General features: G+C 71.4%; 54 protein-coding genes and 2 pseudogenes (2 of these 56 running past the window's edge). 29 read left to right on the top strand and 27 right to left on the bottom strand.

Features of this window, described 5'->3' with window-relative positions:
* Positions 1-667 carry the beginning of a sulfatase-like hydrolase/transferase gene (locus tag ACZ1HC_RS00980; RefSeq protein WP_472698356.1) on the bottom strand. Its footprint begins 890 nt before the window's first position, so only the first 667 of its 1,557 coding nucleotides appear in the window; the start codon lies at positions 665-667; its stop codon lies beyond the left edge, outside the window.
* Positions 664-1,398 carry a CDP-alcohol phosphatidyltransferase family protein gene (locus ACZ1HC_RS00975; RefSeq protein WP_472698355.1) on the bottom strand — a complete coding sequence of 245 codons (735 nt, stop codon included), beginning with the start codon at positions 1,396-1,398 and terminating at the stop codon, positions 664-666. Before ACZ1HC_RS00975 ends, ACZ1HC_RS00980 begins: the two co-directional genes overlap by 4 nt.
* 106 nt (positions 1,399-1,504) lie before the next feature.
* On the opposite strand from ACZ1HC_RS00975, the gene ACZ1HC_RS00970 reads away from it, so the two are divergent.
* From ACZ1HC_RS00970 to ACZ1HC_RS00950, 5 genes are all read left to right on the top strand, one after another.
* Positions 1,505-2,065 (top strand): cytochrome b, encoded by a 561-nt coding sequence (locus ACZ1HC_RS00970; RefSeq protein WP_472698354.1) that lies wholly within the window; start codon positions 1,505-1,507, stop codon positions 2,063-2,065.
* A gap of 107 nt (positions 2,066-2,172) precedes the next feature.
* On the top strand, positions 2,173-2,919 hold the full coding sequence (locus ACZ1HC_RS00965) for an SDR family oxidoreductase (RefSeq protein WP_472698386.1): 747 nt from the start codon (positions 2,173-2,175) through the stop codon (positions 2,917-2,919).
* Between the two features lie 165 nt (positions 2,920-3,084).
* Positions 3,085-4,167: an ABC transporter ATP-binding protein gene (locus ACZ1HC_RS00960; RefSeq protein ID WP_472698353.1), complete on the top strand. Its 1,083-nt coding sequence runs from the start codon at positions 3,085-3,087 to the stop codon at positions 4,165-4,167.
* Positions 4,168-4,239: 72 nt separating this feature from the next.
* Positions 4,240-5,256, top strand: coding sequence for a Fe(3+) ABC transporter substrate-binding protein (locus tag ACZ1HC_RS00955; RefSeq protein WP_472698352.1), 1,017 nt, complete (start codon positions 4,240-4,242; stop codon positions 5,254-5,256).
* On the top strand, positions 5,240-6,952 hold the full coding sequence (locus tag ACZ1HC_RS00950) for an ABC transporter permease (RefSeq protein ID WP_472698350.1): 1,713 nt from the start codon (positions 5,240-5,242) through the stop codon (positions 6,950-6,952). Before ACZ1HC_RS00955 ends, ACZ1HC_RS00950 begins: the two co-directional genes overlap by 17 nt.
* Here the strand turns inward: ACZ1HC_RS00950 and lhpI are convergent.
* From lhpI to ACZ1HC_RS00910, 8 genes are read right to left on the bottom strand one after another with little or no spacing between them, the layout of a single operon-like run.
* Complete coding sequence (gene lhpI / locus ACZ1HC_RS00945) at positions 6,949-8,622, bottom strand: cis-3-hydroxy-L-proline dehydratase (RefSeq protein WP_472698349.1); 1,674 nt, start codon at positions 8,620-8,622, stop codon at positions 6,949-6,951. The two genes, ACZ1HC_RS00950 and lhpI, sit on opposite strands and share 4 nt — an antisense overlap.
* Complete coding sequence (locus tag ACZ1HC_RS00940; protein ID WP_472698348.1) at positions 8,619-9,659, bottom strand: proline racemase family protein; 1,041 nt, start codon at positions 9,657-9,659, stop codon at positions 8,619-8,621. The genes lhpI and ACZ1HC_RS00940 overlap by 4 nt, the downstream gene beginning before the upstream one ends.
* Positions 9,660-9,684: 25 nt before the next feature.
* Positions 9,685-10,689, bottom strand: coding sequence for a 4-hydroxyproline epimerase (locus ACZ1HC_RS00935; protein ID WP_472698347.1), 1,005 nt, complete (start codon positions 10,687-10,689; stop codon positions 9,685-9,687).
* The gene (locus ACZ1HC_RS00930; RefSeq protein ID WP_472698346.1) at positions 10,686-11,918 is read right to left on the bottom strand and encodes an NAD(P)/FAD-dependent oxidoreductase; all 1,233 of its coding nucleotides are present in this window, start codon (positions 11,916-11,918) and stop codon (positions 10,686-10,688) included. The genes ACZ1HC_RS00935 and ACZ1HC_RS00930 overlap by 4 nt, the downstream gene beginning before the upstream one ends.
* A gap of 2 nt (positions 11,919-11,920) precedes the next feature.
* Entirely contained in the window at positions 11,921-12,643 is a 723-nt protein-coding gene (locus tag ACZ1HC_RS00925; protein WP_472698345.1) for an amino acid ABC transporter ATP-binding protein, read from the bottom strand.
* Positions 12,636-13,289: an amino acid ABC transporter permease gene (locus ACZ1HC_RS00920; protein WP_472698344.1), complete on the bottom strand. Its 654-nt coding sequence runs from the start codon at positions 13,287-13,289 to the stop codon at positions 12,636-12,638. Before ACZ1HC_RS00920 ends, ACZ1HC_RS00925 begins: the two co-directional genes overlap by 8 nt.
* Before the next feature lie 11 nt (positions 13,290-13,300).
* Positions 13,301-13,966, bottom strand: a complete 666-nt coding sequence (locus ACZ1HC_RS00915; RefSeq protein ID WP_472698343.1) for an amino acid ABC transporter permease — start codon at positions 13,964-13,966, stop codon at positions 13,301-13,303.
* Between the two features lie 57 nt (positions 13,967-14,023).
* On the bottom strand, positions 14,024-14,833 hold the full coding sequence (locus ACZ1HC_RS00910; RefSeq protein WP_472698342.1) for an ABC transporter substrate-binding protein: 810 nt from the start codon (positions 14,831-14,833) through the stop codon (positions 14,024-14,026).
* A 184-nt stretch (positions 14,834-15,017) separates the two neighbouring features.
* Between ACZ1HC_RS00910 and ACZ1HC_RS00905 the strand changes: the two genes are divergently transcribed.
* On the top strand, positions 15,018-16,049 hold the full coding sequence (locus ACZ1HC_RS00905) for an Ldh family oxidoreductase (RefSeq protein ID WP_472698341.1): 1,032 nt from the start codon (positions 15,018-15,020) through the stop codon (positions 16,047-16,049).
* Positions 16,050-16,080: 31 nt separating this feature from the next.
* Here the strand turns inward: ACZ1HC_RS00905 and ACZ1HC_RS00900 are convergent, their stop codons facing one another.
* The 6 genes and pseudogenes from ACZ1HC_RS00900 to ACZ1HC_RS00875 all read right to left on the bottom strand — a co-directional run bounded on the left by ACZ1HC_RS00900 (position 16,081) and on the right by ACZ1HC_RS00875 (position 22,906).
* Positions 16,081-17,043 (bottom strand): dihydrodipicolinate synthase family protein, encoded by a 963-nt coding sequence (locus ACZ1HC_RS00900; RefSeq protein ID WP_472698340.1) that lies wholly within the window; start codon positions 17,041-17,043, stop codon positions 16,081-16,083.
* A gap of 93 nt (positions 17,044-17,136) precedes the next feature.
* A complete protein-coding gene (locus ACZ1HC_RS00895) occupies positions 17,137-17,835 on the bottom strand; it encodes a GntR family transcriptional regulator (protein WP_472698339.1) in 699 nt (232 codons plus the stop codon).
* 118 nt (positions 17,836-17,953) lie between these two features.
* Positions 17,954-18,466 carry a hypothetical protein gene (locus ACZ1HC_RS00890; protein WP_472698338.1) on the bottom strand — a complete coding sequence of 171 codons (513 nt, stop codon included), beginning with the start codon at positions 18,464-18,466 and terminating at the stop codon, positions 17,954-17,956.
* Between the two features lie 9 nt (positions 18,467-18,475).
* Positions 18,476-19,627, bottom strand: coding sequence for a zinc-dependent alcohol dehydrogenase (locus ACZ1HC_RS00885; protein WP_472698337.1), 1,152 nt, complete (start codon positions 19,625-19,627; stop codon positions 18,476-18,478).
* A 73-nt stretch (positions 19,628-19,700) separates the two neighbouring features.
* Positions 19,701-22,211: pseudogene (locus ACZ1HC_RS00880) on the bottom strand (ABC transporter permease).
* Positions 22,208-22,906: an ABC transporter ATP-binding protein gene (locus ACZ1HC_RS00875; protein ID WP_472698336.1), complete on the bottom strand. Its 699-nt coding sequence runs from the start codon at positions 22,904-22,906 to the stop codon at positions 22,208-22,210. The pseudogene ACZ1HC_RS00880 and the gene ACZ1HC_RS00875 overlap by 4 nt, the downstream one beginning before the upstream one ends.
* Between ACZ1HC_RS00875 and ACZ1HC_RS00870 the strand changes: the two genes are divergently transcribed.
* Entirely contained in the window at positions 22,905-23,612 is a 708-nt protein-coding gene (locus ACZ1HC_RS00870) for an arylesterase (protein ID WP_472698335.1), read from the top strand. The genes ACZ1HC_RS00875 and ACZ1HC_RS00870 overlap by 2 nt on opposite strands.
* Positions 23,613-23,615: 3 nt before the next feature.
* On the opposite strand, the gene ACZ1HC_RS00865 is transcribed toward ACZ1HC_RS00870, so the two are convergent.
* A complete protein-coding gene (locus ACZ1HC_RS00865) occupies positions 23,616-24,041 on the bottom strand; it encodes a DUF1810 domain-containing protein (protein ID WP_472698334.1) in 426 nt (141 codons plus the stop codon).
* Between the two features lie 158 nt (positions 24,042-24,199).
* Between ACZ1HC_RS00865 and ACZ1HC_RS00860 the strand changes: the two genes are divergently transcribed.
* The gene (locus ACZ1HC_RS00860) at positions 24,200-24,703 is read left to right on the top strand and encodes a DUF3280 domain-containing protein (RefSeq protein ID WP_472698333.1); all 504 of its coding nucleotides are present in this window, start codon (positions 24,200-24,202) and stop codon (positions 24,701-24,703) included.
* A gap of 127 nt (positions 24,704-24,830) precedes the next feature.
* Positions 24,831-25,484, top strand: a complete 654-nt coding sequence (locus ACZ1HC_RS00855; RefSeq protein ID WP_472698332.1) for a restriction endonuclease — start codon at positions 24,831-24,833, stop codon at positions 25,482-25,484.
* Here the strand turns inward: ACZ1HC_RS00855 and malQ are convergent.
* The 4 genes from malQ to ACZ1HC_RS00835 all read right to left on the bottom strand — a co-directional run bounded on the left by malQ (position 25,481) and on the right by ACZ1HC_RS00835 (position 29,672).
* Positions 25,481-27,277: a 4-alpha-glucanotransferase gene (malQ, locus tag ACZ1HC_RS00850; RefSeq protein WP_472698331.1), complete on the bottom strand. Its 1,797-nt coding sequence runs from the start codon at positions 27,275-27,277 to the stop codon at positions 25,481-25,483. The two genes, ACZ1HC_RS00855 and malQ, sit on opposite strands and share 4 nt — an antisense overlap.
* 144 nt (positions 27,278-27,421) lie before the next feature.
* Positions 27,422-27,583, bottom strand: a complete 162-nt coding sequence (locus tag ACZ1HC_RS00845) for a hypothetical protein (RefSeq protein WP_472698330.1) — start codon at positions 27,581-27,583, stop codon at positions 27,422-27,424.
* A 62-nt stretch (positions 27,584-27,645) separates the two neighbouring features.
* Positions 27,646-28,686, bottom strand: a complete 1,041-nt coding sequence (locus ACZ1HC_RS00840; protein WP_472698329.1) for a Gfo/Idh/MocA family protein — start codon at positions 28,684-28,686, stop codon at positions 27,646-27,648.
* Positions 28,677-29,672, bottom strand: a complete 996-nt coding sequence (locus ACZ1HC_RS00835; protein ID WP_472698328.1) for an MDR/zinc-dependent alcohol dehydrogenase-like family protein — start codon at positions 29,670-29,672, stop codon at positions 28,677-28,679. The genes ACZ1HC_RS00840 and ACZ1HC_RS00835 overlap by 10 nt, the downstream gene beginning before the upstream one ends.
* A 245-nt stretch (positions 29,673-29,917) precedes the next feature.
* Here ACZ1HC_RS00835 and ACZ1HC_RS00830 point away from each other — a divergent pair, with 245 nt between their 5' ends.
* From ACZ1HC_RS00830 to ACZ1HC_RS00800, 7 genes are read left to right on the top strand one after another with little or no spacing between them, the layout of a single operon-like run.
* Positions 29,918-31,024 carry an NAD-dependent epimerase/dehydratase family protein gene (locus ACZ1HC_RS00830; RefSeq protein WP_472698327.1) on the top strand — a complete coding sequence of 369 codons (1,107 nt, stop codon included), beginning with the start codon at positions 29,918-29,920 and terminating at the stop codon, positions 31,022-31,024.
* A complete protein-coding gene (locus ACZ1HC_RS00825) occupies positions 31,021-33,012 on the top strand; it encodes an SDR family NAD(P)-dependent oxidoreductase (RefSeq protein WP_472698326.1) in 1,992 nt (663 codons plus the stop codon). Before ACZ1HC_RS00830 ends, ACZ1HC_RS00825 begins: the two co-directional genes overlap by 4 nt.
* A complete protein-coding gene (locus ACZ1HC_RS00820; protein ID WP_472698325.1) occupies positions 33,009-34,094 on the top strand; it encodes a glycosyltransferase family 4 protein in 1,086 nt (361 codons plus the stop codon). The genes ACZ1HC_RS00825 and ACZ1HC_RS00820 overlap by 4 nt, the downstream gene beginning before the upstream one ends.
* A gap of 1 nt (position 34,095) precedes the next feature.
* On the top strand, positions 34,096-35,196 hold the full coding sequence (locus tag ACZ1HC_RS00815) for a CgeB family protein (protein ID WP_472698324.1): 1,101 nt from the start codon (positions 34,096-34,098) through the stop codon (positions 35,194-35,196).
* Complete coding sequence (locus tag ACZ1HC_RS00810) at positions 35,193-36,281, top strand: CgeB family protein (RefSeq protein WP_472698323.1); 1,089 nt, start codon at positions 35,193-35,195, stop codon at positions 36,279-36,281. The genes ACZ1HC_RS00815 and ACZ1HC_RS00810 overlap by 4 nt, the downstream gene beginning before the upstream one ends.
* Entirely contained in the window at positions 36,278-37,372 is a 1,095-nt protein-coding gene (locus ACZ1HC_RS00805; protein ID WP_472698322.1) for a CgeB family protein, read from the top strand. Before ACZ1HC_RS00810 ends, ACZ1HC_RS00805 begins: the two co-directional genes overlap by 4 nt.
* Before the next feature lie 18 nt (positions 37,373-37,390).
* The gene (locus ACZ1HC_RS00800) at positions 37,391-38,398 is read left to right on the top strand and encodes a UDP-glucuronic acid decarboxylase family protein (protein ID WP_472698321.1); all 1,008 of its coding nucleotides are present in this window, start codon (positions 37,391-37,393) and stop codon (positions 38,396-38,398) included.
* Positions 38,399-38,484: 86 nt separating this feature from the next.
* Here the strand turns inward: ACZ1HC_RS00800 and ACZ1HC_RS00795 are convergent, their stop codons facing one another.
* Positions 38,485-38,727 (bottom strand): DUF2934 domain-containing protein, encoded by a 243-nt coding sequence (locus ACZ1HC_RS00795; protein WP_472698320.1) that lies wholly within the window; start codon positions 38,725-38,727, stop codon positions 38,485-38,487.
* Positions 38,728-39,003: 276 nt separating this feature from the next.
* Positions 39,004-39,141, bottom strand: coding sequence for a hypothetical protein (locus ACZ1HC_RS00790; protein WP_472698319.1), 138 nt, complete (start codon positions 39,139-39,141; stop codon positions 39,004-39,006).
* A gap of 130 nt (positions 39,142-39,271) precedes the next feature.
* Between ACZ1HC_RS00790 and ACZ1HC_RS00785 the strand changes: the two genes are divergently transcribed.
* The 5 genes from ACZ1HC_RS00785 to ACZ1HC_RS00765 all read left to right on the top strand — a co-directional run bounded on the left by ACZ1HC_RS00785 (position 39,272) and on the right by ACZ1HC_RS00765 (position 41,857).
* Positions 39,272-39,628 (top strand): response regulator, encoded by a 357-nt coding sequence (locus ACZ1HC_RS00785; RefSeq protein WP_472698318.1) that lies wholly within the window; start codon positions 39,272-39,274, stop codon positions 39,626-39,628.
* Between the two features lie 59 nt (positions 39,629-39,687).
* Positions 39,688-39,846 carry a hypothetical protein gene (locus ACZ1HC_RS00780; protein WP_472698317.1) on the top strand — a complete coding sequence of 53 codons (159 nt, stop codon included), beginning with the start codon at positions 39,688-39,690 and terminating at the stop codon, positions 39,844-39,846.
* A gap of 92 nt (positions 39,847-39,938) precedes the next feature.
* Positions 39,939-40,505: a sigma-70 family RNA polymerase sigma factor gene (locus ACZ1HC_RS00775; protein WP_472698316.1), complete on the top strand. Its 567-nt coding sequence runs from the start codon at positions 39,939-39,941 to the stop codon at positions 40,503-40,505.
* Positions 40,502-41,218 carry an anti-sigma factor gene (locus ACZ1HC_RS00770; protein WP_472698315.1) on the top strand — a complete coding sequence of 239 codons (717 nt, stop codon included), beginning with the start codon at positions 40,502-40,504 and terminating at the stop codon, positions 41,216-41,218. Before ACZ1HC_RS00775 ends, ACZ1HC_RS00770 begins: the two co-directional genes overlap by 4 nt.
* Before the next feature lie 114 nt (positions 41,219-41,332).
* A complete protein-coding gene (locus tag ACZ1HC_RS00765; protein ID WP_472698314.1) occupies positions 41,333-41,857 on the top strand; it encodes a fasciclin domain-containing protein in 525 nt (174 codons plus the stop codon).
* A gap of 49 nt (positions 41,858-41,906) precedes the next feature.
* Here ACZ1HC_RS00765 and ACZ1HC_RS00760 read toward each other — a convergent pair whose 3' ends face one another.
* A complete protein-coding gene (locus ACZ1HC_RS00760) occupies positions 41,907-43,121 on the bottom strand; it encodes a replication initiation protein (protein WP_472698313.1) in 1,215 nt (404 codons plus the stop codon).
* 515 nt (positions 43,122-43,636) lie between these two features.
* Here ACZ1HC_RS00760 and ACZ1HC_RS00755 point away from each other — a divergent pair.
* The 7 genes and pseudogenes from ACZ1HC_RS00755 (at position 43,637) to ACZ1HC_RS00725 (ending at position 52,153) form a co-directional block, all read left to right on the top strand.
* On the top strand, positions 43,637-45,040 hold the full coding sequence (locus tag ACZ1HC_RS00755; protein ID WP_472698312.1) for an AAA family ATPase: 1,404 nt from the start codon (positions 43,637-43,639) through the stop codon (positions 45,038-45,040).
* Positions 45,033-46,145, top strand: a complete 1,113-nt coding sequence (locus ACZ1HC_RS00750; RefSeq protein WP_472698311.1) for a ParB/RepB/Spo0J family partition protein — start codon at positions 45,033-45,035, stop codon at positions 46,143-46,145. The genes ACZ1HC_RS00755 and ACZ1HC_RS00750 overlap by 8 nt, the downstream gene beginning before the upstream one ends.
* A gap of 215 nt (positions 46,146-46,360) precedes the next feature.
* Complete coding sequence (locus ACZ1HC_RS00745) at positions 46,361-47,491, top strand: hypothetical protein (protein ID WP_472698310.1); 1,131 nt, start codon at positions 46,361-46,363, stop codon at positions 47,489-47,491.
* A pseudogene (locus ACZ1HC_RS00740) lies at positions 47,464-48,933 on the top strand (hybrid sensor histidine kinase/response regulator); the annotation flags it as partial. The gene ACZ1HC_RS00745 and the pseudogene ACZ1HC_RS00740, both read left to right, overlap by 28 nt.
* A 172-nt stretch (positions 48,934-49,105) precedes the next feature.
* On the top strand, positions 49,106-49,474 hold the full coding sequence (locus ACZ1HC_RS00735; protein ID WP_472698309.1) for a response regulator: 369 nt from the start codon (positions 49,106-49,108) through the stop codon (positions 49,472-49,474).
* A complete protein-coding gene (locus ACZ1HC_RS00730) occupies positions 49,471-50,331 on the top strand; it encodes a CheR family methyltransferase (protein ID WP_472698308.1) in 861 nt (286 codons plus the stop codon). The genes ACZ1HC_RS00735 and ACZ1HC_RS00730 overlap by 4 nt, the downstream gene beginning before the upstream one ends.
* Complete coding sequence (locus ACZ1HC_RS00725) at positions 50,324-52,153, top strand: response regulator (protein ID WP_472698307.1); 1,830 nt, start codon at positions 50,324-50,326, stop codon at positions 52,151-52,153. The genes ACZ1HC_RS00730 and ACZ1HC_RS00725 overlap by 8 nt, the downstream gene beginning before the upstream one ends.
* A gap of 49 nt (positions 52,154-52,202) precedes the next feature.
* Here the strand turns inward: ACZ1HC_RS00725 and ACZ1HC_RS00720 are convergent, their stop codons facing one another.
* Genes ACZ1HC_RS00720 through ACZ1HC_RS00710 form a run of 3 tightly spaced genes read right to left on the bottom strand, consistent with a single transcriptional unit; the run spans position 52,203 to position 53,821 of the window.
* Positions 52,203-52,598 carry a PIN domain-containing protein gene (locus tag ACZ1HC_RS00720; RefSeq protein ID WP_472698306.1) on the bottom strand — a complete coding sequence of 132 codons (396 nt, stop codon included), beginning with the start codon at positions 52,596-52,598 and terminating at the stop codon, positions 52,203-52,205.
* Positions 52,598-52,825: an AbrB/MazE/SpoVT family DNA-binding domain-containing protein gene (locus ACZ1HC_RS00715; protein ID WP_472698305.1), complete on the bottom strand. Its 228-nt coding sequence runs from the start codon at positions 52,823-52,825 to the stop codon at positions 52,598-52,600. The genes ACZ1HC_RS00720 and ACZ1HC_RS00715 overlap by 1 nt, the downstream gene beginning before the upstream one ends.
* 42 nt (positions 52,826-52,867) lie before the next feature.
* Positions 52,868-53,821 (bottom strand): recombinase family protein, encoded by a 954-nt coding sequence (locus tag ACZ1HC_RS00710; RefSeq protein WP_472698304.1) that lies wholly within the window; start codon positions 53,819-53,821, stop codon positions 52,868-52,870.
* A gap of 224 nt (positions 53,822-54,045) precedes the next feature.
* Between ACZ1HC_RS00710 and ACZ1HC_RS00705 the strand changes: the two genes are divergently transcribed.
* Positions 54,046-54,898: the 5' portion of a S1C family serine protease gene (locus ACZ1HC_RS00705; protein ID WP_472698303.1), read on the top strand. It continues 269 nt past the right edge of the window; only the first 853 of its 1,122 coding nucleotides appear in the window; it begins with the start codon at positions 54,046-54,048; its stop codon lies beyond the right edge, outside the window.

Below are 54,898 nucleotides of genomic sequence, written 5' to 3'. Positions count from 1 at the left end.
GAACGTCGCGGTCGATCCGGGACAGCAGCCCCGGGGCATCCGCCAGCGGATCCCGGGCCGCAAGCTGGCCGATCCGCCGCAGATCCTGCGCGGTCCGGGCCATCATCCGCAGCCGGGCGACGGCATAGGGGCCGTTGCCCGTCCATGCCCGCGACACCCACGCCTGCCCGGGCCACGCCCGATCGGGTCCCCCCTGCCCCAGCCAGACTGCGGCCGGCACCAGCAGCGCCGCCACAGCCAGGACCAGCCGCAGACGCGGGCTGCGGCCCTGCCCGGCCCAGACGCCCGTCGCCCACCACAGCGCCGCGCCCACCGCCAGGGCGCCCGCCGCCGCGGCCAGCGACAGGCCCAGAAGCCGCCAGCCGCCGGCCGCCTGGGCCAGGATCTCGAGGCCCGACCCGATCAGGGTCATGTCCGTCAGCGGGTTGAACGGCCGCCCCAGGGCCGAGGTCATGGCCAGATCGGCGATCTTCTGCACCCCCAGCAGCACCAGGACCAGCATCGCCGCGCCGCGCGCCCTGCGGCCCAGCAAGGCCAGGGCCAGAAGGATCAGCGGCAGTTCCGGGGCAAGGCGAAGCAGCGCCTGGGGCGCGGGCATGGGCGCGGGCGGCAGGACCAGCAGCAGGTGGATCACCAGGGCGGCGCCCAGCAGGCGCAGGGCGGTCACCGGCGGCTCCACAGCCAGCGGATGTCGACCGCGAAGGAGGCGATCAGCAGCAGGGCGGCGATCCGGGTCAGCACGATCGCCTGGCCGGGGGAAAGCAGCGGCGTCTGCACCACGATCAGCGTGGCGATCTGGATCACGCAGACGGCCTTCCGCCACCGCCGTTCCGGCAGCCCGGCCGTCAGCCAGGGCAGGACCAGCCCGGCCAGCACGAAGCCATAGCGCGCCAGGCCCAGCACCAGGACCTCGGGGCCGACCGGGGATCGGGCGATGACGTGCAGCGCCAGGATCAGCGCCTGGGCCGCGTCCACCTCCATGTCGAAGCGCGCGCCGAAGCGCGACACCAGGCCGCTGCGCCGGGCCAGAAACCCGTCCAGCCCGTCCAGCGAAAGCCCCAGGCCCGCCACGACGGCCACCGCCCAGCCCGCGGGCTGGCCCGCCGCAAGCGGCATCAGCAGCGCGCAGACAAGCCCAGCCCGCAGCAGCGTCACGGCGTTGCAGCCGCCGATGCGGTCGTGCGGATAGGTCCGCCGCATCAGGCCCGCGACGGCCGCGCCGACCAGCAGGAAGGCCGACACCGCGACCAGAAGACCCTGCGGCGTCGCCGGCAGGAACGCCGTCAGCGCGGCGATGATGGCGACGATCCCCAGGGCGGCGCCGGCCACCTGCGCCCGGATCGCCCCGGCGCCCTGCCGCCACCGTCCTGTCAGCCCCAAGGGTTCCGCGTCGCGCATCCCGGAAGCCTAGGCCGGGGGCGCGATCCGTCAAGCGCCTCGTTGCCGGAAGGCTTCGCGGCGCGGGCCTTTTCTGCTAGCCTTCGCCCCACGAAGGAGCCGCGCCATGCCCGACCCCCTGCCCGGCTATCGCCCGCCCGCCCGATGGCTGCACTGGATCGTGGCGGCGGCGGTGCTGCTGATGATCCCGGCGGGCCTTGTCATGGTGCGCGAGGGGATCCCCCGGTCGCTGCAGGACGCGCTGTTCCTGTTCCACAAGAACACCGGGGTGCTGCTGGTGCCGGTGATCGTCGCGCGGATCCTCTATCGCCTGACGCACCGGCCCCCGCCGCTGCCGCGCGTGGTCCCCGCCTGGCAGCGCGCCGCGGCGCGGCTGTCGCACGGGCTGCTTTACGCGCTGCTGGTGGTGATGCCGCTCAGCGGCTTCGTGCGGGTCCGCGCCGGCGGCTTCCCGGTCGAGCTTCTGGACCGCCTGGGCGCGGGGCCCTGGCTTGCCCGATCCGACCGCGTGGCCGAGGCCGCGCAGACCGTCCACGCCATCGGCGCCTTCACCCTGATCGCGGTGCTGGCCGTCCATGTCGCTGCGGCGGTCCAGCACGCGCTGATCCGCCGCGACGGCGTCTGGTGGCGCATGTGGCCCCCCGCCGGACCGCGCGACCGGACCTGACCTGACCGCCCGCCGCCGCTGGACATCGGTGCGGTCAAGCTGATCTAACATCCCCAGCCCTGCGGCGCGGCCCCGGCCCGCCGCTCATTCGCAAGGAGGATGGGATGATCGACCTTCACGGCAAGGTGGTTCTGGTCACCGGCGCCAGCCGGGGCATCGGCGCGGCGGCGGCGCGCGCCTTTGCCGGGGCCGGCGCCCGCGTGGGCGTGATGGCCCGCGACGCCGCCGCGGCCCAGGCGCTTGCCGCCGAGATCGGCGGCCTTGCGCTGCCCGGCGACGTGGCGCGGGCCGGCGACATGGAACGCGCGGTCGCAACGCTGGCCGGGCAGGCGGGGCGGCTGGACGTGCTGGTGAACAACGCCGGCCTGATCGGCCCCATCGCGGCCATCGCCGAGGCCGATCCCGACGCCTGGGGCCAGGCGATCGACGTGAACCTGAAGGGCGTCTTCCACGGAATGCGCGCGGCGCTTCCGGTGATGCGCGCGCAGGGCGGCGGCACGATCCTGACGGTGGGATCGGGCGCCGCCCACAACCCGCAGGAGGGCTGGAGCGCCTATTGCGCCAGCAAGGCGGGCGCCTGGATGCTGACCCGCGCCCTGGACCACGAATCCCGCGGCCAGGGCATCCGGGCCATCAGCCTGTCGCCCGGAACGGTGGCCACCGACATGCAGCAGGCCATCCGGCGCAGCGGCGTCAACCCGGTCAGCCGGCTGGACTGGTCCGCCCATATCCCGCCCGAATGGCCCGCCCGGGCGCTCGTCTGGCTCTGCGGCCCCGAGGGGAACGAATTCCTGGGCGACGAGGTCTCGCTGCGCGACGAGGCCGTCCGCCGGCGGGTGGGGCTGATCCCGTGAGGGCGGCGGCCCGCCCGCTGCCCGGCGGCCGGCCGTCCCCGACGCGCGCCCGCGCCGGAAAATCTGATGGCCCGGCGACTGGAGCCCGGCCCCGCAACCGGCTAAGCAGCAATCCACCCCCGGTTCCGCGCCGCCGGCGCCGGGGGCGGAACCGAAAGGCCTGCCATGTCCGTCAATCCCGCATCCTCGCTCGAGCTTGAGAACATCTCGCGCCACTTCGAGGGACGTGCGGTGCTGTCCGACATCTCGCTGTCGATCCCGCCGGGCCGGATCACCTGCCTGCTGGGGCAGTCGGGCTGCGGCAAATCGACGCTTCTGCGGATCATCTCGGGGGTGGACCGGCCCGACCCCGGGGGCCGCATCCGCGTCGGCGGGACCGAGGTGACGGGACCGGGGGTCTTCGTCGAGCCCGAGAACCGCAAGATCGGCTTCATGTTCCAGGACTATGCCCTGTTCCCGCATCTGAGCGTGGCCGACAACCTGGCCTTCGGGCTGCGCGCCCTGCCGCGGGACGAACGCCGCGGCCGCGTGGCGCGGGTGGCCGACCGCATCGGCATCGCCCATCTGCTGGACCGCTATCCGAATTCCCTGTCGGGGGGCGAACAGCAGCGCGTGGCCCTGGCCCGCGCGCTTGCCCCCGAACCGGCGATCCTGCTGATGGACGAGCCGTTCTCGAACCTGGACCAGGGCCTGCGCGAGCGTGTCCGCCGTGAGACGGTGGAAACGCTGCGCCGCATCGGCACCACCGCGATCATCGTCACCCACGACCCCCAGGAGGCGCTTGCGGTGGGTGACCTGATCGTGCTGATGCGCGACGGCCGGATCGAGCAGGCCGGCACCCCGTTCGAGATCTATGACCGCCCCCATTCCCCCTATGCGGCGGAATTCATGGGCCCCTGCAACCGCCTGTCGGGCATCTGGTCGCACGGCCGGATCGAAACCCCCATCGGCACCTTCCCCGCCGACCTCGACCTGCCCGACGGATCGCTGGCTCTGGCCTGCATCCGCCCCCAGGCGCTGTCGATCGGGCCGGACGGGCAGGGAATCTCGGCCCGGGTGGTGGCCAAGACCTTCACCGGGGAAAGCGAACAGATCGACATCATGGTCCATCCCCTGGCCCAGACGCTGCGGATGCATTCGCATTTCCGCATCCCCATGGCCATCGGCGAAAAGGTCAGCCTGCAACTGAACGGCGCCCAGATCCACGTCTTCCCCGAGCAGCCGGAACCGCCGTCGTCGGATAGTTGAGAAAAATACTAGACTACGGCGGCGGGCTGTGTAACACCCTTGCGCGAACGATCTGATGCGGAAGGGACCATCATGAAACTTGCACCCGCCATCCTTCTTGCCGCCTTCGGGGCAGGCGCGGCCCAGGCCCAGGACCAGACCCAGGAGGTGAACCTCTATACCTCGCGCGAACCCGGCCTGGTCGAGCCGCTGCTGAAGGCCTTCACCGATGCCACGGGGATCACCGTGAACACGGTGTTCCTCGAGGACGGCCTGGCCGAGCGCGTCGCCTCCGAGGGGGAAAGCTCGCCCGCCGACGTGCTGATGGCGGTGGATGTGGGCAACCTGACCGACCTGGTGGACAAGGGTCTGACCCAGCCCGTTGAATCCGAGGTGCTGTCGTCCTCGATCCCCGAGAACCTGCGCGATCCCGGCAACCAGTGGTTCGCCCTGTCGATGCGTGCCCGCGTCGTCTATGCGGCCAAGGATCTGGATCTGGACGCCATCACCTACGAGGAGCTGGCGGACCCGGAATGGCAGGGCCGCATCTGCATCCGCTCGGGCCAGCACCCCTACAACACCGGCCTCTTCTCGGCCTTCATGGCTCATCACGGCGCGGCCGAGACCGAGGAATGGCTGACCGGCCTGAAGGCCAACCTGGCCCGCCAGGCCGGCGGCGGCGACCGCGACGGCGCCAAGGACATCCTGGGCGGCATCTGCGACATCGCCGTGGCGAACTCGTACTACGTCGGGCTGATGCGCTCGGGCAGGGGCGGTGACGAGCAGAAGGAATGGGGCGAGGCGATCAAGGTGATCCTGCCCACCTTCGAGGACGGCGGCACGCATGTGAACATCAGCGGCGCCGCCGTGGCCCGCCACGCCCCCAACCGCGACGAGGCCGTGCAACTGCTGGAGTTCCTGGTGTCCGACGAGGCGCAGAAGATCTATGCCGAGGCCAACTACGAATACCCGGTCAAGCCGGGCGCGGCCCTGGATCCGATCGTGGAGTCCTTCGGGGAACTGACCGTGGATCCCGTCCCCCTGACCGAGATCGTCAAGAACCGGCAGGAGGCGAGCGAACTGGTCGACCGCGTTGGCTTCGACAACTGACCAGGGCGCCTCGCGCCGCCACGCGCCGGTCCCGGCCGTGGCCCCGGCCCTCCGCCTGCGCGGGGGGCTTTGGGTCGTCGCAAGCCTGCTGATCGCCGTCCTGGTCCTGGTCCCCGTCCTGGCGCTTGCCTGGCAGGCGGCGCAGGGGTCCGAGGGGCTGTGGACGCATCTGGGCCGCCATGTCCTGCCCCATGCGCTGTCGCAGACGGCGATCCTGATGGCCGGGGTGGGGCTGCTGACGGCGGGGATCGGCACCTCGGTCGCCTGGCTGGTGACGGCGCACGACTTTCCCGGCCGGCGGATGCTGGAATGGGCGCTGCTGCTGCCCCTGGCGGTACCCACCTACATCGTCGCCTATGCCTATCTGGACATGCTTCATCCGCTGGGCCCGGTCCAGTCGGCGCTGCGCGCGATCCTGGGCTATGACAGCCCGCGCGATTTCCGCCTGCCCGACATCCGGTCGATGACCGGGGCGATCCTGCTGATGGGGCTGGTCCTTTACCCCTATGTCTATCTGCCGGTCAGGGCGATGTTCATGACCCAGGCCGCCAACCTGGTCGAGGTCGCGCAGACGCTGGGCACGCCCCGGCGCCGCATCTTCCACCGCGTCGCCCTGCCGCTGGCCCGCCCCGCCATCGCCGTCGGCGTCAGCCTGGCGCTGATGGAGACGCTGAACGACATCGGCGCGTCCGAGTTCCTGGGCGTGCGGTCGCTGACGATCTCGGTCTATACCACCTGGGTGACGCGGTCGGATCTGGCCGGGGCGGCGCAGATCGCCCTGGCGATGCTGGTGCTGGTGGTGGCGCTGATCTCGCTGGAACGCTGGGCGCGGCGCAGGCAGCGCTATTCGGTCAACGCGCAGCGCGCCCGGCCGATGGCCCGCCAGCCGCTGGCCGGCCCCGCCCGCTGGGCGGCGCTTGCCGTCTGCCTGCTGCCGGTGCTGCTGGGCTTCGTGCTGCCGGCGCTCTACCTGTCGGTGCAGGCCTGGAAGCGCTTCCAGTTCGCGGGCGTGTCGTCGCGCCTGCTGGCCGAGGCCTGGAACACCTTTGCCCTGTCGGCGGCGGCCAGCGTCGCGGTGGTGGCCTGCGGGCTGACCGTCGCCTATGCGGCGCGGGTCTTTCCGCAGCGCGGCATGGCGGTGATCCACCGCACGGCCTCGCTGGGCTATGCGATGCCGGGCACGATCCTGGCGCTTGGCATCCTGATCGCCGCAGGCGCCGCGGACCGCTGGATCGGGCGCACCGCCAGGGAATGGCTGGACGTGGATCCGGGGCTGGTGCTGATCGGGTCGGGCCTGGCCCTGGGCTATGCCTATCTGGCGCGGTTCCTGGCCATATCCATCGGCTCGGTCGAGGCCGGGCTGACGCGCATCCCCCGCAGCTACGACCAGTCGGCGCGGACGCTGGGCCACGGCATCGGCAGCACGCTGCGCAACGTCCACCTGCCCCTGACGCGCGCCGCCCTGGCCGCCGGGGGCCTGCTGGTCTTCGTCGATTGCATGAAGGAGCTGTCGGCCACGCTGCTGCTGCGGCCGCTGAACTTCGAAACCCTGGCCACGCACCTGTTCGGCGAGGCCGCCCGCGGCACCTACGAGGAAGCCGCAATTGCCGCGCTTGCGATCGTGGCGGTGGGCATCCTGCCGGTGATCCTGCTGGCCCGGGTGGGCGTGGGGCGCGGCCGGTCCGACCGCGCCTAGCAGGCCATCCAGCCGGGCAGGTCCTTCGGGGCCCGCCCGCTCAGCGCCGCGTCGATGCAGCGGTCCAGGCTGCCGAAGCGGACCGCGCAACCCGACAGGCCCGGTCCGTAATGGGCGTATTTCCCCGAATTGGTCATCAGCGTCCGGGCGCCTTCGGGAAAGACCGGCCGCGAGATCGAACACCAGCAGAGATCGGGCAGCACCTGAACCCCCGCCTGCTCCAGCAGCTCCAGCACGCCTTCGGCCCGCACCCGGTCGATGATGTCGCGCCCCGCCGTGACGATGGTAGGGACCCGCACCCGGCGACCCGCCAGCCGCCGCGCCAGGGCGCGACATTCCGAAGCCGAGGCGTGGGGACTGCCCAAGGCGACCAGGTCGATGGCCTCGGGGCCCTCGTTCAGAAGCCGCCAGCCTTCGGCCATGTCGGCAGGCGCGATCCGGCGCGGGTCGGCGTCGGCGGCCAGCCGGTGGGCCTCGGGCGTCACGCCTTCGACATGCAGCATCGGCGCGGCCGAGGTCGTGCCGAAGGCCGCGCACAGCGCCTTCAGCGCGTCGGCGTCCGGCCGGGCCGGCGCCAGGCCGCGCAGCAGCGGGACGCGGTCGGGCGACAGCCGGCCCGCCAGCCAGCCGATCAGCGGCCAGAAGGCATCGTCGGGCGCGGCCGGCAGGTCGATGTCGATGACGCGCCGCGCCGCGCGCCCGTCGTCCAGATAGACGCCCGACAGCGGGGCCCGACCGGTCACCGCGATGCAGAGATCCAGGAAATCCGGGTGCTTGGCCGTCCGCGCGCCCAGCACGCTGTTGGCGAAGATGACCGCGTTCGATTCCGCCCAGGCCACCGCCTCGCCCAGGCGGGGGGCGCTGTCCAGCAGATAGGGCGAACAGGTGAAGGTCGCCCGGCAGCCCATCGCGACATAGGCATCGGCCAGCCGCTGGGCGGGGCCGCCGAAGTCGGGCGGCACGCCCTGCGCGCGCCAGTTCCGGTGATCGACCGAGATCGCGTTCATCGTCGTGGGAACCCGCACCCTTGCCCCCAGCGACTGCATCTTGCGCGCGAAGGTCAGGTTGGCGGGGCTGGCATAGATGCAGCCGTCGATATGCGCCTGCGTCACGTCGATCAGCCGCGCCGCCCCCTGCTGGGCCGCCATCGCGCAGACGATGCGCATGGCCAGGGTCGCGGCATCGCCGTCGCGGCCCGCCAGCATGGCGCGGTCGTCCCCGGACAGGGCCAGCGACGCGGTGGCGGGCGGGGCGACGGCCAGGCGCAGCCCGCCCGCGGTGATGGCATCGGCGCCGATGACGGCATGGGGCTGGCGCGCCAGGGAGGTGAAGTCGCCGGGGGACAGGCGCAGGACCGGCAGGGCGTGGCCGAACATCTCGGAGGCGGTCAGCGCGCCCAGGGTCACGACATCCTCGGGTTCCGAAAAGATCAGCGCCGCCGGGCCGCGTCCCGACAGGACCAGATCCAGCAGCACCCCCGATCCGGTGCAGGATCCGCGCGTGGACGGCATCATCAGCACCGCGCCGGTAATGGCTTGCCCGTGCAGCGGATGATGCACGTCGATGACCCGGCCCGTGCCCGGATCGACGCCGCCCCAGAAGCTCAGCGGCTCGTGGCTGGCGATCACCGGACCCTGGGCGGTGCCCGGCAGGATCGACAGCGCGCTCATTGCTTCAACGTCGGCGTGACCCCCCAGGTGTCGGACAGCACATATCCTGCCTGCCAGGGATCCTCGGGGTCCAGATAATAGCTGTGCTGGCCGGTGATCCAGGCCCGGCCGGTGATCTGCGGGATGATGCTGGTCCGCCCGCCGTCCTGCCGGACCTCCAGGATCCTGCCGGTGAAGCGCGAGCCGATGATGGATTCGTGGATCAGCACGTCCCCCTGCCCCATCAGCCCGCGGTCCTGCAGCACCGCCATCCGCGCCGAGGTGCCGGTCCCGGTGGGCGAGCGGTCCGACCGCCCGGGCGCCACGATGCAGGTGTTGCGCGCGACCTGGCCGCTGCCCCCGAAGGGCATCGCGAACTGCACGATGGACACGCCCCGCACGTTCGGAAAGTCGGGATGGACCACGTCGAACTGTTCGCGCGCGGCCTTGCGGATCCGCTCGCCCAGGATGGCCAGGTCGCGGGCCTCGTCGGGGCGGATCCCGAAGCCCAGGGCCTGGGCATCGACGATGCCGAAGAACATGCCGCCATAGGCGATGTCCAGCGGGATGGTCCCGTGGCCCTCGACCTCGAGCGCGCCGTCCAGCACGGCGGCAAAGGCCGGGGCGTTGCGGAAGGTGACCGACCGGCACTTGCCGCCCTGGCAGTCGGCGGTGACCTCGATCACGCCGCCGGGCATGTCCAGCTTGAAGCGGGTGACGGGTTCGACCATCGGCACCATGCCGGTTTCCAGCAGGACGGTCGCGATGCAGATGGTGTTCGACCCCGACATGGGGACGTATTCGGTGGGCTCCATGACGATGGCGCCCGCCGCGCAGCCCGGGGTGATCGGCGGCACGATCAGGTTGACGTGGCGCGCGACCGATCCGCGCGGCTCGCAGATCAGCAGGCGGCGGATGTGGTCGTGGTCGCGTTCCATCGCGATCATCCGTTCCATCATCGTGGCGCCTTCCGGGGGCAGCACGCCGCCGACGATCACATCGCCGATCTCGCCCTCGGCATGGCAGCCGACGACCGAGATGGAGAGACTGGTGCGCATGGGGTTCCTTTCCGGGCCTGGCCCGTCACTTCACCACGAAGCCGTGGGCGAACGGGTCGCGCTCGGCGTCGATATAGATGGTGTTCAGGCCGGTCTGCCGCGCCCATCCGGCGACCGAGGGGATGATCGCGTCCCGGCCCGCCACGCTGGCCGCGGCCTCGACCCGGCCCTTGAAGATACTGCCGATGATGGATTCGTGGTGGAAGTCGTCGCCCACCGCCAGCCTGCCCCGCGCCGCAAGCTGCGCCATCCGCGCCGAGGTGCCGGTGCCGCAGGGGCTGCGGTCGATCGCCTTGTCGCCATAGAAGACGGCGTTGCGGGCATGGGCGCCGGGCCGGGTCGGCTGCCCGGTCCAGAGGATGTGCGACAGCCCGCGGATCGCCGGATGCTCGGGGTGGACGAAGTCGTATTTCGCGTTCAGGGCCGCGCGCAGCCAGGGCGACCAGGCGATCAGTTCGCCCGCCGTATGGTCGGCCATGTCGCGAAAGTTCTTCTGCGGCTCGACGATGGCGTAGAAGTTGCCGCCATAAGCCACGTCCACGACGATCTCGCCCAGGCCCTCGACCTCGGCGGTCAGCCCCTCGGCGTGAAGGAAGGCCGGGACGTTGGTCAGGCGCACTTCCTCGACGTGGCGGCCTTCCTGGCGGTATTCGATGTCCACCTTGCCGGCGGGGGTGTCGATCGACAGGCGGCCGGGGCTGCGCGGCAGGATCAGGCCGTTCTCGATGCCCATGGTGATGGTGCCGATGGTGCCGTGGCCGCACATCGGCAGGCAGCCCGAGGTCTCGATATACAGCACCGCGATGTCGCAGTCGGCGCGCGTCGGCGGATAGAGGATCGCCCCCGACATCATGTCGTGGCCGCGCGGCTCGAACATCAGGCCGGTGCGGATCCAGTCGAAGTCGCGCAGGAAATGGGCGCGCCGTTCCAGCATGTCGGCCCCCTCAAGCCGCGGGGCACCGCCCACGACAAGGCGGACGGGATTGCCGCAGGTGTGGCCGTCGAGGCAGGGAAAGATGTATTGGGTCATGTCCGTTTTCCGAAACGCGCAGGCGAAAAGGGCGCAAGGTCGATGGGCGGCCTGGCCCCGGTCAGCAGGTCGGCCACGATCCGCGCGGTGCCCGCCGACTGGGTCAGGCCCAGATGGCCGTGCCCGAAGGCGCAGGTGACGTGGGGATGGCCGGGCAGCGGGCCGATGGCGGGCAGGCTGTCGGGCAGCGAGGGGCGAAAGCCCATCCATTGCGTGCCGCCGCTGGTCCGCAGCCCGGGCAGGAACCGCGCGGCCTTGTCCAGCATGGCCTGCGCGCGGCGGAAGTCGGGGGGCCGATCCAGCCCGCCCAGTTCCACCGCGCCGCCGATCCGGATCCCCGAGGAAAGCTTGGTGGCCACGAAGCCGTGGCCGCCGAACGTGACCTGGGTGCGCAGGTCGAAGGCGCCGGGCGGCAGCGTGGTGTTGTAGCCGCGCTCGGTCTCCAGCGGGATGCGGACGCCCAGTGTCCGTGCCAGCCGGTGCGAGAACGCCCCCGCCGCCAGCACCACCCGGCCGCGCATCGGCCCGGCGGCGGTCGCCAGCCCGTCGGAGGTCAGCCCGGTCGCCTCGGCCATCGTCAGCCTGCCGCCATTCGCGCGGAAACGCCGGGCCAGGGCCAGCACGTAGTCGCGCGGATCGGCGATGGAATACCAGCCCGGCGTGAAGGTGCCATGCGTGAAGCGCGGCGACAGGCCCGGCTGGATCGCGGCCATCTCGTCGGGCGTCAGGTGGCTGAAGTCGATGCCGTGGTCGGCCCGCGCCCGCCAGCCCGGCAGCGAGGCGTCGAATTCGGCCTGCGATTCATAGACCTGCAGGTTGCCGTCCCTGCGCAGCATCGGCAGCGTTCCGGTGGCGGCCAGGAACGGCTCCAGCTCGGCGCGGGACAGGTCCATCAGCGCCGTCTGCGCGCGGGTCGAGGCCGCGACGCGGGCGGGCGAACAGGCCCGCCAGAAGCGCCACATCCAGGGCGCGATCTTCAGCGCATGGGCGGGCGGCACCGACAGCGGCCCCAGCGGATCCAGAAGCCAGCCGGGCGCCTTGCGCATGATCCCGGGCGAGGCCAGCGGCAGGATGTCGGTGAAGGCGAAGGCCCCCGCATTGCCGGCCGAGGCCCCGGCGGCAGGCCCTTCCCGGTCGATCACCGTCACCGGGACGCCGCGCGCCTGCAGCGCCAGGGCCGCCGAAAGGCCGATGACCCCGGCCCCGATCACGATGGTGTCCCGGGTCATGGTCAGTGCGTGGCGGACAGGAACTTCTGCAGTTCCGGGTCCTGCGGCGCGCCGAACAGCTGGTCGGGGGGCGCGATCTCGGCCATGACGCCGCGGTGGAAGAAGGCCACCCGGTCGGACACCTCGCGCGCGAACTTCATCTCGTGGGTGACGCAGATCATCGTCATCCCCTCGCGCGCCAGCATCCGCAGCGTGTCCAGCACCTCGCCCACAAGCTGCGGGTCCAGGGCCGAGGTCACCTCGTCGAACAGCATGTAGTCGGGCGACATGGCAAGCGCCCGGGCGATCGCCATGCGCTGCTGCTGGCCCCCCGACAGGCGCGAGGGATAGACCTTGAGCTTGTCGGCCAGGCCCACATGCTCCAGTTGCCGGACCGCCTCGGCCTCGGCCTCGGCCCTGGGGCGCCTGAGGACCTTCACCTGCGCCAGCATGACGTTCTCCAGCACGGTCAGGTGCGGGAAGGCGTTGAACTGCTGGAAGACGATGCCGATCCTGCGGCGCAGCCTGTTCAGGTCGGTGGACCTTGCATGGACCTCGGTCCCGTCCACGACGATCCGGCCGCTGTCGATCGGCTCCAGCCCGTTGATGCAGGTGAGCAGCGTGGACTTGCCCGATCCCGACCCGCCGATGATCGTGACCACCTCGCCCTTCTGCACGGTCAGGTCGATGCCCTTCAGCACCTCCAGCGAGCCGAAGGACTTGCGGACCTTCTCGATCTCAATCATGGGACCACCGTCTTTCCAGATAGCCGCCGAACCGGGCCAGCGGGAACGAGATGACAAAGTAGAAGGCGCCGCAGATCATCAGCAGAAGCAGCGGTTCCTGAAGCCGGGTGATGAGGATCTGCGTCGATCTGAGCAGTTCGGTCACCTGCACGATATAGACGAGCGCCGAGTCCTTCATCACCCCAAGCGCCAGCCCGATCCACGACGGCAGGGCCACGCGCGTGGCCAGGGGCATCACGATGGACCGCATGTCCTGCCCCCAGGTCATGCCCAGCGACCGCGCCGCGCGGCGGGTGGCCAGCGGCACGGCCTCGATGCCGCCGCGCACGATCTCGGCGCAGAAGGCGGCGGTGTACAGCGACAGGATGATGCAGGCCACCGTGAAGCCCGACAGGTTCAGCCGCAGGATCGTGCCCAGGAAGGCATTGGCCAGCACCAGCTGGATCAAGAGCGGGATCGACCGGAACAGGTCCAGCACGAAGGTCAGCGGCGCGGCCCAGACGGGGCCCACCTGATAGCGGAAGACCCCGAAGACGATGCCCAAGACCGTGCCCGCCACCACCGCGATGAGCGTGACCAGGATGGTCATGCCGGCGCCGCGCGCCAGGAAGGCGAAGTCGGCGGCGGTCAGCGCTGTGTCGAACATCGGCGCCCCCTTCAGTACCGGAACAGGCGGGCGGCGATCAGCCGCGCGGCCAGGGTGATGGTCTTGGTGATCGCGTAGAAGATCACCGCGGCAAGGGCGAACAGCTCGAAGGTGCGGAAGGTCAGCGCGTTCAGCGCCTGCGTGACGCCGTAGAGGTCGGTGTTCATCCCCACCGTGACCCCCAGCGAGGTCATCAGGATCGCCCAGACCATCTGGTTCGTCATCGGCAGGAAGGCGATGCGCAGCATCTGCGGCAGCACCACATAGCGGAAGGCGCCGCCGGGGCCGAAGCCCAGCGACCGGGCGGCGCGGGCCTGGGTGTCGGGGATGGCCTTCAGGGCGCCGCGGAAGTTCTCGGTCAGGTAGCCGGCGTTGTTGAAGGTGATCCCCAGCAGGATCGAGGCGAAGGGCGACAGGTGGATGCCGAAGCTGCCCAGCCCGAAATGGGCCATGTAGATCTGGAACAGCGCGGGCGTGTTGCGGGCGATCTCGACCCAGGTCGCCGCGACCGCCGACAGCGCGCGGATGCCCGACAGCCGGAACATGGTCAGCAGGATCGCCAGGCCGATGCCGATGACCATCGACAGCACCGCGATCTGCATGGTCACAAGCGCGCCGTCCAGCATCTGCGGCAGCCGCGCCAGGGCCTGCTTCCATTGGAAGGTATAGTTGAACATGGCCGTCCCGCGGCTGGCGGAAGGCGTCGGGGCGGCCAGGCGCCGCCCCGGCGCGGATCAGCGATAGACGCCGGGAACGATCAGGTCGGCGGGCTCGCCCTCGCCGATCCACTTCTCGTACAGTTCGGCATAGCGGCCGGTGCGGACCTGCTGGTTCACGAACAGGTTGAGATAGTTGATCAGCCCGTATTCCTCGCGCAGCGTGAACAGCGACACGTAGTCCGGCACCATCGGCGCCTTGTCGACGATCTTGATGCCGGGGAAGTTGCCCGATTCCACGTTGGCATTGGCGACCTCGACCGTGGACACGGTGGCGTCAAGCTGGCCCTGGCTCAGCGCAAGGAACACGTCAGCCTGGGTCTGATAGGGGCGGAAGGTGCCCTCGCCCCAGTCGTTGATCTGCTTTTCCAGCCAGATCGCCTCGTAGGTGCCGGCGGTCGCGCCGACGGTCTTGCCCCTCATGTCCTCCCAGGTGGTCATCTCGACGCCCTCGTTGGCGACGACCGCGTTCTCGAAGGCGTAGTAGGGGATCGACATGCCGACGGTCTTGGCGCGTTCCAGCGTGTCCGAGGTCGAGGCCACCCCCACGTCCACGCGCCCCGACATCAGCGCCGGGATCCGCTCGGGGAAGGGCGTCTCGACGATCTCGGCGGTGACGCCCAGGGCGGCGGCCAGATCGTTGCAGTAATCGACGTCGAACCCGATCGGGGTGTTGTTCTCGTCGCGCATCCCCATCGGCGGAAAGTCCAGCACCACCGCGCAGCGCAACGTCCCCGAGGCGATGATGTCGTCCAGCTTGTCGGCATGGGACGGCGCGGCAAGGGCTGTCGCGGCCATCACGCCCAGGGCCAGCGTGGTCTTGTTCATGGTTCTCTCCTGTCGGTGCAAGGCGGCTTTTTCCAGCCGATTCCTGCCCCCACTATCGGCCAGGCGCGACGGCAAAGCAAATTGCAAATACAATGAATATACAGCTTCGGGTCGCGCGCACCTTGCCCGTTGGCCTTGCCGCGGGCACCCTGTATGCAGGCCGGAAAGCCGCCTGGGGGATCGGATGGACGAGACGCTTTCGGTTGAGGACCTGCGCCGGCGGGTCGAGGGGATCTTCCTGCGCGCGGGCATGGCGGCCGGACAGGCGGCGCCCCTGGCGGGGGTCATCGCGGCGGGAGAACGCGACGGCTGCAAGTCGCACGGCATCTACCGGATCGAGGGGGTGCTGCGGACGCTGAAGGCGGGCAAGGTGTCCGGCACCGCGCGCCCGGTCCTGGAGGACGCGGCGGGCGGGGCGATCGTGCGCGTGAACGCGGGCGGCGGCTTTTCCAGTGCCGCCTTCGACCTGGGCCTGCCGGTGCTGGCCGAACGCGCCCGCGACCTGGGGCTGGCCGCCCTGGTGGTCAACGACTGCGCACATTTCTCGGCGCTCTGGCCCGAGGTCGAGGCGGTGGCGGCCCAGGGCTTGGCCGCCCTGGTGATGTGCCCCAGCTATGCCACGGTCGCGCCCGCGGGCGGCACCAAGCCGCTTCTGGGCACCAACCCCTTCGCCTTCGGCTGGCCCCGGCCCGGCCGGCAGCCCTATGTCTTCGACTTCGCCACCTCGGTCGCCGCGCGCGGCGAGATCGAACTGCACCGCCGCGCCGGCCGGCCCCTGCCCCCCGGCTGGGCCATCGACCCCGACGGCCGGCCCACCACCGACCCCGACGCGGCCCTGGCGGGCGCCATGCTGCCCTTCGGCGGCCACAAGGGATCGGCCATCGCCACCATGATCGAGCTGCTGGCCGGGGTGATGATCGGCGACCTGACCAGCCCCGAGGTGCTGGATTTCCTGGGCAGCACCACGCTGGCGCCGGTTCACGGCGAATTGGTCCTGGCGCTGTCGCCCGACCGCTTCGGCGCCGGCCGTCCGGGCGATCCCTTCGCGCGGGCCGAACACCTGTTCGAGGCCATCGCGGCGCAGGGCGCCCGCCTGCCCTCGCAGCGCCGCTTCGCCGCCCGCGCCCGGTCCGAAGCCGAAGGCGTGACCCTGACCGGGGCCGAACTGGCCCAGCTGGACCGCTTCGCGTCGCTGGGTCTGGACGCCGTCGCCTGAAGCGCCCTGTCCGGCTGCCAAGGCCCGACGATCAGGGCTTGCAGGCCTGGACCGCGCCGGGAAGCCTGCTCCATTCCCCGTACCAGGCCTGGAACTGCCTCATCTGCCGTTCGGCCCAGCCCTTCTGGCTGGGCGTCAGCTCGTCCGTTTCGTTGAAGTGCAGGCCGTATTCGGCGTCGCCCTGCAGCACCATCATGTGCTTGTAGTACAGCACCAGGTCGGTCCCCTCGTCCCACGAGGACAGCACCTCGAGAGCCTCGCCCAGTTCCCGGGCGCGCAGGCGGGCGTCCGGATCGCCTGCCGCGGCAGCCCGGGCCAGGGCCACGAAATGCAGGATCTCGCGCGGCAGCACGTTGCCGATGCCGGTGATGGTGCCGGTGGCGCCGCATTTGACATAGCCGTGATAGACGCCGGTATCGACGCCCGCCATCAGGATCACGCCGTCATCGGCGCCGGTGATGTGTTCGGCGGCATAGGTCATGGCCGCGGCGCCGCCGAACTCCTTGAAGCCGACAAGGTTCGGATGTTCGGCCCGCAGCGCGAAGAACAGGTCGGCCCGGGTCTCGAAGCCGTAATGCGGGCTGTTGTAGATCACCGCGGGCAGGCCGGGGGCGGCGGCCAGCACCGCCTTGAAGTGGTTGCGCTGCGCCACCGGCGACTGGCCACGCGACAGCACCCGGGGAATGACCATCAGCCCCGCCGCCCCCACCTTCTGGGCATGGGCCGCATGGGCCACGGCCAGGCGGGTGTTGACCGCGCCGGTGCCGACGATCACCGGCAGGCCCGCCGCGACCAGGCGCTCGACCCCCTCCATCCGCTGCTCGTCCGTCAGCAGCGGCCAGTCGCCCATCGACCCGCAATAGACCACCGCCGACATCCCCGCGGCGATCAGCGCCTGCGCCTTGCGCACCAGGGCCGCGTGATCTGGGCTGCGGTCGGGCGTGCAGGGCGTCATCAGCGCGGGAACCACGCCTCTGAAGATCTGGGTGTTCATCGGGGATCCTTTCGACAGGCGGGGGCGTGGACGGCGCGCGATTCGGCCGACCCGGAGCCTATCATCTGCATTTTGCTTGTCGACAGGATTGGGCTAGAGCGTCAGGGCCTGCCGTTCGTCGCGCGTCAGGAACTGCTGGATCTGCCGGACGATCTGATCGGCATGGGCCTTGGCCAGCCGGTCGCACAGGTCGACGTCGCGGGCGGTGATCGCGGCGATGATGTCCTCGTGTTCCTGCACGAATTCCTGCGGCAGGCGGTCGTCGAAGGACTGGTAATACAGCCGCAGCAGCCGCCGCCCCTCGTCCAGGATGCGCAGGAACAGGCCGGTGTAATAGGGGTTGCGCCCGGCCTCGGCGATGGCCGCGTGGAAGTCGCGGTTCGAGGCGATCATCGCCAGGGCGTCCTGCGCGGCGACCGCCTGGGCGAAGCGGGCCTGGTGCCTGCGGATCGTCTTGAGATCCGCCGGCCGGTGGCAGCTTGCCGCCAGCCGGGTCGTCACGCGGTACATCAGGGTCAGGGCGTCGAAGAAGGTGTGCAGGTTCAGGAAGTCGATGTTGGACACCATCGTGGACCGGTTGGGCAGCGTCTCGACCAGGCCCTCGCCGGCCAGCCTGACCAGGGCCTCGCGGATCGGGGTGCGCGACATGCCGAAGCGTTCGGCAAGCTGCACCTCGTCGATGGGGCTGCCGGGGGGCAGCGCCAGATCCAGGATCTCGTCGCGGAGCCGGTCATAGACCACCCTGACGCCCGAACCCCGCTTGCGTTCGGAAGGCCTTGCGCTGTCGGTCATGATCCGGTCTCCGGCAGGGGCTGTCGACAGATCACATACACGGCGCGCGCGCCAGATCAACCGCGCGCGCCCAGACCGCCACGGACAGGGCCCGCCAGCCCCGTCCGCAGGGGCGCGCTCAGCGCAGCGAGCGGTGGCGCGGTGCCCGGTTGCGGCCCAGGATCGCCACCGCGACCACGGCGATGCCCGCGCCGATCGCCACCTTCTTGACCATTCCCTGGCGGTTGTGACGCATCTCGGCGCGCGCGCCCATCTCGGCGGGCAGGTTCGGCAGACGGCCGTGGGTCAGATCGTCGACGATGCCCTCGACCATGTTGATGCGGTCGGCGCCCAGCAGCATCAGCCAGTGCCGCCAGTCGGATTCGCTGTATCCGAAGGCGGCGCGGCGGACCATCCCGCTGAGCCCGGACGGCCCGACCGAGGTTCCGAACACCGCCGGGCGGCGGTCGTATTCCACCGACTGCAGCACCTCGATGTCGGTGCGCTGCGCCTTGGGGTGGGTCCAGTGCGACCCCGGTTCCCCTGATCTGTCGCGCATCGGATAGGTCGGGTCGTTGCGCGGATCGGCGTCCACGCCCCAGCCGTTGACATCCTGCGGGTCGATTGTCTGGGAATTGCTTTCGCGTGCCATCGTCGCCTCCTAGCGGCCGTTGTTGGGATACAGCACCGGCTTGATGCAGTCGTCCAGCTTGGCGGAGAACAGGTGATAGGCGTCGGGCAGATCCTCCAGCGGGACGCGATGGGTGATCAGCGCCTTGGGATCCAGACGCCCCTCCTTCACATGCTCGACCAGGCGCGGCAGCAGGCGCTTGACCGAGGCCTGGTTGGCGCGGATCGTCAGCCCCTTGTTCAGCACGTTGCCCATCGGCACGATGTTTCCGGTCGGGCCATAGACGCCGACGATCGACACCACCCCGCCCTTCTTGACCGAATTGATGGCCCAGTGCAGCACGATCGCGCTGCCCGCCTCGAGCTTCAGCTTCTTGCCCAGCACGGTGCGCAGGGCGCTGCCCGAGGCGTCGCCGCCCACGGCGTCGATGCAGACATCCGCGCCCAGCCCGTCGGTCAGCTTCTTGATGAACACGGCCATGTCGTCGATGGACCGGAAGTTGTAGACCTCGGCCGGGCAGTACTGGCGGGCGAATTCCAGCCGGTAGTCCAGCTCGTCGATGACGATGACCCGGCCGGCGCCGAACAGCCAGGCGCAGCGCGCGGCCATGATGCCCACGGGACCGGCGCCGAAGACGACCACCGTATCGCCCATCTGGATGCCGCCCATCTCGGCGGCCTGGTATCCGGTCGGCACCACGTCGGTCAGCAGCACCGCGTCGTCGGGATCCATCCAGTCGGGGATCGGCATCGGCCCGACGTCGGCATAGGGGACCCGGACGTATTCCGCCTGCCCGCCGTCATAGCCCCCGGCGGTGTGCGAATAGCCGAAGATGCCGCCGACCGCGGTGGACTGGGGGTTGGCCTCGTGGCAGTTGCCGAACAGCCCCTGCTTGCAGAAATGGCACTGGCCGCAGGCGATGTTGAAGGGCACCAGCACGTGATCGCCGGGCTTCAGGGTCTGGACCTCGGGGCCGACCTCCTCGACGATGCCGCAGAACTCGTGCCCAAAGGTGGTGCCGATGCGGGTGTCGGGGACCAGGCCGTTGTAGAGATGCAGGTCGGACCCGCAGATGCAGGACCGGGTGACGCGCACGATGGCGTCGCGGGGATGCTGGATGACCGGATCGGCCTTCGAGGCCACGCGCATCCGGCGCGGCCCCCTGTAATCGGCTGCAAGCACGGCAGTTCCTCCTTGTCGACCTGTCATGCAACCGCCGAAGCCACGGGGGTTCCCAGAACCGGGCGGCGCCGGCCTATTCCTGCGCCCGCAGCACGCGGGCGGGCCGCGCCGACAGCGGGCGCAGCGCGAACAGCAGGCCCGTCGCCGTGGTGGCCAGCACCCCGCCCGCGATCACGGCAAGCGCCGATCCGGGCGCGAAGCGATAGCTGGCCTCCATCACCTGCGTCAGGATCGCCCAGCTTGCCAGGGCCGCGACGGCGACCGCGACCAGCCCCGCCGCGGCGCCCATCAGCACCGAGCGCAGCGCGAAGCTGGCCAGCACCGTCGCGCGCGAGGCGCCCAGCGTCTTCAGCACCGCCGCCTCGAAGACGCGCGCCCCCTCGCCCGAGGCGGCGGCCCCGATCAGCACCACGAAGCCGGTGGCCAGCACCGCAAGCGCCGCCAGCGACGTGGCCGAGGCAAGCGTGCCCATCGCCTCGGCCACGCGCTCGGCCACCTCGCGCACGCGGATCGGGGTGACGTTGGGATAGCGGTCCGAGATGTCGCGCAGAAGCCCGGCTTCGGCCGCCGGGTCGGTCTGGATGGTGGCGATATGGGTCTGCGGGGCGGCCTGCAGCGCCGCCCGGTCGAAGATCATCACGAAGCCGATGCCGCCGCTGCGGAAATCCAGCTGCCGGAAATTGGCGATGGTTCCGGTGATGTCGCGGCCCAGGATGTTGACGGTGATCCGGTCGCCCAGCGACAGGCCCAGTTCGGCCGCCTCGTCGGCGCCGAAGCTGATGAGCGGCGGGCCCGCGTAATCGGCGGGCCACCAGTCGCCCGCCGTCAGCACCGTGCCCGGCGGCGGGGCGGCGGCGTGGCTGATGCCGCGGTCGCCGCGCAGCACCCAGTGGTCGCCCCAGTCGCGGGCCGGGATGTCGTTGATCGCCGTGACGATGCCGCGCAGCGAGGGGGCGGTCTCGACCTGGCTGACGCCGGGATCGCCGGCCAGCCGGTCCAGCAGGCCGGGCAGCTGGTCGGTCTGGATGTCGATGAGGAAGAACGAGGGCGCCTGCCGCGGCAGTTCGGCGGCGATGGCGCGGCGCAGGTTGGCGTCGATCTGGCCCACCGCCGCCAGCACCGTCAGCCCAAGGCCCAGCGACAGCACCACCGCCACCACGCCTTCGCGCGGATTGCCGACCGCGCCCACCGCCAGCCGCAGCGCGCTGCGCCCGCGCAGGGCGGGGTGGCGCGACAGCCGCCGCGCCGCGGCGCGCAGGCCCCGCGCCGCCAGCCACAGCAGGCCAAGCGCCGCCGCCACCCCCGGCCACCGACAGCGCCAGGGCCGGGACCGAGGCCATCAGCGCCGCCGTCCCCACCAGCCCCGCCACCGCCAGCAGCAGCGCCGCCAGATAGCGCCCGCGCGGGCGGCCATGGGCCTCGGCGCCGATGCCGCGGAACAGGGCGGCGGCGCGCACCTGTTCGACCCGCGCCAGGGGCAGCAGGGTGAAGATCAGCGCGGTCAGGACGCCATAGACCGCGGCCTCGGCCAGGGCCGAGGGATAGAGCGTGAACTGGACCGGGATCGGCAGCCGGGCCTGCAACAGCGGCGCCGCCGCCAGCGGCAACAGCCCGCCAAGCGCCAGCCCCGCCGCCACGCCCAGCAGGGTGAGAACGCCGATCTGGACGAAATAGACGGCGAAGATCGTCCGCCCCTCGGCCCCCAGGGTCTTCAGCGTGGCGATCACCGGGGTCCGGGCCTCCAGATAGCTGCGCACCGCCGAGGACACGCCGATGCCGCCCGTGGCCAGCCCCGCCAGCCCGACCAGCACCAGAAACGATCCCAGCCGGTCCACGAAGATCTCGACCCCCGGCGCGCCGCGGCGGCTGTCGCGCCACCGCATCCCGGCGCCCTCGAACTGGGCCAGGGCGTCGGCGCGCAGCGCGTCCAGGCTGTCGCCGGGCCGCAGCAGCATCCGGTAGCCCGTCTCGTAAAGCGTGCCGGGCGACAGCAGGCCGGAACCGGCCAGTCCCGCGGTCGCGACCAGCGTGCGCGGCCCCAGCCCGAAGCTGCCGCCAAGCGCGTCGGGTTCGCGCGTCAGCGCCGCCATCAGCACGAAGTCCTGCACCCCCAGCCGGAAGCGGTCGCCGACCGACAGGCCCAGCCGCTCGATCAGCAGCGGATCCATCGCCGCCCCAGGCAGGCCGCCCCGCCCCGCCAGAACCTGCGCGACGGTCAGGGGGGATCGAAGCGCGCCTCTCCGCGCAGGGGCCAGTTGCCGTCAACGCCCTTGACCTGGGTCAGCGCGCGGTCCTCGCCGGCGACCGCCAGCGACCGGAAATCGACCACCTCCGAGACGCGCGCGGCGCGATCCTCGATCCAGGTGCGTTCGGCGGGCGTGGCGAAGCGATAGGTCAGCCGCAGCACCGCGTCGCCGCCCAGCAGCACCGCCCCCTGCCGCGACAGGCCCGCTTCGATGGCGGCGCGCACCGAACCCACGGCGGCGATGGCGCCCACGCCCAGCACTAGGCAGGCCAGGAAGATCCAGAAGCCCGCCAGCCCGCCGCGCAGTTCGCGCCGGGCGATGCGCCAGGCGGCGCTCATGATGCGGCCCGGCGGCGGCGGTCCCCGGATTCGATCCGGCCGTCGCGCAGGCGCAGGACCCGGTCGCAGCGGGCGGCCAGTTCGGGGGCGTGAGTCACCAAGACCAGGGTGGTGCCGTGCCGGTCGCGCAGCCCGAACAGCAGATCCATGATCGCCTGGCCGTTGGCGCCGTCCAGGTTGCCGGTCGGCTCGTCGGCCAGCAGGATCGCCGGGCGCGGCGCCACGGCGCGGGCGAAGGCCACGCGCTGCTGTTCGCCCCCCGACATCTGCGCGGGATAGTGATCCATCCGCGCCCCCAGGCCCACCGCCTGCAATTCCTCGGCCGCCCGGCCGAAGGGGTCCGGCTGGCCCGCCAGTTCCAGCGGCGTCGCCACGTTTTCCAGGGCGGTCATGGTGGGGATCAGGTGGAAGGACTGGAAGACCACGCCCATCCGGCCGCGGCGAAAGCGCGCCAGGCCGTCCTCGTCAAGGGCGGTCAGGTCGTGGCCCAGGGCCTGGACCAGCCCGCCGGTCGCGCGTTCCAGCCCGCCCATCAGCATCAGCAGCGACGACTTGCCCGACCCCGACGGCCCGATCAGCCCCAGCGTCTCGGCCGGCTGGACATCCAGCGAGATGCCCCGCAAGATCGCCACCGGCCCGGCGTTGCCTTGCAGCGTCAGGTGGACATCCCTCAGCGACAGAACCGGATCGGCCATGACCATCCTTCCCCTTTTCCTGCGTTCCCTGGCATCTATTCCTGGCCGCCGGTCAGGCAAGCCCCGGCTGCGGGCCATTGTGACGGCGGTCCTGCTGGCCGCAACCCCCGCCGCCGCCCTGGCGCAGGATCCGTTCCGGCTGGTGGCCCTGGGGGATTCGCTGACGCAGGGCTATGGCCTGCCCGCCGAACAGGGGCTTGTCCCGCGGCTGCAGGACTGGCTGCAAGGGGCCGGCCATGACGTGATCGTGATCAACGCGGGCGTCAGCGGGGACACCACGGCGGGCGGGCTGTCGCGGCTGGACTGGACCCTGGCCGAGCGGCCCGACGCGATGATCGTGGCCCTGGGCGGCAACGACCTGCTGCGCGGGATCGACCCCGCGGCAAGCCGCGCCAACCTGGACGCGATCCTGACCCGCCTTCAGGCCGAGGGCGTGCCGACGATGCTGGTGGGCCTTCCCGCCCCGGGCAATTTCGGCCCCGAGTTCCAGCGGGATTTCCAGGCGATGTTCCCCGAAGTGGCGCAGAAGCACGGCGCCGCGCTGTATCCCGACCTGCTGGCGCCGATCACCCGGCGGTATGCGGCGGGCCAGGATTACGCCGACCTGATGCAGGACGACGGCCTGCACCCGAACGCGGCGGGCGTGCAGGCCATCGTCGAGGCGATGGGTCCGGCGGTGGATGCCTGGCTGGACGGGCTGCGCTAGGCCTCAGCCCAGCCGCTCCAGCGTCCGGCGGCAGGGCCTGCCCTCGAAGAACGCGCCAAGGATCCGGTGAAAGACATCCGGCGCCCCCTCGACCTGCGCGAACAGCGTGGCCGAGGATCGCAGCTTGTCCGCATCGACCGGCCCGAAGATCTCCACCGCCGGGCGGTCCTGATGCGCCAGCACCGCCTCGGCGCAGCGGATCAGCCGCGGGCCCAGCACGGGATGGGCCAGATAGCGCCGCGCCTCGTCCGCATCGACGATGCCGTAATGGTGCGACATCTGCGACCGGCCCAGCCCGCGCAGCTGCGGGAAGATGAACCACATCCAGTGGCTTTCCTTGCGCCCGCGCCGCAGTTCGGAAAGCGCCCGGTCATGCACGCCCTCCTGCGCGTCCACGAAGCGTTCCAGCCCGTCGGGTTCCTGCGCCATGATCTCTCTCCTGACCTGGCGGTGAAACCGGCGGGGGGCGGCCTTTGTTCCGCCGCGCATGGCCCCGGGACCTGCCGGCCGCGGGCTCCGCCCTTTGTCGGATAGACCCGGCGGCGGGCGCGGCTAGAGTCGGGGCCCTGAGGCGAAGGGGAACCGCCATGCGCATACGTCTTGTCCTGGTCCTGGCCGCGACGCTGGCCGCGGTGCCCGCCTGGGCGCAGCAGGCGGTGCCGCGCGGGACGGTGGCCTTCTTCGGCATCTATCTGATGAACAACGCCGGCGATCCCGACGACAGCGACGAACGCGCCCGCATCGCCCTGGTCGAGGACGAGATCGCCCGCGACCTTGCCGCCCGCGGCTTCACGCTGGTCGATACCGCGCCGGTGGCCGACCGGCTGGCGCAGGTCAAGAACATCGCCTCGTGCAACGGCTGCGACATGACGCTGGCGCAGGAACTGGGCGCCGACTACGCGGTGACCGGCGAGGTGCAGAAGACCTCCGAGCTGATCCTGTCGATGAACCTGTTCCTGCGCGACGCCGAGGCCCGCACCAACCTGCGCCACGGCGCGGTCGAGGTCCGCGGCAACACCGACGAAAGCTGGTCGCGCGGCTACCGCTATCTGCTGAACAACACCATCTTCCGCGGCGAACCCCGTCCCTGACCCGGACAGTCGCGCCAAGCCCCCGGTTTCGCCGGGCTTTTCAAGGGGAATTGCCGCAGCGTCGGCTTTCTTCTAGGCTGTGCTTCCCGGGTGACAGTCGCGCCGGGCCCGTCACCTTCCCGAATCGATGCGCCGCCTGTTCGCAACCGCCTTCTATCTGTTCCGCTACGCGGTCCTGTCGGCCACGCTGATCGTGATCGGCGGGTTCCTGATGGCGACCTTCGCGGGCGGCGCGGCCGGCGTGCGGCTAAAGGGTCCGTCCGCGCAGGCCGGAATGGTGCTGGCGGCGCTGCTGCTGCCCTGGCTGTTTTTGCCCCGCCGCCTTGCCACCGCCACAAGGCGGCGCCGGGTCAAGCGGCGCGCGCGCGCCGCCCCCCGCCCCGCGGCCCCCGCGCGACAGGCGCGCCAAGGCCGGGGCCGCGCCGCGCCCGCCCTGGGGTCGCTGCCCCGGAACGGGCACGACTTCGAGCAATGGGTCGCCCAGCGGCTGGAACTGCACGGCTGGCGGGCGGTGGTCACGGCCGGATCGGGCGACCAGGGGCTTGACATCATCGCCCGGCGCGACGGCCGCAAGATCGGCATCCAGTGCAAGCGCTACGATGGCGCGGTCGGCAACAAGGCCGTGCAAGAGGCCTTCTCGGGCCGCGCCTATCACCGCGTCGATGCGGCGGTGGTCATCACCACGGGCCACTACACCGAAAGCGCCAAGGCCCTGTCGCGCAAGACCGGGGTGCATCTGCTGCATGTCCGGGACATCCCCCGGATGCGCCGGATTTGTTAAGCCTCGGGCGCGCGCCCCGGGCGTTCGGCGGCGATCCCGGCGATGATCGCGCCGAAGCCCTCGCTGCCGGTGATGCGGTCCAGCCTGTCGGGCAGGCGGGGCCGCCAGTTGGGATATTTGTCGGCGGTGCTGGGCAGGTTCACGGGCCGGTGGTCGCCGGCCAGATCCTCCAGCCGCACGGCCATCAGCCGCGCCGGGGTGCGGGCGACGAAGCGGTGGGCCGCCACCACCAGATCCAGCGGCGCCTGCGGGCTGTCGGCCAGGCTGTCGTCGTCCAGCAGGCCGGCATCGGCCAGGGCGCGGACCAGGGCGCGGCGTTCCCCGGGCCGGGCCTCGGCCTGTTCGCGCGCGGTGTCGGCGCCGATCAGCCCGAACTTCTCGCGCAGGGCGATGTCGTCGCCCGCCCACCATCCCAGGAAGGTCGGCAGGTCGTGGGTGGACAGGCAGGCCAGGGCCTTTTCGGGGTAATCCCCGGGCGGCAGGAAGCCGCCGTCCTCGTCGCGCTCGAAGAACAGGATGCGGTAGGACAGGATGTTCGCGGCCTCCATCATCTCGCGGAAGCCGGGCGGGACGTTGCCCAGATCCTCGCCGATGACGATGGCGCCGTTTTCTTGCGAGGCGCGGGCCAGGGCGCGCAGCATGTCGTCCAGCGGATAGCGGGCATAGGTGCCCTGGTCGGCCGTCGCGCCCTCGGGGATCAGGAACAGTTGCCACAGGCCCAGGGCGTGGTCGATCCGCACTGCCCCGGCCCGCGCCATCACCCCGGCCATCAGCGTGCCGAAGGGCGCCGCCCGCGAGGCCGCCATCGCCGCGGGCGACAGCGGCGCCAGCCCCCAGTCCTGGCCCTGTTCGTTGAAATAGTCGGGCGGCGCGCCGATGCGCACATCCGCCAGCACGTCCGGGTGGCCCCAGCTTCCCGACCCGTCGCCGGCCTCGCCCACCGCCACGTCCAGATACAGCCCGATCGCCATGCCCGCGGCCTTGCAGGCGTCGCGGACCTGGTCCAGTTGCCGGTCGGTCTGGTCCTGCAGCCAGCGATAGAAGGCGATGTCCGCGGCATGGTCGCGCGCGAAGGCGGCGACCTCGGGGCCGCGGGGATCGCGCCAGGCTTCGGGCCAGGCCGCCCAGCCCGCGCCGTGCCCGGACGAGGCCATATGCGCCGACAGCGCGTCGAACAGCGCGTGCCGGTCCAGATCCGCGCCGCCCCGGCGCCGGAACGCGTCCGAGGCGTCGGGGCGCCCCGCCTTGTCCCACAGCGCCCGAAGCGCCCGCAGCTTCAGCGCCGCGACCGCCTCGTAATCCACCAGGTCGGTGTCGCGCAGGCGCGCGATCTCCTCGGGATCGGCCAGCCCGGGATCGAAGCCCTCGATGCGGTCCACCGCCAGATAGAGCGGGTTCAGGAAGCGCCGGTTCGAGGGCGAGAACGGGCTGCACCGCGCCGGATCGGCCAGAAACATCGCGTGCAGCGGGTTGAGGCCGATGAAGTCCGCCCCCATGCGCCCCAGGATGCCCGCCAGGTCCTGAAGATCGGCAAGATCGCCGATGCCCCAGTCGCGGTCCGAGCGAAGCTGGTAGAGCTGCACCGCCACGCCCCAGGACCGCGGCCCGTCGGGCAGATGGCAGCGCGCGTCCGCGGGCGCCTCAAGCCGCTGCGGGCGCATCGCGGCGCCGGATCCGAAGGCCGCGACCAGCTTTTCCAGGGTGCTGTCGGGGACGCGGTGCGTGGTGCCGTCCATGTCCTCGTATTCGGGCTGGATGCCCAGGTCGCTGGCCCTTGCGCCGATGTCGTCCATCACGTCCCCCTTGTGCAGGTGCCCTGCGGGCCGCCCGTCAAAACCGGCAGGCGGCGGCGATTGTTCCGCCCCCGCCTGCCTGAAACCGCTTTTTTCGGGAAGGGATGAAGGCGCCCGGACCCTGCCGGGCGCGGCCGCCCGGGCCTACTGGTTTTCCTGCGGCGCCCCGGGGGTCTTGTCGGTCTTGGCGGGGTTCATCACGTCGAACTCCTCGGGCGAATGGGGAACGCCCTCGTGGTCGCCCTGGCCGTGCTGGCGGGGCGGGTCGGTGGCGGGGTTCGGGTTCTTGGGGGTCTCGCGGGTCATGGAATGTCCTCCTGCCCCCCCAACGCCGGCCGGACGCCGATGTTCCGCGCCCCGCGCCCGCCTCAGCCGGCGCGGGCCGAGGCGTAGATCGCGTCGATCGCCCGCGACAGATCCACCAGCCGCTCGGCTTCGGGGTCGAAGCGGGGATCGGCGGCCAGCCGGCGCGCCCAGTCCCGGGCCATGCGCCCGCCCCAGTCGTCGGGCGGGCCCACCAGTTCGCGCGTGGCGGTGCCGTCGTGGCGATGCGCGGCGAAGTCGTAGAAGCCGCCGCCCGGGTTGGTCAGCGACAGGCCGCCGCGGGTGCCGTGGACATGCATCTCGATGCGCGCCTCGGTCCCGGCGTGCAGCTTCCAGGAACAGGCGATGGCGATGGCCACGCCGCTGTCGGTGGTCAGGGTGGCGGTCGCGTAATCCTCGACCTGATCCTCGGGGACGGCGGGGCTGCCCTCGCGGCAGATGCGGCCGGCGATCCGGTCGAGGGCGGGGAAGTCCAGGCACCACAGCGCGCTGTCGATCAGATGCACGCCCAGATCCATCAGCGGCCCGCCGCCCGACAGCGCCTTGTCGTAGAACCACGGCTTGTCGGGGCCATAGGCGTTGTGGAACACCAGATCCATCGCGAAGATCCGGCCCAGTTCGCCGCTGCGCACCTGCTCGCGCAGCGCCTGCAGGGCGCGCGTCCCGCGATAGGACAGATCCACCGCCAGCAGCCGGTCGGCGCGGCGCGCGGCCGCGACGGCGGCGCGCGCCTCGGCCTCGGTCCGGCCCAGGGGCTTCTGGCAGAACACCGCGCAGCCGGCGTCAAGCGCGCGGATCGTCTGCTCGGCGTGCAGGGCCGAGGGCGTGGCGATCACCACCCCGTCGGGCCGCGCCGCCAGCAGGTCGTCCAGCGTCCGCCCCAGGGCCGCGCCGGGGGCAAGGGCCGCGGCCTGCGCCAGGCAGTCGTCCGAGGGATCGGCCAGGCCCACCACCTCGACCTCGGCGCCCTCGCAGATGGCCTGCATCCGGTGCCGGCCGATCCAGCCCAGGCCCAGGAAGGCGATGCGCGGCGCGGTCCGGGCCTGCGGGGCGGCGGCGGCGGCGGCGGCGGCGCTCAGGCGCATGTCACATAGGCCTTGACCAGCCCCTCGGGCTTGTCGCGGGTGGCGTCGAGCGCCCGGTCCAGGGCCTCCAGCGGGAAGGCGTGGGTCAGCAGCGGTGCCGGATCCAGCCGCCCGGCCTCGATGGCGGCGATGGCCTCGCGCAGGCCCTGCAGATAGACCTCGGGGCGGCGTTCGTGGGCGTTGACCACGTCGATGCCGCGCCAGTTCCAGTTCTGCATGTTCACCTGCCGCGGCCCGTCCTGATGATAGCCGGCGATGACCAGCCGCCCGCCCTCGGCCACGATCTCTCCGGCCAGATCCAGCGGCCACTGCTTGCCCACGGCCTCGATCACCACGTCGCAGAAGCGGCCGTCGGTCAGGTCGGACACCTGGGCGATGATGGCGTGGTGATCCTCCATCGGGATGGCGCGGGCGGCGCCCATCTGCCGGGCAAGCGCCAGCGACGAGGCCCGGCGCGAGATGGCGATGACCTCGGCCCCCGCATCGGCGGCCAGCCGCGTCAGCGCCGCGCCCAGAAAGCCGATGCCGATGATCGCCACCCGGTCGCCCTGGCCGATGCCGGACCGGCGGAAGATGTTCATGGCGCAGGCGAAGGGCTCGCCCGGGAACGGCCCGGCGATGCTGTCGGGCAGCGGCACCGCCATCGCCGCATCGACCACCTCGTGGGTGGCGTATCCCCGCTGGCCCAGGAAGGCCACGCGCTGCCCTTCGCGCAGGTCCGCCACCCCGGCCCCAAGCGCCTCGATGCGCCCCCAGCCCTCGTGGCCCATCCCGCCCGGCTCGGTCGGGAATGACATCCAGTCCGGGCCCGCCCAGGGTTCCAGGTTCGACGCGCAGACCCCGCAGCCCTCCAGCCGGATGCGGACCTGCCCGGCGGCGGGTTCGGGCAGGGGAAGCTGCTCGACCTGGGTCCGGCCGGGGGCGGTCAGGCGGACCGCGCGCATCTGCCCCGCTTGGGTCGTGAAATCTCTGGCTGACTGGTTCATCCTCACCTCTCTGGCGCCGGCGCGGGCCGGGCCGCGCTTCCGCCTTGCAGAAACGGCAGAAAATGGCCCATGTTCCCCCTGTCTTTCCCCTTCTGCGAAGTGCCTGAAAAGGTTGAAGAAGAAGTCATCATTGATGATGAACATGATGCCTGCCCCCTAAACCCCGGAGCGGTCTTGCCTTTTTTGCGGGAACCCGAGGGGCGGTCTTGGGCTTCACGTTCAGTTGAACGCAGAGGGACCGATCAATGACGAAGGTGCTGATTACCGGGGGTTGCGGCTTCATTGGACGCCACGTGGCCGAGGAGATGCTGGCCCGCGGCCATCAGGTCTGCCTTTACGACGCGCTGATCGACCAGGTGCATGGCGGCCAGCAGCCCCGCCTGCCCGAGGGGGCGGAACTGGTGCGCGGCGACGTGCAGGACCCCGACCGCCTGCGCCGCGCGCTTGAAGGCTGCGACGGCGTGATCCACCTGGCGGCCGAGGTCGGCGTCGGCCAGTCCATGTACGAGATCGCCCGCTATACCGCCGCCAACGACCTGGGCACCGCCGTCCTGCTCGAGGCGATGCTGGCCCATCCCGTCAAGCGCATCGTCGTCGCCAGCTCCATGAGCGTCTATGGCGAGGGCTATTACGCGCGCCCGGACGGCAGCCTGCTGGAAACCGTGCGCCGCAAGCCCTCCGAGGTGCGCGCCGGCCACTGGGATCCGCTGGCCCCCGACGGCGCGGCGCTGACCCCCCACCCCACCAGCGAGGACAAGCGCCCGGATCTGGCCTCGATCTATGCGCTGACGAAATACGCCCAGGAACGCGCGGTGATGATCTTCGGCGAGGCCTATCAGGTCGAGGCGGTGGCGCTGCGGCTGTTCAACGTCTTCGGCGCCGGACAGGCGCTGTCCAACCCCTATACCGGGGTGCTGGCCAACTTCGCCTCGCGGCTGGCCTCGGGCGAACGGCCCACGATCTTCGAGGACGGCCAGCAGCGGCGCGACTTCGTCCATGTCCGCGACGTGGCCCGCGCCTTCCGCCTGGCCTACGAGACCCCGGCGGCGGCGGGCGAACTGTTCAACATCGGTTCGGGCAACGCCTATACCGTCACGCAGGTGGCCACCCTGCTGGCGCAGGCGATGGGCCTGCCCGACCTGACGCCGGAGATCACCGGCAAGTACCGCGCCGGCGACATCCGCAACTGCTTCGCCGACATCGCCAAGGCGCGCCGGATCCTGGGCTTCGAGCCGCAGGAACGGCTCGAGGATTCGCTGGACGAGTTCGTGACCTGGGTGCGCGGCGAGGCCGTGGTGGACCGCGGCGCCGAGATGCGCCGGCAACTGGAGGAGCGGAGGCTCGTTTCATGAAGGGTTATGGTTTCGTCGAATGGTTCCGCCCCGGCGAACATGACCGCGTCGAACAGGCGCTGCCCGCGCTTCTGGCGTCGGGGGCCAGCCACCTGCGCACGCATCTCAGCTGGGCGGAATACCTGTCGCCGGGCGGCGAGGAGTGGTTCGACTGGCTGATCCCCACCCTGGGCCGGCAGATCGACCTGCTGCCCTGCGTCCACTACACCCCGCCCTCGAAGTCCCGCAACGGCCGCAGCACCGGCGCGCCCGTCGTGCTCAAGGACTATGCCGACTTCATCGACCACGTTCTGACCCGCTACGGCCGCCACTTCAGCCATATCGAGCTGTGGAACGAGCCCAACAACCTGCTGGACTGGGACTGGCGCGAGGATCACGAATACCAGCTGTTCTGCGAGATGGTCGGCGGGGCGGCCTACTGGGTCCGGCAGCGCGGCTGGAAGGCCGTCCTGGGCGGCCCCTGCCCCTTCGATCCGCTGTGGCTGGACCTGATGGGCCAGCGGGGCGTGCTGGCCCAGTGCGACGCCGTGGGCTTTCACGGGTTCCCGGGCACCTGGGACAGCGAGGAAGGCGCCTGGCAGGGCTGGGACATGCACCTGGGCGAGATGCGGGCCGTGCTGGCCCGCCATGGGGCGCCGGAAATCTGGATCACCGAGACCGGCTATTCGACCTGGCGGGGCGACCAGATGGAACAGGCCCGCCGCTTCGCCCGCGCGCTCGAGGCGCCGGCCGACCGGCTTTACTGGTATGGCTGGCAGGATCTGGCCCGCGACGTGGCGGTGCAGGAAGGGCTGTGGTTCGACCCGCGCCATTACCACATGGGCGCCGTCGATGCCGAGGGCCAGCCCAAGCTGCTGGCCCGGCTGCTGATGGATGGCGGCCCGGCCCGCCTGCGCGAGGTGACGCATCTGGCCGCCCCCTCGATCGGGCGCGCGGTGCGCCCGGTGGTCATCACCGGCGGCAGCGGCTTCATCGGCTCGAACCTGGCCGACAGCTTCCTGTCGGACGGCCACGACGTGGTGGTGGTGGACAACCTGTCGCGCCCCGGCGTGGACCAGAACCTCCGCTGGCTGACCGAGCGGCATGGCGACCGCGTCCATCCCATGCCCGCCGACCTGCGCGACGAGACGGCGATGCGCGACGCCATGCGCGACGCGCAGGCGGTGATCCACTTGGCCGCGCAGACCGCCGTCACCACCAGCCTGACCGCGCCGATGGACGACTTCGAGGTGAACGCCCGCGGCACCCTCAACGTGCTCGAGGCGATCCGCGCCACCGGCCGCCCGGTGCCGATCCTGTTCGCCTCGACCAACAAGGTCTATGGCGCGCTCGACGATCTGCGGATGCTGGAGACCGACGACCGCTACGTTCCCGCCGACCCCCGCATCCGCGAGAACGGCATCGACGAGACCCGCCCGCTGGACTTCTGCACGCCCTACGGCTGCTCCAAGGGCGTGGCCGACCAGTATGTGCTGGACTATGCCAAAAGCTACGCCATCCCCTCGGCGGTGCTGCGGATGTCCTGCATCTATGGCCCGCGCCAGTTCGGGACCGAGGATCAGGGCTGGGTCGCGCATTTCCTGATCCGCGCCCTGATGGGCGAGCCGATCTCGGTCTATGGCAACGGCAAGCAGGTGCGCGACATCCTGCACGTCTCGGACGCGGTGGCGGCCTACCGGCTGGTGCTGGACCGGATCGGAGGGCTGACGGGCCGGGCCTTCAACCTGGGCGGGGGCGCGCGCAATGCCGTCAGCCTCAGGCTGGTCCTGCACGAGATCGAGCGCTTGGTGAACCATCCGGTGCCCCTGACCTTTTCGGACTGGCGGCAGGGCGATCAGTTCTATTTCGTCGCCGACACCGCCCGGCTTGGCGCCGAGACCGGCTGGCAGGCCCGCGTCGGCTGGCGCGAGGGGCTGGCCGATCTGGCCGCCTGGCTGCGCGCCAACCGCCGCTTTCCCGAACCCCAGGCGCTCAGGGTCCGCGCATGAGCCTCCGCGTCCTGATGACGCTGGACGCGGCGGGCGGGATCTGGCGATACGCGATGGATCTGGCCCGCGCCCTGCAGGCGCAGGGCGGCGCGCAGGCGGTGTTCCTGGGCTTCGGCCCCCCGCCCGGCCCCGACCTGCGGACCGAGGCCGAGGCCTTGGGCGTCCTCGACTGGACCGGCCTGCCGCTGGACTGGATGGTGGCCGATGCCGCCGCCCTGGCCGATGTGCCGCAGGCCGTGGCCGAGGCCGCCGCCCGCCACGGCGCCGACCTGATCCACCTGAACCTGCCCAGCCAGGCCGCGGGCCTGCGCAGCCCCCTGCCGGTCCTGGCGGTCAGCCATTCCTGCGTCGCCACCTGGTTCCTGGCCGTCAGGAACGGCGGCCTGCCCCGGGGCTGGGACTGGCAGCGCGACCTGAACGCCCGCGGGCTGGCCCGCGCCGATGCCGTGGTCGCGCCCTCGCGGGCCCATGCCGACCTGCTGCGGCGGGTCTATGGCGTCGCGGCGGCGGTGGTTCCCAACGGCGTGGCCTCCGCGCCGCGCCGCGGCGCCGGCCTGCCGATGGCGGTCGCCTCGGGCCGCTGGTGGGACGACGGCAAGAACGGCGCGGTCCTGGACGCCGCCGCCCGGCACATGGACTGGCCGGTGACGATGCTGGGTCCGCTGGACGGCCCCACCGGCCAGCGGTTCGCGCCGCGCCACGCGGCCGCGCCCGGCACCCTGCCCCACGACCGGGCCCTGGCGGTGACGCGGGATGCGGGCCTGTTCGTCTCGCCCTCGCTCTACGAGCCCTTCGGGCTGGCCGTGGCCGAGGCGGCGGGGGCCTCGGTCCCGCTGCTGCTGGCCGACATCCCGACCTTCCGCGAGTTGTGGGACGGTGCGGCGCGGTTCTTCGACCCGGCCGATCCCGGCGCCCTGGCGCAGGCCGCCAACGCCATGGCCCGCGACGCCGACGACCGCGCCCGCCTGGGGCAGGCCGCGCTGCTGCGGTCGCGCCGCTTCGCGCCCGCCGCGCAGGGCCGGGCGATGCTGGATCTGTATGCCCGGCTGACCCAACCCCAACCCCGCGCCGCCACGAGGTGACATGCGCTTCCTGTTCTACACCCACTCGCTGATCTCGGACTGGAACCACGGCAACGCGCATTTCCTGCGCGGCGTGATGCGCGAGCTGCTGGCCCTGGGCCACGAGGCCTTGGCCCTCGAGCCCGAGGACAGCTGGAGCCGCCAGAACCTGCTGGCAGACGGCGGCCCCCGCGCGGTCGAGGATTTCCACGCCACCTTCCCGATGCTGCGGACCCGGATCTACGGCCCGGACTTCGACCATGCGGCGGCGGTGGACGGGGCCGACGTGGTGGTGGTCCACGAATGGTCCGACCCGGCCCTGGTCAGCCGCATCGGCGCCCTGCGCCGCGACGGCGGGCGCTTCACCGCGCTGTTCCACGACACCCACCACCGCGCCGTCAGCCGCGAGGGCGAGATCGCCGGCCTCGACCTGTCCGGCTATGACGGCATCCTGGCCTTCGGCGAGACGCTGCGCGAGCGCTATCTGAAGGCGGGCTGGGGGCGGCAGGTCTTCGCCTGGCACGAGGCCGCCGACACCGCCCTGTTCCGCCCGATCGAGGCCCCCGACGAGGGCGACCTGATCTGGATCGGCAACTGGGGCGACGACGAACGCAGCGCCGAACTGGCCGAGTTCCTGATCCGCCCGGTCCGCGACCTGAAGCTGCGCGCCAGCGTGCGCGGCGTGCGCTATCCCGACCACGCGCTGCGGCAACTGGCGGATGCGGGCATCGCCTATGGCGGCTGGATCGCCAATGCCCGCGCCCCGGAAGCCTTCGCCCGCCACCGCGTCACGGTCCATGTGCCGCGCGGCCCTTACGTGCGCGAACTGCCCGGCATCCCCACCATCCGCCCCTTCGAGGCCCTGGCCTGCGCCATTCCCCTGGTCTCGGCCCCCTGGAGCGACGCCGAGGGGCTGTTCCGCGAGGGCGATTTCCGCTGGGCGCGCGACGGCCATCAGATGCGCGCGCATCTGCGCGAGCTGGTCAACGACCCCGCCGCGCGCGCCGAACAGGCCGCGCGGGGGCTGGAAACCATCCGCGCCCGCCACAGCTGCGCCCACCGCGCCGCCGAACTGCTGGCCATCCTGGACACCCTGACCGCCCGCGAAAGGAAAAGCGCATGAAGATCGCCTTCTACGGATCCAGCCTGCTCTCGGCCTACTGGAACGGCGCGGCGACCTATTACCGCGGGATGCTCAGGGCGCTTGCCGCGCGCGGCTATGACATCACCTTCTTCGAGCCCGACGTCTATGACCGCCAGGCCAACCGCGACATCGACCCGCCCGACTGGTGCCGGGTGGTGGTCTACGAGGGCACCGTCGAGGCGCTTGAACAGGTGGCCGCCCAGGCCGCCGATTACCGGATCGTCGTCAAGGCCTCGGGCGTGGGCTTCCAGGACGACCTGCTGCTGACCCGGGTGATGGCGGCGGCGCGGCCGGGCGCGCTGCGCGTCTTCTGGGACGTGGACGCGCCCGCCACGCTGGCCGAACTGCGCGCCGCGCCCGACCACCCGCTGCGGCGGATGCTGCCCGACCTGGATCTGGTGCTGACCTATGGCGGCGGCGATCCGGTGGTGGCGGCCTATCGCGGCTTGGGCGCGCGGGACTGCGTGCCGGTCTACAACGCGCTCGACCCCGACACGCATTTCCCGGTGGCCCCCGACCCGCGCTTTGCCTGCGACCTGGCCTTCCTGGGCAACCGCCTGCCCGACCGCGACGCCCGCGTGGCCGAGTTCTTCCTGAAGCCCGCCACGCTGTCGCCCGACCGGTCCTTCCTGATCGGCGGCTCGGGCTGGGGCGACGTGGCGATGCCGCCCAACATCCGCAAGCTGGGCCATGTCGGCACCGCCGACCACAACGCGCTGAACTGCACGCCGCGCATGGTGCTGAACGTCGCCCGCGACAGCATGGCCGCCAACGGCTTTTCTCCCGCCACCCGCGTGTTCGAGGCCGCCGGCGCGGGCGCCTGCCTCATCACCGACCAGTGGGAGGGGATCGAGCTGTTCCTGACCCCGGACGAGGAGGTTCTGGTGGCCCGAGACGGGCAGGACGTGGCCGACCTGCTGGCGGCCACCGACGCCGACCGGGCCGCCCGGATCGGCCGCGCCGCCCTGGCCCGGGTGCTGGCCGACCACACCTATGCCAACCGCGCCGAACAGGCCGACGCGCTGTTTCGCGCCCGCGCCGGGCGCATGGAGGCCGCGGAATGAACGTCGCAAGCCCCGGCCGCCCCCGCGACATCGTGATCCTGGGCCTGTCGCTGTCCTCGTCCTGGGGAAACGGCCATGCGACGACCTTCCGCGCGCTCATCAAGGGCCTGGCCGCCCTGGGCCACCGGGTGCTGTTTCTGGAACGCGACACCCCCTGGTATGCGCCCCATCGCGACCTGCCCGACCCGGACTTCTGCGAGCTTGTCCTCTATGACGACATGGCGGCGATGCTGGCGCGATACGGCGACCGGCTGCGGGGCGCCGACAGCGTGATGGTCGGATCCTACGTCCCCGACGGCATCGCGCTGATCGACCGGCTGGCCGGCATGGGGCTGCGGCAGCTGACCTTCTACGACATCGACACGCCGGTGACGATGCAGGCCCTGGACGACGGCAGCTGCGCCTATCTGGCGCCCCGGCAGATCCCGCTGTTCGACATCTATTTCAGCTTCTCGGGCGGGGCGGTGCTGGACCATCTGCGCGACCGGCGCGGCGCCCGCCGGGCCGAGGCGCTGTTCTGTTCGGTGGACGAGACGCTCTATCCCGTGCTGGACCTGCCGAAACGCTGGGATCTGGGCTATCTGGGCACCTATTCGCCCGACCGCCAGCCGACGCTGGAAGCGCTGCTGCTGGAACCGGCGCGGCGCCTGCCCGACCGGCGCTTCGTGGTGGCCGGCCCGCAATATCCCGCCGGCATCGACTGGCCCGCCAATGTCGATCGGATCGACCATCTGCCCCCCGCCGACCACCCCGCCTTCTACAACGCGCAGCGCTTCACGCTGAACGTCACGCGGGCGGCGATGCGGCGCATGGGCTGGTCGCCCAGCGTCCGCCTGTTCGAGGCCGGGGCCTGCGGCGTGCCGGTCATCAGCGACGACTGGCCGGGCCTGGGGGATCTGTTCGCCGACGGCCAGGCCATCGCCATCGCGCGGGGCACCGACGACGTGGTGCGCGCCCTGACCGCCACCGACCCCGACCGGTCGCGCCGGCTGGGACAGGCCGCGCGGCAGGTGGTGCTGGCCGGCCATACCGGCCGCGCCCGCGCGCGCGAGATGATCCGGGCCATCGAGGCCGCCCCCGTCGAACCCTGAACGCAACCGGAGGATGACATGACGACACCGAACCAGATGACGATCCTTGTGGCAGGCGGCGCGGGCTTTGTCGGTCATCACCTCTGCGACGCGCTGCTGCGGCAGGGGCACCGGGTGATCTGCCTCGACAGCTTCCTGACCGGGCGCGAGGACAACATCCTGCCGCTCTGCGCCCATGACGGCTTCCGGCTGATCCGCCACGACGTGTCCCAGCCGGTCAGGATCGCCGAACCTCTGGACCGGGTCTACAACCTCGCCAGCCCGGCCTCGCCGCCGCACTACCAGGCCGATCCGATCCATACCATGATGACCAACGTCGCGGGGACGCTGCACCTGCTGACGCTGGCAGAGGCCCACGGCGCGCGGTTCCTGCAGGCCTCGACCAGCGAGGTCTATGGCGACCCCGAGATCCATCCCCAGCCCGAGGATTACGTGGGCCACGTGAACTGCACCGGCCCCCGCGCCTGCTACGACGAAGGCAAGCGCGCGGCCGAGGCGCTGTGCCACGACTTCCTGCGCGCGGGCCGCGCGGATGTGCGGGTGGCGCGGATCTTCAACACCTACGGTCCCAGGATGCGCGCCGATGACGGGCGGATCGTGTCGAACATGATCGTGCAGGCGCTGACCGGCGCGCCGATGACGGTCTATGGCGACGGCAGCCAGACGCGCAGCTTCTGCTATGTCTCGGACCTGGTCGCCGGCCTGATCGCGCTGATGGAGGCCCGCACCGCCCCCGCCACGCCCGTCAACCTGGGCAACCCCGAGGAATTCCAGATCCGCGAACTGGCCCGGCTGGTGCGCGACCTGATCCCCACCCGTTCGCGCATCGTCCACTTGCCCCTGCCCCAGGACGATCCCCGCCGGCGGCGGCCCGACATCGCCCGGGCGCGCGAACTGCTGGGCTGGCAGCCCCGGGTGACGCTGGCGCAGGGCCTGCCGCAGACCATCGCCTGGTTCGCCGCGACGGTGCAGCCCGCCGCCGTCCCGCAAAAGGCGCACCTGGCCGACGCCGTCCTGCCGGGCTGACCGCGCGGCCTGTCCGGCCTCTGGCGGCACGGCCGCGCCTTCAGGGGCGGGGCCGGCCCCGCGGCCGGCCCCGCCCCATGGCCGTGTCAGCTGGTCACGTCCTTGCGCTCCAGTTCGTCGTATTGGCGGCGGCCCAGTTCGGATTCGATGGTGTTGCGGTTCCCCTCCGGCGGGTCCTGCTCCAGCCGCACCGTCGGGGTTGCGTCGTCCTCGTCGATCTGGGCGCGCGCCTGTTGCCAGTGCTGGTCGTGCATCCCCTCGGGCCGGCCCTGCTCCTCCCACAGCTGGTGGGCGCGGTGCCTTATCCGATCCTCGCGACTTTCCTGCATTTTCGCCTCGCATTTGAATAATGTGATGGAACCGGAAAACGCGGCCGGCGGTTCCCCGGTGCGACGGCTCGGACAGCGGATAGGCCCGAATTGATTTTTGTGGAATTGAAATGGCATCGGTCCCAAACGGCCCGCGATTGTCGCCATAAAATGCTGTTCCAGAACCCGAAGATCGGCGGAATCGCGCCCAGTCACCGGCCTGTGGCAGGGGATGGATCTGGTCGGGGCCGCGAAATTGTCTATCTATAATCCCATGAGTATCGGGTTCCTGCGTTTTCAAACGTTGGTCGTCAACAAAATCGTCTTGAAGCGGTGCGCTAAATGACAAAGACATCGTTGCGGATATTGGTCGTCGAGGAGGATTTCCTCTCGGCGCGCCGGCTGACGAACGACATTCGCGCCAATGGCGATCATGTCGTGGGTCCCTTCACTGACGTGCATGACGCCATCCACGGCGTCGGGCTGGCGCAGGCCGCGATCCTCAACGTCAGGGCGCAGGACGGCACCTCGTTCACCGTGGCCGATCTCGCTCAGCCGCGGCGGCGTGCCCTTCGTCTTCCTGACCGGCCAGGACCGCTGGCACATCCCGCAACGCTTCTCGGCGCGCCCGGTCTTTTCCAAGCCGGCCCCCGCGGCGGCGCTGCTGAACAACCTCCACCGCGAACATGCGCGCACCGCCGAACCCGACCGCGACAGCATGGAGCGGGTCGTGCTGGACATGATCCACGCCGCCCGCGGCTGGATGCCCGACCCCGCCTCGGCCGAACGCCTGGTCGAGGCCGCGCTGCTCCGCGCCATCCGCGAACAGGGCGAGGGCTCGGCCCCCCGCGACCTGCGCGGCTGGCTGTCGCGGCTGCTGGAACGCGAATACCGCGAACGCGGCCGGCGGCTTCTGAACTGAGCCGCTTGCCGTAACGGCAACCTTGGCGAAAGCCCGGGTGGCGGTTTAGAAACCTGCCCATGCCGACCGACGACGACATCCCTCCGGCCCCGTCCCAAGGCGATCCCGCGCCGGCCGATCGCGGCCCAGGCACGCCCGACCAGGCGCTGCCGCCCCGCCTGCGCGATCTGGCCACCCGGCTGGCCCGCGCCCTGGCCCGTCCCCGTCCCGGGGGCTGATCCGCGCGACGCGGCGGCGGCGGGGCCATCGGGTCCTTGCGCGGCGCCCGCCGGCGTGCATTCTGGCGGCAAGGCCCAGGCAGGATATGGCGATGCCCGAAGACCATCACGGGGACGAGATTTCGGGCCTGATCCAGCGGGTCTCGCTGCGCGACCGGCGCGCCTTCGACAGGCTCTACCACGCCACCGCCCCCAAGCTGTTCGGCACCTGCCTGCGAATCCTGCGCGACCGCGCCGAGGCCGAGGAGGCCGTGCAGGAGGTGTTCGTGCGCATCTGGCTGAAGGCGGGGCGCTTTTCGGTCACCGGCCAAAGCCCGATGTCCTGGCTGATCGCCATCGCCCGCAACCACGCCATCGACCGGCTGCGCGCGCGCCGCGGCGCCTCGGCCGCCGTGACCGGCGCGCTTGACGATGCCGCCTTCGCGGTCCGCGACCCCGGCCCCACCCCCGAGGCGCGGGTGCTGGCGCAGGCCGAACGCAGCCGCCTGGACGGCTGCCTGTCGCAGCTTGACGGCGACCGCGCGGCGGCGGTGCGCGGCGCCTATCTGGACGGCCACAGCTACGCCGACCTGGCGCAGCGCCACGGCGTGCCCCTGAACACCATGCGCACCTGGCTGCGCCGCAGCCTGATGCGCCTGAAGGAGTGTCTGGAACCATGAGCGGCCTGGACAGCGAACGCCCCGGCGACATCCCGCCCGAGGACGGCGACGACATCCTGGCGGCCGAGTTCGCCCTGGGCGTGCTGCCCCCGGACGACCACGCCAACCTGGCGCGCCGGGTCAGGACCGACCCCGCCTTCGCCCGCCTCGTGGCCGGCTGGCAGGACCGCCTGCTGCCCCTGGCGGACGGCTTCGCGCCCGCCGCCCCGTCCCCCGCGGTCAAGCAGGCGCTCGACCGGCACCTGTTCGGCGCCCCGGCCCGGCCCGGCCTCTGGCGCAGCCTGGCGCTGTGGCGCGGGCTGACCGCCGCCGCCACCGCCGGGCTGCTGCTGGCACTGGCCCTGCCGGTGCTGTCGCCGCCGCCGCCGGAAATCCGGCTGGTCGCGCTGCTGGCGCACGAAGGCAGCAACGTCCACTACATGGCCGTCTATGACAGCGACGACGGCGCGGTGGGCCTGTCGCATCTGTCGGGCAGCCCGGCCGAAGGCCAGGACTTCGAACTGTGGGTCATCGAGGATCCGCAGCAGCCGCCGGTCTCGCTGGGGGTGATCCCCGCAGGCGCACCCGCCGCGCACCTGAGCCTTGACGGCCGCACCCGCGCCCTGGTCGAGGCCGGCGCCCGGCTGGCCATCACGCTGGAACCCGAGGGCGGGTCGGACAGCGGACAGCCCACCGGCGCGGTGGTGGCGGCGGGCGATCTGCGCGCCATCTGACCCCCGCCCCCTCGCGGGCCGAAAAAAATTGCCGGGCCTGAAACTTTGGCGTGGCCCGCCTCGTGGCTGTTGCGACCCCCGCGGAAATGGGGGCAGCACCAAGGAGAAGATGCCATGAGGACGACCACCACGACCCTGTTCGCCGCCGCCGCTCTGGCCCTGGCCGCCGGCACCGCCGCCCGCGCGCAGGAAACCACCATCGTCGAGGCCGCCGCCGCCTCGCCCGACCACAGCACGCTGGTCGCCGCCGTCGAGGCCGCGGGCCTCGCCGAGACGCTGGGCGGCGAAGGCCCGCTGACCGTCTTCGCCCCCGTCAACGCCGCCTTCGAGGCGCTGCCCGCGGGCACCGTCGACAGCCTGCTGCAGCCCGAGAACCGCGAGCAGCTTGCCACCATCCTGACCTGCCACGCGGTCGGCGCCGAGGTGATGTCCGACGCCCTGGCGCAGATGATCGCCGACGACGGCGGAAGCCACGTCATCGAGACCCTGGGCGGCTGCCGGCTGACCGCACAGGCCGCGGACGGCACCATCACCCTGACCGACGAGAACGGCACCGTCGCCACCGTGACCGCGGCCGATCTGGACCAGTCGAACGGCGTGATCCACGTCATCGACGCCGTGCTGCTGCCGCAGGGCTGACGGCAGCGGCGGGCGGGGGCTGACCCGCCCGCCCATCCCCCCGGCCCTGCTAGGCGCCCCCGTCCCCGGCCATCAGATCCGGGGACAGGTCCTGCCAGAAGGCCAGGATGCGGGCCGCGTTCAGCGGCGACATCCAGCCGTGGCGCTCGAAGTCGTCGCGCAGGCGGGCATCGGCAAGCTGGCTCATGAACAGCCGCCTGTCGGCGTCGCGCTGCGTGGGCGTGCGCGCCTTCACCGCCGCCAGGATCCTCCGCAGCCGCTCGGCCCGGGCCGCGGTCTGCGCCGCCGGTCCCGCCCCCGCCCCCTGCCCTTCCGTTCCGGCGCGCGCCGATTCCCCCGGCTCTTTTCCGTCAAGCGCGGCGGTCAGGTAGCCGATCTTGCTGCGCACGCCGTCGCGCCCCTCGACATAGGCCAGCTTGGCCAGGACCTGTTCCTCGCCATGCGCGGACAGCCATTGCCGGGCCAGCCGGTCGCTGACGCCAAGCGCGCGCAGCCGCGCATAGACCGGGCCGTGGCGCGCGCCCTCGCCGTCGTCCATGTCCAGGATCGCCAGTTGCGGGTTCTCGGCGATCAGGAAGCGGATGTCGGTGACCGCGCGGCCGGTCTTCTTCGTCTCGGCGGTCAGGACGATGTTGCTGGTCCGGTTCACCTCGGCCACGGCGGGCTTGATGATCTTGGCGTTCAGGTGCTTGAAGGTCTCGTAATAGGCCGACCCGTCCACCCCCATCAGCCGCCGGAACAACTCGATCGGCCACCAGCCGGTCGATCCGGTCCTGACGAAGCGGTAGCAGTTCTCGTAGAGCGCAAGCGCATGGCCGCTGGTGAAGCGCCGCTGGATGTTCAGGTTGATCAGCGCGAAGACCTTGGGATCGTGCAGCTTCTCGGCCAGGGCGGGGGAATAGGCGTATTCGCAGACCCCGGCCTTCAGCCGCGCGAAGGACAGCAGGCTGGACACCCCCCATTCCTGCTGGCCCTTCTCGTCCAGCATGTCCCATTCGGCGACCGTCTCGGCCAGGCCGCGCAGCGACTGCTTCAGCGTGTCGAAGTCGTTGGAATTGTAGCCGATCATCAGGCACAGCGTGCGCGCGTCGATCTGGTGGCGGGTGCTGCTGATCAGCGTGTCATAGGCGTTGAGCAGCAGCACGTTGGACAGCTTGCGCTGCAGCAGCGTCAGCTTGCCCGAGACATGGATCGCCGCGACGTGCTTCTTGACCGCCCCCCGGCGCAGGGCGCCCGTCAGCTGGTCGCGCGGAATCTCTTGCATGGGGGTCCCGTCCGGTGGCGTCGCCGTATCATCGCCCGAAAGGTGCCCGATGGCAATGTCGCGGCAGGCACCCTTTTGGGGAAACGCGCGGCGCGGACGCCATCCCGGAAACGGGTTCCTTGGGGTGATCTCTCCTCCTCCAGGGTTCCCGTTTACGGGATGATCGCGCCGCTGCCTGGCGGGATCCGGGTCTTTAGACCGCGGAAAAGCGCTCATTCATGCCGTTCCCGCGAATCGGCGCCCCTGCTCCCGGAATCGGGTGCCCCCCGCCCCGGAATCGGGTACCAGTGATCCCGAAGACGGGTTCCTTAGTGCAGATAAGTTGCTGTTTTATAGTGAATATTGCAGGACAAAGACTCTAAAGGATTCATAGCTTCTTGAATCGAATGAGAGGACTTTCAGGCGGATTTAGGGGGTTTCGCCGCGAAACCGCGGCGGCGGGCGACGATTTCCCTTTGCATGTGCCGCAGTTTCGGAAAAAGACTGTGAAAGCCGCACATCGCTGGAACTGCAACATGTCCTCAGGCAAAGATCCCCTGCCCCCCTATTTCAACATCGACCCCGCCAAGGCGGCGCGGCGGCTGTCCGAGCCGATCGACACCGCCCGATTCGCCAAGGCCGCCGCCTTCGCCACCCGGGGCCGGCAGGACCTGGCCGAACGGGGCTACGCGCCGGATGGCCAGAAGCGCCTGCGCCGCTTCTCGACCTGGGAGGTCTGCCGCTACCTGATCCCGGTGGCGCCCGCGCATTTCCGGCGCGTCCTGCGCAAGTTCCCCGACCTGCCCCAGGGCACCGGCGAGGGCAACTCCAAGTGGTTCAGCCTCGAGGACGTCCTGCGCCTGCGCGACCACTTCGCGGCCGAGGGCGCGGCGGGGCGCGAATACCGCCCCTGGCGCCCCGAGGGGCTGCCCGCCAAGACCATCGCGGTGGCGAACTTCAAGGGCGGCGTCGGCAAGACCTCGACAGCCGCGCACCTGGCCATGTCGGCCGCGCTCGATGGCTACAAGGTGCTGGTCATCGACCTGGATAGCCAGGGCAGCATGACCTCGATCATGGGGGGACGGGTGGCCGACGAATGGTCCACGGCCTTCCCGCTGCTGGCCAAGGACTATGCTCTGGCCCTGCAGGACGAGAACCGCGTCCGCGAGGCCGCGGGCCAGCCCCTGCCCTTCGACGAGACCTTGACCGAGGCGCTGACCATCTCGGCCCGCGACCTGATCCAGACCACCCACTGGCCCAACATCGACCTGCTGGGGGCGCAACTCAACCTCTACTGGGCCGAGTTCCAGGTGCCGGTCTGGCGGATGGGTCTGCGCGGCTGGCCGCTGTGGGACGCCCTTGGCAACGCGCTGTCGCAGGACGGCATCGTGAACGACTATGACATCATCATCCTGGATACCCCCCCGGCCCTGGGCTATCTGACGATCAACGCCCTGGCCGCGGCCGACATCCTGCTGGTGCCGCTGGGCGCGTCGTTCCTGGAATTCGATTCGACCGGGCGCTTCTTCGACATGCTCTATTCGACCTTCGCCAGCGTCGAGGACGGTGAGAACGCGGCCCGTCGCCGCGAGGGGCTGCCCGAGATCCGCTTCGAATGGGACGCGGTGCGGGCCATCATCACCCGCTTCGACGCCGCCCAGCAGACCGATCTGGCCAACGTGATCCAGGCCTATTTCGGCGACTTCATGACCACCTTCCGCCAAGAGGTCACCGCCATGATCGGCCAGGCGGGCGAGCAGGTGAACGGCATCTACGAGGCCGACTACCGCGAGTTCAACCGCGACACCTATGTGCGCGGCCGCGAAACCTTCGACCGCACCTGGGCCGAGGTGAAGGAGCTGATCCTGGGGGCGTGGTGGCGGGATCTTCAGATGGAGCAGGCCGAACAGGGACCGCAGCAGGAGAAGGCACATGGTTAAGCGCAGGCGCCTGGAAACCCCCAGCACCGACGATCTGTCGCGCATCGAGGCCGAGTTTCGCCGCGAAACCTCGGGGCGGCCCTCGGTCGGCCCGGGCATCGCCCCGATCGCCCAGGTCGCGGCCGAGACCGCGGCCCGCGGCGCGCCCGAAGGCGCCGATGCGCGGGCCGCGCGGGCGCGCGACCAGACCGACGCGGAACGGCTGCGCCAGGCCGAAGGGCAGGGGCTGCTGATCGTCGAGCTGCCGCTGGAGCAGATCGACGAGGGGGCGATGATCCGCGACCGGATGGTGATGGACGAGGCCGAGATGACCGAGCTGCGCCTGTCCATCGCCGCCAACGGGCTGCGGCTGCCGATCGAGGTCTTCGAGCTGGAGAAGCCGGCCGGGCAGGGGCCGCGTTATGGGCTGCTGTCGGGCTATCGCCGCCTTCACGCCATGCGGGCGCTGCGCGACCTGACCGGCTCGGACGCCCATGCCCGGATCCGCGCCCTGATCCGGCCGCGCACCCAGGCCGACGCCGCCTTCGTCGCCATGGTCGAGGAGAACGAGGTCCGCGAGGAGCTGAGCCATTTCGAGCGCGGCCGGATCGCGGTCATCGCCGCCAACCAGGGCGCCTTCGCCAATGTCGAGGATGCGGTCAACCGGCTGTTCGCCACCGGGTCGAAGGCCAAGCGGTCCAAGGTGCGGTCCTTCGCGCTGATCTTCGAGGAACTGGGCGACATGCTGCACTTTCCCGAGGCGCTGACCGAAAAGCGCGGCCTGCGGCTGTCGGCGGCGCTGCGCGGCGGCGCCGAGGGGCGGCTGCGGCAGGCGCTGTCGGCGCGCACCCCCGAGGACGCCGAGGAGGAATGGGCGCTGATCGAGCCGGTGGTGGCACAGTCCGAAGGCGCGCCCCGCGAATCCGCCCGCGGCGGAAGGCCGCGCGCGGCGCCGCGGACCGATTACGGCTGGATCGACGACCGCACGCTGCGCACCACCAGCGGCATCACCATCCGCCATGCCCGCGACGGCAAGGCCCATGTTCTGCGCCTGGAAGGGGCGGCCCTGGACAGCGATCTGATGGACAGCCTGATCGCGGAAATCCGCGCCCTTTTGGAACGCTAGGTTTCGCGGCGAAACCCTCGAAGTTGACGCAGCGTCAACTTTCGGACTTGCGGGGGAACGGCGGCCCCAGACCTTGGGATGAGGCGCCTTGGACGCCTTGTCAGGCGCCCGCAGGTTTGCAACACAAGGGCGCAAGACCGGAACCCGGCCCGCCGGCGGGCGTTTCCGCGATGTTCGGCGGGCCCCGCGGCGGGGCCGCGATGGTAGGAGACGACGTGTCAAGGACCAAGGACCTGGCGATCCTGTCGCTGATCGCCGTGCTGATCTGTGCCGTGTTCGTCCTGGATCTGTATGTGCGCCTGGGCACGGCCGTCTGGCTGATCTACATCGTCCCCCTGGGCCTGAGCTTCATCACCGGCCTGACCTGGGCGCCGCTGGCAGTGGCGGTGCTGGCCTGCCTGGGCATGGCCGGCGGCTTCGTGCTGGACGACCATACCGGCCTTGACCCGGCGGTGGCCGTGGTCAACCGCAGCCTGGCCGGTATCCTCTACCTGGGGTTGGGGCTGATCGGCCGGCGGCTGCTGCGCAACCGCACCGCCCGCGACCGCGACGCCTGGATCCGCGACGGCGAGGTGGACCTGTCCGGGGCCCTGCAGGGCGATCCCACCGCCCGCCAACTGGGCGAGCGGGTGCTGTCGGCCCTGGCGCCGCGCCTGGGGGCGCGGGCGGCCCTGGCCTACCGGGCCGAGGACGGCGGGCTTCAGCGGCTGGCGGCCTGGGGCCTGGACGAGACGGGTTCCGACGCGCCCGAAGCTGGCGCCCGTGGCCATCTGGGCCGGGTGCTGGCCGAGGGCGGGCCGGTGCATCTGGAACTGGCCCCCGAGCAGGCGATCGGCTGGGGCTCGGGCCTGGCGCGGGGGCGCGCGGCCCATGCGCTGATCGTGCCGGTGGGCGCGGGCGGGCGGATCGACGGGGTTCTGGAATTCGGCTTCGACGCGCCCCGCGCGCCCGCGTGGCCGACCTGCTGGAGCGGGTGGGCGAACGCATCGCCCTGGCGCTGCGCGCGGTCGCCTATCGGGCGCGGCTGCAGGAACTGCTGGAGGAGACCCGCCGCCAGGCCGAGGAGCTTCGCAGCCACGCCGAGGAGCTGGCCGCCAGCAACGAGGAGCTTGAGGAGCAGAGCCGCGCCCTGCAGGACAGCCAGCGGCGCCTGGAGGAGCAGCAGGCCGAACTGGAGCAGCAGAACAGCCGGCTTGAAGGCCAGACCCAGGAACTGGAGGATCAGCGCGACGCCCTGGCCCAGTCCCGCCGCCAGCTTGAGGCCAAGACCATCGAGCTGGCGCGCGAAAGCCGCTACAAGTCCGAATTCGTCGCCAACATGTCCCACGAGTTGCGCACGCCGCTGAACGCGCTGCTGATCATGGCGCGGCTTCTGGCCGAGAACCGCGGCGGGACCCTGACCCAGGAACAGGTCCGCTGGGCCGAGACCATCGAAAGCTCGGGCAAGGATCTGCTGGTGCTGATCAACGACATCCTGGATCTGTCCAAGATCGAGGCCGGCAAGATGGACGTGACGCGCGAGGCCGTCGATCCCGGCGGCGTGGCGCGCAAGATGGTGCGCGCCTTCGAGGAGCAGGCCCGGTCCAAGGGGCTGGAGCTGGGCTTCGAGCTGGCGCCCGGCCTGAAGCCGGTCCAGACCGACCCGACCCGGCTGGACCAGATCCTGCGCAACCTGCTGTCCAACGCCCTGAAGTTCACCGAGCGCGGCCGGGTGACGCTGCGCATCGGCCCGGCGGCGGGCGGCGGCACCGCGTTTTCGGTCAGCGACACCGGCATCGGCATCGACCCCGACCAGCAGCAGGCGGTGTTCGAGGCCTTCCGCCAGGCCGACGGCACCATCTCGCGCCGCTTCGGCGGCACCGGGCTGGGCCTGTCGATCTCGCGCGAGCTGGCGGGGCTGCTGGGTGGGCGGATCACGCTGGAGAGCCTGCGCGGCCAGGGCAGCACCTTCACGCTGATCCTTCCCGACGCGCCCGGCCACGAGCAGGCGGCGGCCGTCGCCGCGGCGGCGCCCGCGAGTTCGCCCGCGCCGGATCTGGCGCCGGTGGCGGCGGCGGGGCAGGGGGCGGGGCAGGGGGACGACCTGCCGCTGGCCCGGCCCGAAGGCGTGACCGACGACCGCGACGCGATCGGCCCCGGCGACCGGGTGATGCTGGTGGTCGAGGACGATCCGGCCTTCGCCGCCGTGCTGCGCGACCTGGCGCGCGAACTGGGCTTTCGCTGCGTCTGCGTGGACCGGGCCGACGACGCGGTGCGCGCGGCCCGGCGCTTCATGCCGCAGGCGATCGTGCTGGACATCCGCCTGCCCGACCATTCGGGGCTCTCGGCGCTCGACCGGCTCAAGCGCGACACGGCGACGCGCCACATCCCCGTCCACGTCATCTCGGCCGAGGACTACACCCGCGAGGCGATGGCGCAGGGGGCGATCAGCTACATGCTGAAGCCGGTGGCGCGCGACCAGCTGGAAGGCGCGATCCGCAACCTGGAGCAGCGCCTGCAGGGCCGCCTGCGCCGGGTGCTGATCGTCGAGGACGACCCCGCGCAGATGGAGGGGCTGCGCGCCCTTCTGGCCAGCGACGAGGTCGAGACCGTGGGCGCCGGCACCGCCGCCGAGGCCCTGGCGATCTGCCGCAGCCAGACGGTGGACTGCATCGTTCTGGACATGACGCTGCCCGACGCCTCGGGGTTCGACCTGCTGGAGCGGCTGGACGAGGACGGCACCGCCTCGTTCCCGCCGGTGATCGTCTATACCGCCCGCGCCCTGTCCGAGGCCGAGGAACAGCGGCTGCGGCGCTATTCCAAGTCGATCATCATCAAGGGCGCCAAGTCGCCCGAGCGGCTGGTCAACGAGGTGACGCTGTTCCTGCACCAGGTGGTGTCGGAACTGCCCCAGAAGCAGCGCGAGATGCTGGCGGCGTCGCTGAACCGCGATCTCGCAGCTGGAGGGCCGCCGCATCCTGGTGGTCGAGGACGACATCCGCAACGTCTATGCCCTGACCGGCGTCTTCGAGCCGCACGGCGCCACCGTGCAGATCGCCCGCAACGGGCGCGAGGCGCTCGAGGCCCTGGGGCGGATCGACGACGGCGCGGCGCCCAAGGTGGATCTGGTGCTGATGGACGTGATGATGCCCGAGATGGACGGGCTGACCGCCACCCGTGAGATCCGCAAGATCGACCGCTGGAAGACGCTGCCGATCATCATGCTGACCGCCAAGGCCATGGCCGAGGACCAGAACCGCTGCATCGAGGCCGGCGCCAACGACTATCTGTCCAAGCCCCTGGACGTGGACAAGCTGCTGTCGCTGACCCGGGTCTGGATGCCGCGATGAGCCTGGCGCCGGTCCCCGCCGATCCCGCCGACGAGGTCGAGCTGGATCTGCTGCTGGAGGCGCTGCACCGCCGCTGGCACTATGACTTCCGGTCCTATTCGCGCGCCTCGCTGGTCCGGCGGGCGGAACTGGCGCGCGAGAGGCTGGGCTGCGCCACGCTGTCGGAACTGCAGGGCCGGCTTCTGCGCGACGGATCGCTTCTGCCCGACGTGATCGACGCCATGACCGTGCAGGTCAGCGAACTGTTCCGCGACCCGGCCTTCTACCTGGCCCTGCGCCGCGAGGTGGTGCCGCATCTGCGCACCTTTCCGTCGCTGAAGGTCTGGGTGGCGGGCTGCGCGGACGGCGAGGAACTGTACTCGCTGGCGATCCTGCTGCGCGAGGAGGGCCTGCTGGAGCGGACGCTGTTCTACGCCACCGACCTGAACCGCCGCGCCCTGGCCCGGGCCGAGGCGGGGGTCTATGCGATCGACCGGCTGCCGGCCTTCTCGCAGAACTACCAGAAGGCGGGGGGGACGGGAACGCTTGCGGATCACTATACGGCGGCCTATGGACGGGTGGCCTTCGACCGGCGCCTGCGCGAGCGCACGGTCTTTACCGAACACAACCTGGCCACCGACCAGGTCTTTTCCGAGGTGCATCTGGTGTCGTGCCGCAACGTCCTGATCTATTTCGACAGCCCGCTTCAGGACCGCGCGCTTGGCCTGTTCGCCGAGGCGCTGACGCGGGGCGGCTTCCTGGCCTTGGGCGCGCACGAGACGCTGCGCTTCTCGCCGCAGGCGCGCCACTTCGCGGCCTTCGCGGAACCCCACCGGATCTGGCGCCGCACCGCCGGCGGCGATGACGCCCATGCCTGACAGGCCCATCCGCTTCCTGATCGTGGACGACGTCGCCGAGAACATCCTGGCGCTTGACGCGCTGCTGCGCCGCGACGGGCTGGTGGTCGATCACGCCCGGTCCGCGACCGAGGCCCTGGAACTGATGCTGGTCCACGACTATGCCCTGGCGCTGCTGGACGTGCACATGCCCGGCACCGACGGCTACGAGCTGGCCGAGCTGATGCGCTCGACCGAGCGCACCCGGGGCGTGCCCATCATCTTCGTCACCGCCGCCGAGCGCGACGAGACGCGGCGCTTTCGCGGCTATGAGGCGGGGGCGGTCGATTACATCTTCAAGCCGGTCGATCCGGTGGTGCTGAAATCCAAGGCCGAGGTGTTCTTCCGCATCGGCCGGCAGGCGCGCGACCTGCAGCGCCAGCACGACGAGATGCAGCGCATCGCCCATGACCGCGACCGCGCCGCCAGCCTGCTGCGCGCCCATACCGACAATTCGCCGCTGGCCTTCGTGACGCTGGACCAGGATCTGGTGATCCGCGCCTGGTCGAAGGGGGCGGAACGGATGTTCGGCCGGCTGGCCGCCGATCTGCTGGGCCAGCCCGCCGCCCGGACCGGCTGGCTGGACGAGCAGGGCCTGGCGGTGCTGGCGGGCTGGCTGGCGCCGGGCGATGCGGCGCCGCGCCATTCCACCGAACTGTCGCTGGGCCATGCCGACCGCGGCGCGATCCCCTGCGAGGTCCACGGCTCGATCCTGTCGGGCAGCCGGCAGCGGACGCTGTCGCTGCAGATCCTCGACATCACCGAACGCCGCCGCGCCGAGGAGGTGCGGTCGCTGCTGGTGGGCGAGCTGAACCACCGCATCAAGAACACCCTGGCCAATGTCCAGGCCATCGCCCGGCAGGGCCTGCGCCGCGCCCAGGATCTGCGGGACTTCGAGCAGAGCTTCGTGGGCCGCCTGCAGGCGCTGTCGCGCGCCCATTCGATCCTGTCGGATTCGACCTGGGCCAGTGCGCCGCTGGACCAGCTGATCGACGACCAGATCCGCGTGGGCACGCTGGACGCCGAGCGGCTGCGCCGCAGCGGCCCGGCGGTCGAACTGACCCCCGACACCATGCTGCGCATGGCGCTGACGCTGCACGAACTGGCCACCAACGCCGCCAAATACGGCGCGCTGTCGGTGCCGCAGGGCGGCATGGTGCATCTGGACTGGCGGCTTGACGAGGATGGCGGGCTGGTCCTGACCTGGCGCGAGACCGGCGGCCCGGCGGTGGTGGCGCCCGATCACGGCGGCTTCGGGTCTGACCTGATCGCCGCCGTCGCCGGCGGCGAGGCCGGGGCCGTGTCGGCGGACTGGCGCCCCGAGGGGGTGGCCTGGACCATCCGCCTGTCCGAGGGCGCGAGGCCCCTGGCCGGGCGGCCGGCGCCGCCCACGCCCGCAGCCGAGGCGGCCGAGGGCCAGGCCGGCGTGCTGCGCGGGTCGGCGGTGCTGCTGGTCGAGGACGAGCCCCTGGTGGCCCTGGACATCCAGGAGGAACTGGAACTGGCGGGCGCGGGCCAGGTCCGCATCGCCCGCAGCGTGGACGCCGCCCTGGCCGCCCTGGACGAGCAAGACTTCGACCTGGCGCTGCTGGACGGCAACCTGAAGGGCGAGCCGGTGGATAGCGTCGCCGCGCGCCTGCGCGGGGCGGCGGTGCCGTTCTGCTTCGTGTCCGGCTATGGCCGCGAGCATCTGCCCCAGGGCTTCGACGAGGCGCCGCTGATCCAGAAGCCTTTCCCGCCATCCTCGCTGCGCCGGATCCTGGGCGAACTGCTGTATCCGCGCGGCGCCCGCGCCGCGGAATAGCTGGGGCAGGCAGGCGGGCGGGCGGTCAGGGCTGCGGATGGGCGGGCGGTCAGGTGAAGGGATTGCGGATCCGCAACTGGCCCTCGACCATCATGCCGTCCTGCATGTCCTCGGACCACAGGGTGTCGCATCCCGCCAGCAGCGCCGCCGCCACGATCATCGAATCATAGACGGAAAAGCCGTGGCGCGCGTTCAGCGCCCGGCCGATGTCGTGGCTGCGCAGGTCCAGGTCGCGGACCGCGCAAAGCTGGCGGACGGCGTGCAGGAAATCGGCGGCCTCGTCGGGGGTCATGCGCGCCTTGCGCAGGCAGTTGACCAGCGTCTCGTTCAGGACCTGGACGCTGATGGTGCCGCCCTGCGCCAGCAGCGCTTCGGCGCGGTCGCTTTTGGGACCGTCGTCCAGCAGATAGAGGATGACGTTGGTATCGAAGAAGGCGCCGGCCATCAGCGCCGGTTGGCCTCGTCCCGGTCAAGCCGGTCCTGCGGGGCAAGCCGGCCGCGGAACCGGCGCAGACCGGCCAGGATCTCCTCGGGGCGGGGCTGGCGGACCACGGCGAGCCCCTCGGCCCCGGGGCGCAGGTCGATCTGGTCGCCCTCGCGCAGGTCCAGCCGGCGGACCAGATCGGCGGGCAGGCGCACCGCCAGCGAATTTCCCCATCGGGCAACCTGCATGATCCGAACCCCCGGCCGTTGATCTACAATGTCCAATGTATATCATCCGTCCGGATCCCGCAAGGCCCGGGGCGGCCGGGGCAGGGCAGGGGACGGGGCAGGCGGCTGGGGGGCCGACGCGGCGATCAGCCCCGCCCGTTCGGCGCGCAGCAGCAGTGCCCGCACCGACGAGGGATACCATTTCGGGCTGCCGCGCGGGGTGCGTTCGCGCATGTCCTCGAGCCGCTTGGCGATGCCCGCCAGGGTCAGGTCGGGGTCGGCGTGGCGCATCCCGGCGATGATGGCCAGCAGCCGGTCGTCGGCGCTGCGCCGGGGCGCGCGGTCCAGCACCGCCGCGGGCAGCAGCCCGTCGCGGACATAGCGGCGGGCGGCGCGCTTCAGCCGCTCGACCGTCCAGGGCTGGGCGGTGCGCGCGGCCAGAAGCCGGGTCAGGTCGTCCCAGGCCATCTGCGGGCGGTGGCGGCGCACCAGCGGCAGCCAGGCGTCGGCGGTGGATTCGAGCTTGTTGAAATAGGTCTCGTCGCGCGCCGCGCGCAGCTTGCGGATCGCCTCGCGGTCGCCGGCCTTCAGCGCCGGGTTGCCGCCGACCCGCCCCTGGGCGCGGGCCGCGCGCAACCCCGCCTTGGTCCGTTCCCGGATCAGCGCCCGTTCCAGTTCCGCCACCGCCCCCATCACCTGCAGGGAAAACTTGCCCTGCGCCGTGGTGGTGTCGATCGGATCGCCCAGCGACCGGAAATGCGCGCCCCTGGCCTCCAGCGTCTCGATCACCTGCAGCAGGTGGCTCAGCGACCGGGCCAGCCGGTCGAGGCGCACCACCACCAGCGTCTCGCCGGGGCGGATGGTGGCCAGCAGCCGCGCGAGGGCAGGGCGGGTGCGGTCGGCCCCCGAGGCGTGTTCCTCGTGGATCACGGCGCAGCCCGCCGCGCGCAGTTCGATCCGCTGCGGCTCCAGCGTCTGTTCGCCGGTCGAGACGCGGGCATAGCCGATGAGGGACATGGAGGGCTCCGTTGGCTGTGTTGCGCGGGCGGGCCCGCGCGGCGGCGAAGGCCCGACTGCCTTCCTAGCCGCCGCGGCCCGCGCCGCAACCGTCATCTGCGGCCCCAAGACTTTCAAGGACGCGGGGGGCGGATCTTTCCCGCTGGACCTGGCGGCGGGGTTCTGGCTATGCCTGGGCGAAAGGGGCATCCGCGGCCGGACCGGGCCGCAGGGGGGACGGGCAGATGAGACGCGACGGCTTCGTGGCCAGACTGGCGCTTGCGACGCTGGCGGCGCTGCTGGTGGTCCTGGTCTGGCGCGGCCTTCCCCTGGTCGAGGCGCTGCTGCGCGGGCCGGCCCCGGCGCCGCGGGTGGTGCTGCCGCGCGGCGATCTGGCGGCGCAGGAACAGACCACCATCGCCATCTTCGAGGCGGCGCGCGACAGCGTGGTGTCGATCACCACCGCCAGCCGCGTCGTGGACTTCTGGACCCGCAGCGCCCATGACGTGCCCCGGGGAAGCGGGTCGGGCTTCATCTGGGACGACCGCGGCCATGTGGTGACCAACAACCACGTCATCGCCGGGGCGACCGCCGCCACCGTGCGGCTGGCCGACGGCAGCGCCCATCCGGCGCGGCTGGTGGGCACCGCGCCCGACCACGACCTGGCGGTGCTGCGCATCGACCCCGGCGCCGAGCGGCCCCTGCCGCTGGCCGTCGGCATCAGCGAGGATCTGAAGGTCGGACAGAGCGTCTTCGCCATCGGCAACCCCTTCGGCCTGGACTGGACGCTGACCACCGGCATCGTCTCGGCCCTGGACCGAGAACTGCCGACCGGCCCCGGCACCGCGATCCGCGGGCTGATCCAGACCGACGCGGCGATCAACCCCGGCAATTCCGGCGGCCCGCTTCTGGACAGCGCCGGCCGGCTGATCGGCGTGAACACGGCGATCTACAGCCCCTCGGGGTCAAGCGCGGGGATCGGCTTCGCCGTCCCGGTGGACAGCGTGAACCGCGTCGTGCCCCAGCTGATCGCCACCGGCCGCTATGCCCCGCCGGTGCTGGGGGTGGTCCACGACCCGCGGGGCGATGCGCTTCTGG

It is taken from the genome of Paracoccus sp. BR5-17, from assembly GCF_055693925.1.
The sequence above is the reverse complement of the archived record's forward strand: the minus strand, read 5'-3'. Positions and strand labels throughout refer to the sequence as shown.

Coding starts and splice junctions, on each gene's coding strand:
- ACZ1HC_RS00765 (WP_472698314.1), top strand. CDS start 41,333: ATGAGGACGACCACCACGACCCTGTTCGCCGCCGCCGCTCTGGCCCTG.
- malQ (WP_472698331.1), bottom strand. CDS start 27,277: ATGGACGACATCGGCGCAAGGGCCAGCGACCTGGGCATCCAGCCCGAA.
- ACZ1HC_RS00795 (WP_472698320.1), bottom strand. CDS start 38,727: ATGCAGGAAAGTCGCGAGGATCGGATAAGGCACCGCGCCCACCAGCTG.
- ACZ1HC_RS00935 (WP_472698347.1), bottom strand. CDS start 10,689: ATGACCCAATACATCTTTCCCTGCCTCGACGGCCACACCTGCGGCAAT.
- ACZ1HC_RS00890 (WP_472698338.1), bottom strand. CDS start 18,466: ATGGCACGCGAAAGCAATTCCCAGACAATCGACCCGCAGGATGTCAAC.
- ACZ1HC_RS00870 (WP_472698335.1), top strand. CDS start 22,905: ATGACCATCCTTCCCCTTTTCCTGCGTTCCCTGGCATCTATTCCTGGC.
- ACZ1HC_RS00750 (WP_472698311.1), top strand. CDS start 45,033: ATGGTTAAGCGCAGGCGCCTGGAAACCCCCAGCACCGACGATCTGTCG.
- ACZ1HC_RS00940 (WP_472698348.1), bottom strand. CDS start 9,659: ATGCGCACCAGTCTCTCCATCTCGGTCGTCGGCTGCCATGCCGAGGGC.
- ACZ1HC_RS00715 (WP_472698305.1), bottom strand. CDS start 52,825: ATGCAGGTTGCCCGATGGGGAAATTCGCTGGCGGTGCGCCTGCCCGCC.
- ACZ1HC_RS00865 (WP_472698334.1), bottom strand. CDS start 24,041: ATGGCGCAGGAACCCGACGGGCTGGAACGCTTCGTGGACGCGCAGGAG.
- ACZ1HC_RS00900 (WP_472698340.1), bottom strand. CDS start 17,043: ATGAACACCCAGATCTTCAGAGGCGTGGTTCCCGCGCTGATGACGCCC.
- ACZ1HC_RS00960 (WP_472698353.1), top strand. CDS start 3,085: ATGTCCGTCAATCCCGCATCCTCGCTCGAGCTTGAGAACATCTCGCGC.
- ACZ1HC_RS00820 (WP_472698325.1), top strand. CDS start 33,009: ATGAGCCTCCGCGTCCTGATGACGCTGGACGCGGCGGGCGGGATCTGG.
- ACZ1HC_RS00720 (WP_472698306.1), bottom strand. CDS start 52,598: ATGGCCGGCGCCTTCTTCGATACCAACGTCATCCTCTATCTGCTGGAC.
- ACZ1HC_RS00760 (WP_472698313.1), bottom strand. CDS start 43,121: ATGCAAGAGATTCCGCGCGACCAGCTGACGGGCGCCCTGCGCCGGGGG.
- ACZ1HC_RS00830 (WP_472698327.1), top strand. CDS start 29,918: ATGACGAAGGTGCTGATTACCGGGGGTTGCGGCTTCATTGGACGCCAC.
- ACZ1HC_RS00810 (WP_472698323.1), top strand. CDS start 35,193: ATGAAGATCGCCTTCTACGGATCCAGCCTGCTCTCGGCCTACTGGAAC.
- ACZ1HC_RS00840 (WP_472698329.1), bottom strand. CDS start 28,686: ATGCGCCTGAGCGCCGCCGCCGCCGCCGCCGCCGCCCCGCAGGCCCGG.
- ACZ1HC_RS00915 (WP_472698343.1), bottom strand. CDS start 13,966: ATGTTCAACTATACCTTCCAATGGAAGCAGGCCCTGGCGCGGCTGCCG.
- ACZ1HC_RS00790 (WP_472698319.1), bottom strand. CDS start 39,141: ATGATCGCCATTGGCGCGAATGTCGTTCGTCAGCCGGCGCGCCGAGAG.
- ACZ1HC_RS00975 (WP_472698355.1), bottom strand. CDS start 1,398: ATGCGCGACGCGGAACCCTTGGGGCTGACAGGACGGTGGCGGCAGGGC.
- ACZ1HC_RS00835 (WP_472698328.1), bottom strand. CDS start 29,672: ATGAACCAGTCAGCCAGAGATTTCACGACCCAAGCGGGGCAGATGCGC.
- ACZ1HC_RS00875 (WP_472698336.1), bottom strand. CDS start 22,906: ATGGCCGATCCGGTTCTGTCGCTGAGGGATGTCCACCTGACGCTGCAA.
- ACZ1HC_RS00825 (WP_472698326.1), top strand. CDS start 31,021: ATGAAGGGTTATGGTTTCGTCGAATGGTTCCGCCCCGGCGAACATGAC.
- ACZ1HC_RS00770 (WP_472698315.1), top strand. CDS start 40,502: ATGAGCGGCCTGGACAGCGAACGCCCCGGCGACATCCCGCCCGAGGAC.
- ACZ1HC_RS00970 (WP_472698354.1), top strand. CDS start 1,505: ATGCCCGACCCCCTGCCCGGCTATCGCCCGCCCGCCCGATGGCTGCAC.
- ACZ1HC_RS00920 (WP_472698344.1), bottom strand. CDS start 13,289: ATGTTCGACACAGCGCTGACCGCCGCCGACTTCGCCTTCCTGGCGCGC.
- ACZ1HC_RS00725 (WP_472698307.1), top strand. CDS start 50,324: ATGCCTGACAGGCCCATCCGCTTCCTGATCGTGGACGACGTCGCCGAG.
- ACZ1HC_RS00905 (WP_472698341.1), top strand. CDS start 15,018: ATGGACGAGACGCTTTCGGTTGAGGACCTGCGCCGGCGGGTCGAGGGG.
- ACZ1HC_RS00775 (WP_472698316.1), top strand. CDS start 39,939: ATGCCCGAAGACCATCACGGGGACGAGATTTCGGGCCTGATCCAGCGG.
- lhpI (WP_472698349.1), bottom strand. CDS start 8,622: ATGAGCGCGCTGTCGATCCTGCCGGGCACCGCCCAGGGTCCGGTGATC.
- ACZ1HC_RS00855 (WP_472698332.1), top strand. CDS start 24,831: ATGCGCCGCCTGTTCGCAACCGCCTTCTATCTGTTCCGCTACGCGGTC.
- ACZ1HC_RS00925 (WP_472698345.1), bottom strand. CDS start 12,643: ATGATTGAGATCGAGAAGGTCCGCAAGTCCTTCGGCTCGCTGGAGGTG.
- ACZ1HC_RS00815 (WP_472698324.1), top strand. CDS start 34,096: ATGCGCTTCCTGTTCTACACCCACTCGCTGATCTCGGACTGGAACCAC.
- ACZ1HC_RS00930 (WP_472698346.1), bottom strand. CDS start 11,918: ATGACCCGGGACACCATCGTGATCGGGGCCGGGGTCATCGGCCTTTCG.
- ACZ1HC_RS00780 (WP_472698317.1), top strand. CDS start 39,688: ATGCCGACCGACGACGACATCCCTCCGGCCCCGTCCCAAGGCGATCCC.
- ACZ1HC_RS00805 (WP_472698322.1), top strand. CDS start 36,278: ATGAACGTCGCAAGCCCCGGCCGCCCCCGCGACATCGTGATCCTGGGC.
- ACZ1HC_RS00955 (WP_472698352.1), top strand. CDS start 4,240: ATGAAACTTGCACCCGCCATCCTTCTTGCCGCCTTCGGGGCAGGCGCG.
- ACZ1HC_RS00710 (WP_472698304.1), bottom strand. CDS start 53,821: ATGTCCCTCATCGGCTATGCCCGCGTCTCGACCGGCGAACAGACGCTG.
- ACZ1HC_RS00860 (WP_472698333.1), top strand. CDS start 24,200: ATGCGCATACGTCTTGTCCTGGTCCTGGCCGCGACGCTGGCCGCGGTG.
- ACZ1HC_RS00910 (WP_472698342.1), bottom strand. CDS start 14,833: ATGAACAAGACCACGCTGGCCCTGGGCGTGATGGCCGCGACAGCCCTT.
- ACZ1HC_RS00755 (WP_472698312.1), top strand. CDS start 43,637: ATGTCCTCAGGCAAAGATCCCCTGCCCCCCTATTTCAACATCGACCCC.
- ACZ1HC_RS00895 (WP_472698339.1), bottom strand. CDS start 17,835: ATGACCGACAGCGCAAGGCCTTCCGAACGCAAGCGGGGTTCGGGCGTC.
- ACZ1HC_RS00845 (WP_472698330.1), bottom strand. CDS start 27,583: ATGACCCGCGAGACCCCCAAGAACCCGAACCCCGCCACCGACCCGCCC.
- ACZ1HC_RS00730 (WP_472698308.1), top strand. CDS start 49,471: ATGAGCCTGGCGCCGGTCCCCGCCGATCCCGCCGACGAGGTCGAGCTG.
- ACZ1HC_RS00800 (WP_472698321.1), top strand. CDS start 37,391: ATGACGACACCGAACCAGATGACGATCCTTGTGGCAGGCGGCGCGGGC.